The 55,572-nt window shown below is 68.2% G+C and carries 52 protein-coding genes (1 of these 52 only partly in view); 17 read left to right on the top strand and 35 right to left on the bottom strand.

Annotation, left to right across the window (positions count from 1 at the left end):
* From hypF to C556_RS0117095, 5 genes are all read left to right on the top strand, one after another.
* Window positions 1-1,888 carry the 3' portion of a carbamoyltransferase HypF gene (gene hypF, locus C556_RS0117115; protein WP_018749474.1) on the top strand. The gene continues 437 nt to the left of window position 1, outside the view, so 1,888 of the gene's 2,325 nt are visible here — the last part of the coding sequence; its start codon lies off the left edge, out of view; its stop codon occupies window positions 1,886-1,888.
* 21 nt (window positions 1,889-1,909) lie between these two features.
* The gene (locus C556_RS0117110; protein WP_018749473.1) at window positions 1,910-2,155 is read left to right on the top strand and encodes a HypC/HybG/HupF family hydrogenase formation chaperone; all 246 of its coding nucleotides are present in this window, start codon (window positions 1,910-1,912) and stop codon (window positions 2,153-2,155) included.
* An 8-nt stretch (window positions 2,156-2,163) separates the two neighbouring features.
* Window positions 2,164-3,288 (top strand): hydrogenase formation protein HypD, encoded by a 1,125-nt coding sequence (gene hypD / locus C556_RS0117105; RefSeq protein ID WP_018749472.1) that lies wholly within the window; start codon window positions 2,164-2,166, stop codon window positions 3,286-3,288.
* Between the two features lie 61 nt (window positions 3,289-3,349).
* Window positions 3,350-4,393, top strand: coding sequence for a hydrogenase expression/formation protein HypE (gene hypE / locus C556_RS0117100; RefSeq protein WP_026263171.1), 1,044 nt, complete (start codon window positions 3,350-3,352; stop codon window positions 4,391-4,393).
* A 164-nt stretch (window positions 4,394-4,557) separates the two neighbouring features.
* Window positions 4,558-5,913, top strand: a complete 1,356-nt coding sequence (locus C556_RS0117095) for a TrpB-like pyridoxal phosphate-dependent enzyme (RefSeq protein WP_018749470.1) — start codon at window positions 4,558-4,560, stop codon at window positions 5,911-5,913.
* Window positions 5,914-6,029: 116 nt separating this feature from the next.
* On the opposite strand, the gene C556_RS0117090 is transcribed toward C556_RS0117095, so the two are convergent.
* From C556_RS0117090 to C556_RS23245, 11 genes are read right to left on the bottom strand one after another with little or no spacing between them, the layout of a single operon-like run.
* Window positions 6,030-6,431: a response regulator transcription factor gene (locus C556_RS0117090; protein WP_018749469.1), complete on the bottom strand. Its 402-nt coding sequence runs from the start codon at window positions 6,429-6,431 to the stop codon at window positions 6,030-6,032.
* Window positions 6,432-6,453: 22 nt separating this feature from the next.
* The gene (locus tag C556_RS20945) at window positions 6,454-6,981 is read right to left on the bottom strand and encodes an NADH-quinone oxidoreductase subunit B family protein (protein ID WP_018749468.1); all 528 of its coding nucleotides are present in this window, start codon (window positions 6,979-6,981) and stop codon (window positions 6,454-6,456) included.
* Window positions 6,982-6,984: 3 nt separating this feature from the next.
* Complete coding sequence (locus C556_RS20940) at window positions 6,985-7,527, bottom strand: 4Fe-4S binding protein (RefSeq protein ID WP_018749467.1); 543 nt, start codon at window positions 7,525-7,527, stop codon at window positions 6,985-6,987.
* A gap of 21 nt (window positions 7,528-7,548) precedes the next feature.
* Window positions 7,549-8,472 carry a respiratory chain complex I subunit 1 family protein gene (locus C556_RS0117075; protein ID WP_018749466.1) on the bottom strand — a complete coding sequence of 308 codons (924 nt, stop codon included), beginning with the start codon at window positions 8,470-8,472 and terminating at the stop codon, window positions 7,549-7,551.
* 4 nt (window positions 8,473-8,476) lie between these two features.
* Window positions 8,477-10,150 (bottom strand): hydrogenase large subunit, encoded by a 1,674-nt coding sequence (locus C556_RS0117070; protein WP_026263170.1) that lies wholly within the window; start codon window positions 10,148-10,150, stop codon window positions 8,477-8,479.
* A 26-nt stretch (window positions 10,151-10,176) separates the two neighbouring features.
* Window positions 10,177-12,039, bottom strand: a complete 1,863-nt coding sequence (locus C556_RS0117065; protein WP_018749464.1) for a proton-conducting transporter transmembrane domain-containing protein — start codon at window positions 12,037-12,039, stop codon at window positions 10,177-10,179.
* Window positions 12,040-12,041: 2 nt separating this feature from the next.
* On the bottom strand, window positions 12,042-12,530 hold the full coding sequence (locus C556_RS0117060) for a hydrogenase maturation protease (RefSeq protein ID WP_018749463.1): 489 nt from the start codon (window positions 12,528-12,530) through the stop codon (window positions 12,042-12,044).
* Window positions 12,527-13,405 (bottom strand): FAD/NAD(P)-binding protein, encoded by an 879-nt coding sequence (locus tag C556_RS0117055; RefSeq protein ID WP_018749462.1) that lies wholly within the window; start codon window positions 13,403-13,405, stop codon window positions 12,527-12,529. Before C556_RS0117055 ends, C556_RS0117060 begins: the two co-directional genes overlap by 4 nt.
* A gap of 12 nt (window positions 13,406-13,417) precedes the next feature.
* The gene (locus C556_RS0117050; RefSeq protein ID WP_211214749.1) at window positions 13,418-14,479 is read right to left on the bottom strand and encodes a 4Fe-4S dicluster domain-containing protein; all 1,062 of its coding nucleotides are present in this window, start codon (window positions 14,477-14,479) and stop codon (window positions 13,418-13,420) included.
* Between the two features lie 17 nt (window positions 14,480-14,496).
* Window positions 14,497-16,401, bottom strand: a complete 1,905-nt coding sequence (locus C556_RS0117045; protein ID WP_018749460.1) for a molybdopterin oxidoreductase family protein — start codon at window positions 16,399-16,401, stop codon at window positions 14,497-14,499.
* A gap of 13 nt (window positions 16,402-16,414) precedes the next feature.
* Entirely contained in the window at window positions 16,415-16,861 is a 447-nt protein-coding gene (locus tag C556_RS23245) for a hypothetical protein (protein ID WP_157236241.1), read from the bottom strand.
* A gap of 220 nt (window positions 16,862-17,081) precedes the next feature.
* Here C556_RS23245 and C556_RS0117040 point away from each other — a divergent pair, with 220 nt between their 5' ends.
* On the top strand, window positions 17,082-17,984 hold the full coding sequence (locus tag C556_RS0117040; RefSeq protein ID WP_026263169.1) for an energy-coupling factor ABC transporter permease: 903 nt from the start codon (window positions 17,082-17,084) through the stop codon (window positions 17,982-17,984).
* Between the two features lie 249 nt (window positions 17,985-18,233).
* Complete coding sequence (locus tag C556_RS0117035; protein WP_018749458.1) at window positions 18,234-18,635, top strand: DUF1801 domain-containing protein; 402 nt, start codon at window positions 18,234-18,236, stop codon at window positions 18,633-18,635.
* A gap of 87 nt (window positions 18,636-18,722) precedes the next feature.
* Here the strand turns inward: C556_RS0117035 and C556_RS0117030 are convergent, their stop codons facing one another.
* On the bottom strand, window positions 18,723-19,466 hold the full coding sequence (locus C556_RS0117030; protein ID WP_018749457.1) for an SDR family oxidoreductase: 744 nt from the start codon (window positions 19,464-19,466) through the stop codon (window positions 18,723-18,725).
* Between the two features lie 107 nt (window positions 19,467-19,573).
* Here C556_RS0117030 and C556_RS0117025 point away from each other — a divergent pair, with 107 nt between their 5' ends.
* Window positions 19,574-20,503, top strand: a complete 930-nt coding sequence (locus C556_RS0117025) for a LysR family transcriptional regulator (protein WP_018749456.1) — start codon at window positions 19,574-19,576, stop codon at window positions 20,501-20,503.
* 105 nt (window positions 20,504-20,608) lie between these two features.
* Here the strand turns inward: C556_RS0117025 and C556_RS0117020 are convergent, their stop codons facing one another.
* Window positions 20,609-21,040 carry a VOC family protein gene (locus C556_RS0117020; RefSeq protein WP_018749455.1) on the bottom strand — a complete coding sequence of 144 codons (432 nt, stop codon included), beginning with the start codon at window positions 21,038-21,040 and terminating at the stop codon, window positions 20,609-20,611.
* Between the two features lie 160 nt (window positions 21,041-21,200).
* Between C556_RS0117020 and C556_RS0117015 the strand changes: the two genes are divergently transcribed.
* On the top strand, window positions 21,201-21,845 hold the full coding sequence (locus C556_RS0117015) for a TetR/AcrR family transcriptional regulator (RefSeq protein WP_018749454.1): 645 nt from the start codon (window positions 21,201-21,203) through the stop codon (window positions 21,843-21,845).
* Between the two features lie 203 nt (window positions 21,846-22,048).
* Here C556_RS0117015 and C556_RS0117010 read toward each other — a convergent pair whose 3' ends face one another.
* The 4 genes from C556_RS0117010 to C556_RS21875 all read right to left on the bottom strand — a co-directional run bounded on the left by C556_RS0117010 (window position 22,049) and on the right by C556_RS21875 (window position 28,372).
* Window positions 22,049-25,171: an efflux RND transporter permease subunit gene (locus C556_RS0117010; protein ID WP_018749453.1), complete on the bottom strand. Its 3,123-nt coding sequence runs from the start codon at window positions 25,169-25,171 to the stop codon at window positions 22,049-22,051.
* Window positions 25,168-26,646 (bottom strand): efflux RND transporter periplasmic adaptor subunit, encoded by a 1,479-nt coding sequence (locus tag C556_RS0117005; RefSeq protein WP_018749452.1) that lies wholly within the window; start codon window positions 26,644-26,646, stop codon window positions 25,168-25,170. The genes C556_RS0117010 and C556_RS0117005 overlap by 4 nt, the downstream gene beginning before the upstream one ends.
* On the bottom strand, window positions 26,643-27,866 hold the full coding sequence (locus tag C556_RS20935; RefSeq protein WP_018749451.1) for a TolC family protein: 1,224 nt from the start codon (window positions 27,864-27,866) through the stop codon (window positions 26,643-26,645). The genes C556_RS0117005 and C556_RS20935 overlap by 4 nt, the downstream gene beginning before the upstream one ends.
* A 116-nt stretch (window positions 27,867-27,982) precedes the next feature.
* Window positions 27,983-28,372: a hypothetical protein gene (locus tag C556_RS21875; RefSeq protein ID WP_018749450.1), complete on the bottom strand. Its 390-nt coding sequence runs from the start codon at window positions 28,370-28,372 to the stop codon at window positions 27,983-27,985.
* Between the two features lie 156 nt (window positions 28,373-28,528).
* On the opposite strand from C556_RS21875, the gene C556_RS0116985 reads away from it, so the two are divergent.
* On the top strand, window positions 28,529-29,161 hold the full coding sequence (locus C556_RS0116985) for an alpha/beta fold hydrolase (RefSeq protein WP_018749449.1): 633 nt from the start codon (window positions 28,529-28,531) through the stop codon (window positions 29,159-29,161).
* Between the two features lie 197 nt (window positions 29,162-29,358).
* The gene (locus tag C556_RS0116980; protein ID WP_018749448.1) at window positions 29,359-30,978 is read left to right on the top strand and encodes a sensor domain-containing diguanylate cyclase; all 1,620 of its coding nucleotides are present in this window, start codon (window positions 29,359-29,361) and stop codon (window positions 30,976-30,978) included.
* Here the strand turns inward: C556_RS0116980 and C556_RS0116975 are convergent.
* Window positions 30,975-31,550: a GNAT family N-acetyltransferase gene (locus tag C556_RS0116975; RefSeq protein WP_018749447.1), complete on the bottom strand. Its 576-nt coding sequence runs from the start codon at window positions 31,548-31,550 to the stop codon at window positions 30,975-30,977. The genes C556_RS0116980 and C556_RS0116975 overlap by 4 nt on opposite strands.
* Window positions 31,551-31,772: 222 nt before the next feature.
* On the opposite strand from C556_RS0116975, the gene C556_RS0116970 reads away from it, so the two are divergent.
* Both C556_RS0116970 and C556_RS0116965 read left to right on the top strand, forming a co-directional pair.
* On the top strand, window positions 31,773-32,393 hold the full coding sequence (locus C556_RS0116970) for a DJ-1/PfpI family protein (protein ID WP_018749446.1): 621 nt from the start codon (window positions 31,773-31,775) through the stop codon (window positions 32,391-32,393).
* A gap of 73 nt (window positions 32,394-32,466) precedes the next feature.
* Entirely contained in the window at window positions 32,467-32,907 is a 441-nt protein-coding gene (locus tag C556_RS0116965) for an acetyltransferase (RefSeq protein WP_018749445.1), read from the top strand.
* Between the two features lie 75 nt (window positions 32,908-32,982).
* On the opposite strand, the gene C556_RS0116960 is transcribed toward C556_RS0116965, so the two are convergent.
* Window positions 32,983-35,223: a heavy metal translocating P-type ATPase gene (locus tag C556_RS0116960; protein WP_018749444.1), complete on the bottom strand. Its 2,241-nt coding sequence runs from the start codon at window positions 35,221-35,223 to the stop codon at window positions 32,983-32,985.
* Between the two features lie 190 nt (window positions 35,224-35,413).
* On the opposite strand from C556_RS0116960, the gene C556_RS0116955 reads away from it, so the two are divergent.
* Window positions 35,414-35,800 carry a VOC family protein gene (locus C556_RS0116955; RefSeq protein ID WP_018749443.1) on the top strand — a complete coding sequence of 129 codons (387 nt, stop codon included), beginning with the start codon at window positions 35,414-35,416 and terminating at the stop codon, window positions 35,798-35,800.
* A gap of 234 nt (window positions 35,801-36,034) precedes the next feature.
* On the opposite strand, the gene tauD is transcribed toward C556_RS0116955, so the two are convergent.
* The 16 genes from tauD to C556_RS0116870 all read right to left on the bottom strand — a co-directional run bounded on the left by tauD (window position 36,035) and on the right by C556_RS0116870 (window position 49,629).
* Window positions 36,035-36,871: a taurine dioxygenase gene (gene tauD, locus C556_RS0116950; protein ID WP_018749442.1), complete on the bottom strand. Its 837-nt coding sequence runs from the start codon at window positions 36,869-36,871 to the stop codon at window positions 36,035-36,037.
* A gap of 14 nt (window positions 36,872-36,885) precedes the next feature.
* Complete coding sequence (gene tauC, locus C556_RS0116945) at window positions 36,886-37,728, bottom strand: taurine ABC transporter permease TauC (protein ID WP_018749441.1); 843 nt, start codon at window positions 37,726-37,728, stop codon at window positions 36,886-36,888.
* Entirely contained in the window at window positions 37,725-38,528 is an 804-nt protein-coding gene (gene tauB, locus C556_RS0116940) for a taurine ABC transporter ATP-binding subunit (protein ID WP_018749440.1), read from the bottom strand. Before tauB ends, tauC begins: the two co-directional genes overlap by 4 nt.
* Before the next feature lie 51 nt (window positions 38,529-38,579).
* Window positions 38,580-39,569 (bottom strand): taurine ABC transporter substrate-binding protein, encoded by a 990-nt coding sequence (tauA, locus tag C556_RS0116935; RefSeq protein ID WP_018749439.1) that lies wholly within the window; start codon window positions 39,567-39,569, stop codon window positions 38,580-38,582.
* A 284-nt stretch (window positions 39,570-39,853) separates the two neighbouring features.
* A complete protein-coding gene (locus C556_RS0116930) occupies window positions 39,854-40,165 on the bottom strand; it encodes a DUF971 domain-containing protein (RefSeq protein ID WP_018749438.1) in 312 nt (103 codons plus the stop codon).
* Complete coding sequence (locus tag C556_RS0116925; protein ID WP_018749437.1) at window positions 40,162-41,142, bottom strand: HEAT repeat domain-containing protein; 981 nt, start codon at window positions 41,140-41,142, stop codon at window positions 40,162-40,164. The genes C556_RS0116930 and C556_RS0116925 overlap by 4 nt, the downstream gene beginning before the upstream one ends.
* Before the next feature lie 277 nt (window positions 41,143-41,419).
* Window positions 41,420-42,277 (bottom strand): ABC transporter ATP-binding protein, encoded by an 858-nt coding sequence (locus tag C556_RS0116920; protein ID WP_018749436.1) that lies wholly within the window; start codon window positions 42,275-42,277, stop codon window positions 41,420-41,422.
* Window positions 42,274-43,059 carry an ABC transporter permease gene (locus C556_RS0116915; protein ID WP_018749435.1) on the bottom strand — a complete coding sequence of 262 codons (786 nt, stop codon included), beginning with the start codon at window positions 43,057-43,059 and terminating at the stop codon, window positions 42,274-42,276. Before C556_RS0116915 ends, C556_RS0116920 begins: the two co-directional genes overlap by 4 nt.
* A gap of 10 nt (window positions 43,060-43,069) precedes the next feature.
* Entirely contained in the window at window positions 43,070-44,482 is a 1,413-nt protein-coding gene (locus tag C556_RS0116910; protein ID WP_018749434.1) for an ABC transporter substrate-binding protein, read from the bottom strand.
* Window positions 44,483-44,545: 63 nt separating this feature from the next.
* A complete protein-coding gene (locus C556_RS0116905) occupies window positions 44,546-44,794 on the bottom strand; it encodes a 4Fe-4S dicluster domain-containing protein (RefSeq protein WP_018749433.1) in 249 nt (82 codons plus the stop codon).
* Window positions 44,791-46,521: a fumarate reductase/succinate dehydrogenase flavoprotein subunit gene (locus C556_RS0116900; RefSeq protein WP_018749432.1), complete on the bottom strand. Its 1,731-nt coding sequence runs from the start codon at window positions 46,519-46,521 to the stop codon at window positions 44,791-44,793. Before C556_RS0116900 ends, C556_RS0116905 begins: the two co-directional genes overlap by 4 nt.
* A 418-nt stretch (window positions 46,522-46,939) precedes the next feature.
* Window positions 46,940-47,671, bottom strand: a complete 732-nt coding sequence (locus C556_RS0116890; protein WP_018749430.1) for a GntR family transcriptional regulator — start codon at window positions 47,669-47,671, stop codon at window positions 46,940-46,942.
* Between the two features lie 332 nt (window positions 47,672-48,003).
* The gene (locus tag C556_RS0116885; RefSeq protein ID WP_018749429.1) at window positions 48,004-48,246 is read right to left on the bottom strand and encodes a hypothetical protein; all 243 of its coding nucleotides are present in this window, start codon (window positions 48,244-48,246) and stop codon (window positions 48,004-48,006) included.
* A 10-nt stretch (window positions 48,247-48,256) separates the two neighbouring features.
* Window positions 48,257-48,580 carry a hypothetical protein gene (locus C556_RS0116880; protein ID WP_018749428.1) on the bottom strand — a complete coding sequence of 108 codons (324 nt, stop codon included), beginning with the start codon at window positions 48,578-48,580 and terminating at the stop codon, window positions 48,257-48,259.
* A 318-nt stretch (window positions 48,581-48,898) separates the two neighbouring features.
* Window positions 48,899-49,141, bottom strand: a complete 243-nt coding sequence (locus C556_RS0116875) for a hypothetical protein (RefSeq protein ID WP_018749427.1) — start codon at window positions 49,139-49,141, stop codon at window positions 48,899-48,901.
* A gap of 287 nt (window positions 49,142-49,428) precedes the next feature.
* The gene (locus tag C556_RS0116870) at window positions 49,429-49,629 is read right to left on the bottom strand and encodes a hypothetical protein (protein WP_018749426.1); all 201 of its coding nucleotides are present in this window, start codon (window positions 49,627-49,629) and stop codon (window positions 49,429-49,431) included.
* 343 nt (window positions 49,630-49,972) lie between these two features.
* Between C556_RS0116870 and C556_RS20920 the strand changes: the two genes are divergently transcribed.
* From C556_RS20920 to C556_RS20915, 3 genes are all read left to right on the top strand, one after another.
* On the top strand, window positions 49,973-51,649 hold the full coding sequence (locus tag C556_RS20920) for a ShlB/FhaC/HecB family hemolysin secretion/activation protein (protein WP_083930660.1): 1,677 nt from the start codon (window positions 49,973-49,975) through the stop codon (window positions 51,647-51,649).
* 70 nt (window positions 51,650-51,719) lie between these two features.
* Complete coding sequence (locus C556_RS0116860; protein WP_157236240.1) at window positions 51,720-52,517, top strand: hypothetical protein; 798 nt, start codon at window positions 51,720-51,722, stop codon at window positions 52,515-52,517.
* 71 nt (window positions 52,518-52,588) lie between these two features.
* On the top strand, window positions 52,589-55,572 hold a 2,984-nt coding region (locus C556_RS20915), incomplete at its 3' end, for a two-partner secretion domain-containing protein (RefSeq protein WP_018749423.1).

Raw genomic sequence — 55,572 nt, 5'->3', positions numbered from 1 at the left:
CGACCGGGCGAACACCAGCATGGCGGCCTTCGCGCAATGCGCGCCGTGCCGGAACGAATACACCGATCCGCTGCATCGGCGCTTTCACGCCGAACCCAATGCCTGTCCCGATTGTGGACCGCAATTGCAACTGCTCGACGCGACGGGCGCGCCCATCGCCGGTGATGCCATCGCGCAGACGCTGGCGCTGATCGCGCGGGGCGGGATCGTCGCCATCAAGGGGCTGGGCGGCTTTCATCTGGTCTGCGACGCGCGCAATGCCACGGCGGTGGCCACGCTGCGGGCGCGCAAGCAGCGCGAGGAAAAGCCGCTGGCGGTGATGGTGGCCAACGGGGCGTCGCTGGCTGGTGTCGCCGACGCCAACGACGCCGAGCGCGCCTGGCTGACCAGCGCGGCCCGGCCGATCGTGCTGGTCGACAAGACGACCGACACCGATCGGCAACTGGCGGGCGTCGCACCGCACCTGGCGTCGATCGGCGTGATGCTGCCGTATACCCCCATCCATTACCTGTTGTTCCACGAAGCGGCCGGCCGGCCGGCCGGCGTGGCGTGGCTGGAACAGCCGCAGTCGCTGGCGCTGGTGATGACCAGCGCCAACCCGCACGGCGAGCCGCTGGTGATCGACAACCGGGAAGCGCTGGCCCAACTGTCCGGGATCGCCGATGCGTTCCTGCAGCACGACCGCGATATCGTGGTCCGTTGCGACGACAGCGTGGTGCGGGTGGATAGCCAGGGCGCGCCGCAATTCGTGCGCCGCGCGCGGGGATATACGCCGCGCGCCGTGCCGCTGGCCACCGCGGGCGCGCCGGTGCTGGCGCTGGGCGGCTTTTTCAAGAACACCCTGTGCCTGACGCGTGGCGATCAGGCCTTTCTGTCGCAATACATCGGCGACCTGGACCGCGTCGCCAATTGCCTGGCGCTGGAAGCCGCGTGCGAACACCTGATGCATTTGCTGCACATCACGCCGCAGCTCGTCGCGCACGACAGGCATCCCGACTTCTTCAGCACGCAGCTCGCGTCGCGGCTGGCGGCGCAATGGCAGGTGCCCTGCATCGCCGTGCAGCACCATCACGCGCACATCGCGGCGGTGCTGGCCGAACATGGGCTGGATCAGCCGGTGCTGGGGCTGGCGCTCGACGGCGTCGGCCTGGGCGACGACGGCACCGCCTGGGGCGGCGAGCTGCTGCGGGTGGACGGGGCCGACTATCGTCGGCTGGGCCACTTGCGACCCATCGCCATGCCGGGCGCCGACCGGGCCGCGCGCGAACCCTGGCGCATGGCCGCCGCCGCGCTGGCGCAACTGGGGCGGGCCGACGAGATCGCCACCCGCTTTGCCGCGCAGTCCGGTGCCGGGCTGGTCGCCCAGTTGCTGGCGCGCCCGCAGCCGCTCACCACCAGCATGGGCCGCTATTTCGACGCGGCCGCCGGCCTGCTCGGCCTTGCCCCGACCATGCGTTTCGAAGCCCAGGCGGCGATGCTGCTGGAGGGCGCGGCCGCGCAGCACGGCGCCTGTGCGCCGGAAAGCGGCCTGTACCGGATCGACGGGTCGCTGCAACTGGATTTGTCGCCGCTGCTGGCGCGGCTGGCCGATTGCGACCGGCCGGGCTACGGCGCCGCGCTGTTCCATGCGGTGCTGGTCGAAGCGCTGGCCGACTGGGTGGCGGTCGCCGCCGCACAAAGCGGCGTGCGCACCGTGGCGGGCGGCGGCGGTTGTTTCCTGAACGCGCTGTTGCGCGACGGCCTGCATCACGCGCTGGCGCGGCGCGGGCTGACGCTTTACACCAGCCAGGCCGTGCCCTGTGGCGACGGCGGCCTGGCGCTGGGGCAGGCCTGGGTGGCGCGGCGGATGGCCGCGTCGCAAGCGGGCGGCCCCGGATCTCTGGCTTGAACTTGTTGGAAAGGAACTCCCATGTGCCTGGCAATTCCCGCACGCGTCACCGAACTGCTTGAAGGCGATCAGGCGCGGATCGAGCTGGGCGGCGTGCACAAAGTGGTGTCGGTCGCGCTGGTCGACGAGGTGGCGGTCGGCGACTACCTGATCGTCCATGTCGGCTACGCCATCGGCAAGCTCGACCCGGAAGAGGCCGAGCAGACGCTGGCGCTGTTCGCCGCGATGGCCAAGGCCGATCCGACCAATCCGGCCCCCTACCTGTGAGCGCCGCGATGAAATACATCGACGAATTCCGCGACGGCGACCTGGCGCGCGGGCTGGCCAATGCCATCGCCGACGCCGCCGACCCGGCGCGCGGCTACCGGCTGATGGAGTTCTGCGGCGGCCACACGCACGCGATCTCGCGCTATGGCCTGCAAGACCTGCTGCCGGCCAACGTGCGCATGATCCACGGCCCGGGCTGTCCGGTGTGCGTGCTGCCGATCGGCCGCATCGACAGTGCCATCGCGCTGGCCACCGAGCACGACGTGATCCTGTGCACCTACGCCGACACCCTGCGCGTGCCGGCCAGCGGCGGCTTGTCGCTGCTGAAGGCCAAGGCGCAGGGCGCCGACATCCGCATGGTGTATTCGTGCGCCGACGCGCTGCGCATCGCCCAGGACAACCCGCAGCGCGAGGTGGTGTTCTTCGCCATCGGCTTCGAAACCACCACGCCGCCGACCGCCGCCATCCTGTTGCAGGCCGCGCAGCTGGGGCTGGGCAACTTCAGCGTGCTGTGCAACCACGTGCTGACCCCGGCGGCGATGGTGCACATCATGGAATCGGAACGCGACCCGGCCGCGGTGGCCATCGACGGCTTCGTCGGCCCGGCGCACGTCAGCACGGTGATCGGCTCGGCACCCTACGAGGCGTTCGTCGCCCGCTACCGGCGCCCGGTGGTGATCGCCGGCTTCGAGCCGCTGGACGTGATGCAGTCGATCCTGATGCTGGTGCGGCAGGTCAACGAGGGCCGCGCCCAGGTCGAGAACGAATTCACCCGCGCGGTGACGCGCGAAGGCAACCGCAAGGCGCAGGCGATGTGCGAACAGGTGTTCACGCTGCGCGACAGCTTCGACTGGCGCGGTCTGGGCGAAGTCCCGCACAGCGCGTTGCAGATCCGCCCCGAGTTCGCGCAGTTCGACGCCGAGCTGCGCTATGGCGTCGGCTATCGCCAGGTGCCCGATCACAAGGCGTGCGAGTGCGCCGCCATCCTGCGCGGGCACAAGCAGCCGGCCGACTGCAAGGTGTTCGGCACCGTGTGCACGCCGGATCACCCGATCGGCGCCTGCATGGTGTCGTCCGAGGGCGCCTGTGCGGCGCACTACACCTATGGGCGATTCCGGCTGCAACCTGAATGACGCTGGCGCGGCGGCTGGCAGCGTATGACTCTCCCCGAACCGCTTCCCACATAGGCCACTCATGACCTCTTACATCCGCCCCCTCGATTTCAGGAATGGCCGCGTCGATCTGTCCCACGGCAGCGGCGGGCGGGCGATGGCGCAGCTGATCGACGAGCTGTTCGCCCGCCATTTCGCCAACGAGATTCTGGCCGAGCAGGCCGATGGCGCGTGCTTCGCCTTGCCGGCCGGGGCGGGGCGGATGGTGATGGCCACCGACAGCCACGTGGTGTCGCCGCTGTTCTTCCCGGGCGGCGACATCGGCGCGCTGTCGGTGCACGGCACCATCAACGATGTGGCGATGATGGGCGCGCGACCGTTGTACCTGAGCGCCAGCTTCATCCTGGAAGAAGGCTTTCCGCTGGCCGAGCTGCTGCGGATCGTCAAGTCGATGGCGCAGGCCGCGCGCGAGGCGGGCGTCGCCATCGTCACCGGCGACACCAAGGTGGTCGAGGCCGGCAAGGGCGACGGTGTGTTCATCACCACCACCGGCATCGGCGTCATGCCCGAAGGCGTGACGTTGGGCGCCGGCCGCATCGCCGTGGGCGACCGCATCCTGGTGTCGGGCATGCTGGGCGATCACGGGGTGGCGATCATGTCGCACCGCGAGAACCTCACCTTCGAGACCACCATCCAGTCCGACACCGCCGCGCTGCACGGGTTGGTGGCAACCATGCTTGCCGCCGCGCCCGAGCTGCACGCGCTGCGCGATCCCACCCGCGGCGGGCTGGCCACCGTGCTCAACGAATTCGCCAAGGCCAGCGGACACGGCATGCTGATCCACGAAAAGGCCATCCCGGTGCGCAGCGAAGTGGCCGCCGCGTGCGAGTTGCTGGGGCTGGACCCGCTCTACGTGGCCAACGAGGGCAAGCTGGTGGCGTTCTGCGCGGCGCCGGACGCCGACGCGCTGCTCGCGGCGATGCGCGCGCATCCGCTGGGGCGCGACGCGGCGATCGTCGGCGAGGTGATCGCCGACCCGCACGCCTTCGTGCAGATGCAGACGGCATTCGGCGGGCGGCGCATGGTGGACTGGCTTACCGGCGAGCAGTTGCCGCGCATCTGCTGAGGGGGGGCGGCCGCGCCGGCGGCACAGCTGGGAGAGACCGATCGGCCCGGACCGTCGGCGACCTGGTGACGATTACGGCGGCATTGGCCCGAAGGCCCGTCAATGCAGCGTGGTTTTTTCCCGGCTAAGATCACTCTTTTTTACCTTTGCAGAGGCGCCCCACCATGCAGCAAACGAAGTTCTGGCTCCCCGAGTCCGATATTCCCACGCACTGGTACAACATCGTCGCGGACATGCCCAACCCGCCCGCGGCGGTGCTCGGCCCGGATGGTCAGCCGATCGGCCCGGACGCGCTGTCGGCGATCTTCCCCAATGCGGTGATCGAACAGGAAGTCAGCCGCGAGCGCTGGATTCCGATCCCCGAGCCGGTGCGCGAGATCTATCGGCTGTGGCGCCCGACGGCGCTGGTGCGGGCGCACCGTCTCGAAGCCGCGCTCGGCACGCCGGCGCATATCTACTACAAGTACGAAGGCGCCAGCCCGGCCGGCTCGCACAAGCTGAATTCGGCGATTGCGCAGGCGTATTACAACAAGCAGGAAGGCGTCACCCGCATGACGACCGAGACCGGCGCCGGGCAATGGGGCAGTTCGCTGGCGCTGGCCGGCGAGATGTTCGGCATCGACGTGCGCGTCTACATGGTGAAGGTGAGCTATCAGCAAAAGCCGTTCCGCCGCTCGATGATGCAGACCTGGGGCGCGACGGTGCTCGCCAGCCCGAGCATGGAAACGGCCAGCGGCCGCGACGCACTGGCCAAGGACCCGGACAACCCCGGCTCGCTGGGGCTGGCGATCGCCGAGGCGGTGGAGGAGGCCGCGTCGCGTGCGGATACCAACTACGGCCTCGGCTCGGTGCTCAACCATGTGCTGCTGCACCAGACGGTGATCGGGCTGGAGGCGAAGAAGCAGTTCGCCATGGCCGGCGAATACCCGGACATGATCTTCGCGCCGTGCGGTGGCGGTTCGAACTTCGGCGGCGTGGCGTTTCCGTTCCTGGCCGATAAGGCGGCCGGCAGGAATGTGCGGCTGGTCGCGGTCGAGCCGGCGTCGTGTCCCAGCCTGACGCGCGGCCACTATGCCTACGATTTCGGCGACACCGTCGGCCTGACGCCGCTGATGAAGCAATACACGCTGGGCCACGACTTCATGCCGCCGTCGATCCATGCCGGCGGCTTGCGCTACCACGGCGCCAGCACGCTGGTCAGCCAGCTCTACCACGAGAAGCTGATCGAAGCCGTGGCGGTGCCGCAGCTGTCCACTTTCGAAGCCGGGGTTGCTTTCGCCCGCGCCGAGGGGATCATCCCCGCGCCGGAATCCTGCCACGCGATTCGCGCCTGCATCGATGAGGCGGTGCGCTGCAAGGAATCGGGCGAACCCAAGGTGCTGTTCTTCAACCTGTCCGGCCACGGCCATTTCGACATGGCCAGCTACGACAAGTACTTCCAGGGCGAGCTGGAAGACTATGCCTACCCGGAAGAGGCCATCGTCGCCGCGCTGGCGCGCCTGCCCAAGGTGCCCGCCTGATCGCGGCGCTGGTGCAGCAATGAAACAGGCCGGCATTTGCCGGCCTGTTTCATTTCAGGGCGCATCCGGATTCGGACACGGATACGAAGGCTGGAAAGCACGCGGCCCGCGTGCGCCTAGCCGACCATATCCTTCAGCTTGCTCAGCAGCGTGTCGATCTGCGCCGGCTTGCTCAGCATGCCGCTGATCGGCGGCAGATAGCTCTGCTTTTCGTTCAGCGAGAAGCGGAAATGCGTGAGCTGGTCGATGGCCGTCAGCAGCAGGATGGGGGTGTCGCGGATCGCCGCGTAGCGCGAATCCGGGCGGTCGTCGCGGATCTGGTAGACCAGCTCGAAGCCGGCGTTGTCCGTTTCCAGCATGGCTTCGGTCACGATGGCGTCCGGCGCCAGCGCCAGCGCCAGCCGGCGGCCCTCGACGGCGGAATGCGCGCAGATGACGGCGTAGCCGTTGGCTTCCAGAGTGCCGCTCAGGCTTTCGCACAGCGCCTTGTCGTTGTCGATCAACAGGATTTTCTTCATGGGGATTCCTATCGGGCCGCGCTTACTTGAGCAGTTCGTAGATCACGTTGCGCTTTTCCCAGGCCTCGTTGCGTTCGTACATGTCGATCGGGAACTCCATCTGCTTCAGTTCCACGGGCGCGGCTTGTTTGTCCACCATGCCCAGCGCCAGCGCGACGCCGTAGAGGATGGCCTCGGGGCGCGGCGGGCAGCCGGGGATGTAGTAGTTCACCGGCAGGACCTTGTCCGCGCCGCCGGTGACGTTGTAGGTGTCGAACCAGGCGCCGCCGCCGGTGGCGCACGAGCCGATGGCGAACACCAGCTTGGGATTGGGGATCGCCTCGTAGGCGCGCTTGACCAGCGGCAGCGTCGGCCGGGTGACGGCGCCGGAGATCAGCATGGCGTCGGCGTGGCGCGGCGAGGCCACCAGCTTGATGCCGAAGCGCTCCACGTCGTAGAACGGGGTCAGGATGTTCAGGATCTCGATGTCGCATCCGTTGCAGGCCCCGGTGTTGCAGTGGTAGACCCAGATGGATTTCCCGAACATGCGTTTGCACAGGCGTTTCAGCATGGTCTACTCCTTATCGCTCGGACGCTTGTAGTTGTCGGATTCCTTGAGCAGTTCCGGCGAGAATGTCTCGCTGGTCGTGCGGACCAGCGCGCGCTGCTCGAGGTTGTCGTAACGGAAGCCCTTCAGGTTGATGCGGTCGATGGCGTTGCTCTTCTCCATCTCGTAGCAACGGCCGCAGCGCTGGCAGGTCATCATGAACAGTTCGAGGCGGGTGGTGATGTCGTCCTTGTCGTCGCACGCGATCTCGAAGCTGTTGCTCATGGTGATCGCGCCTTCCGGACAGATGTCGGCGCAGCGCCCGCAATAGGTGCAGCGCGAACCGTCGTACAGCATCACGCGCAGTTCCTGGCACACGTCGCGGGTGAGGATGCAGCGCGACGGGCAATGGTCGGAACAACCGCCACAGCCGATGCATTTCTGGTGATCCCACACCGGCTGGCCGCGCAGGTTCTTGGGAACAGGCGGGCGCTCAGCGGGGTAGTTCAGCGTGACGACCCCCGGCTTCATGACCATCAAAAGCTGTTTGATCTTGCTGGTTAGCCACATGGCAGTTCTCCTTGGATGTCGTTAGAAGATCACTGCCGCGCCGATGGCGGCGAGGGCGATGACGAAGAGTGTGGCGAAGTACCTGATCGCCTGGTCGATGCGGTAGCGCGGGTGGGTAGCCGACAGCAGGCCGATCAGCAGGAACACCAGCGCCGTCAGCACCACCTGCAGCAGCAGGTCGAGGACGAAGTAACCGGACTTGAGCAGCGGCACGAACATGGCGATCGGCAGATAGGCGTAGAACATCTGCTTGAGCATCATGTAGTACTTGAACAGCGCGTAGTTCGGCCCGCTGTACTCGATGAAGGGGCCGCCCAGCAGCTCCTGCTCGGCCTCGGCCATGTCGAACGGCTGGCGCGCGACGAAGGCCTGCAGCGCGAACAGGCTGACCACGATCATCACGATGCCCGGCCAGCCGAATTCGGCCGACGGCGTGCCGTAGATCACGGCGGTCAGGTCCAGGCTGCCGGTCTTGAGCACGCCCAGCAGCAGGATCATGAACAGGATCGGCTCGACCATGATCATGGTGGTCATTTCGCGGCTGGCGCCGATCAGCGCGTAGATGTTCTTGCTGGCGAAGGCGCCCAGCAGCACGGCCACGCCGCCCAGCGTCAGCAGGTAGACCAGCGAGATGGTGTCGGCGTAGGGCGTCAGCGCGGTGGCATGACCGGCCACCGGCAGGATGGCGATCACGCACAGCATCGAGGCGAACGCCACCAGCGGGGCCAGGCGGAACGGCAGGATGCCGGTCGAATCGATGTTCTCCTTGCCCAGCAGCTTGAGCACGTCGTAGAACGACTGCGCCAGCGGCGGGCCCTTGCGGCTTTGCACGCGCGCCATCACCCGGCGCACGATGCCGTCGAACAGCGGCGCCAGCGCCAGGAACAGCACCAGGTTGGCGACCACCTGCGCGATGCCCACGAAAAGGTTGGGTGTCGGGTTCATGGTGTCAGGCCCTTTGCTGTTGTTTGCGCGACATGGCGTCCAGCTCCGCCTTGGAGATCGAGCTGGACTTGCCGGTTTGCAGATCGACCACCGCCACGCGGTCGGTACAGGAGAAGCACGGGTCGATGCTGCCCATCACGATCGGGAAGTCGGCGAACTGCTCGTCGAGCAGCATCAGCGGCACCGCCTGCAGGTTGGGGAAGGTGGGGGCGCGCACGCGCCAGCGCTCGGGGCGGTTCTCCTCGCCGGTGATTACGTAGTGCACCGACTCGCCGCGCGGCGCCTCGACCACGGTGATGGCGTGGCGCAGCGCGGGGATCTTGTCCTTCATCTCCACGAAGATCTCGCCGCCGGGCATCTTGTCCAGGCACTGGCGGATGATCTTGATCGCCTCGAAGGTCTCGATCACGCGGATCACCAGGGTGGCCCACACGTCGCAACTGTCGAGCACCGGCACTTCGAACTTCACTTCGTCGTAGGCGGCGTAGGGGTGATCGCGGCGGGCGTCGATGTCGATGCCGCGCGCGCGCGCCACCGGGCCGACCAGGCTCCAGTCGAGCGCCTGTTCCCTGGTGATGGTGCCGACGCCCTTGGTGCGCTTGTGGATCGAGGTGTCCTTCTCGATGGCGCGGTGGATCACCATCAGTTCTTCTTCGATCTTGTTGACGACGTTGCGGATGTCCTCGGCGATTTCCGGGGTGATGTCGCGTCGCACGCCGCCCACCAGGATCATGCCGTAGGTCTTGCGGTTGCCGGTCAGGCGCTCGCACAGCCACATGATCTGCTCGCGCACGCGCCATGCCTGCATGAACACGGTGTCGAAGCCGATCAGGTGGCCGGCCACGCCCAGCCACAGCAGGTTGGAGTGGATGCGCTCGATCTCCAGCATCAGGGTGCGGATGAACTCGGCGCGGCGCGGGATGACCAGGCCGGCGGCCGATTCGACCGCCTGCGAGAACGCGGTGGCGTGCACCGAGCCGCAGATGCCGCAGATGCGTTCGGCAATGAACGGCACCTCGTTGTAGCTGACCTGGGTCTGGCACAGCTTCTCGATGCCGCGGTGGGTCATGAAGCCGCGGTAGTCGCAGCCCTTGATGGTCTCGCCGTCGACGTAGACCGCGAAGTGCTCGGGCTCGTGCAGGCTGGGGTGGAACGGGCCCACCGGCACGATCTTGGTGCCCGGCGGGGCTTCGTCCAGCTCGTAGGCGACGTCCTCGGCGCCCTTGGGCACCAGGTCGTGCGGCACGTCCTTGCGCAGCGGGTAGATGCCGTCGGGCCAGTCGTCGGCCAGCACCAGCTTCTTCGGCTTCGGGTGGCCGGCGAAGCGCAGGCCGAGCAGGTCGGTGACTTCGCGTTCGGACCAGCCGGCGGACGGCAGATCGGGCGTGATCGATTCGATCACCGGATCGCCCACCGGCGCGGTGGTGCGGCAGCAGACGAACTGGTTGCAGTCGTCCAGCGCGAAGGTGTGGATCATGCCCAGGGTGCCGTCGCGGGCGATGTTGTCGTAGCCGACGCTGCACAGGTAGCGCGCACCGGCGCCGTGGATGATCTTCGCCGCCTCGCGGATCCCGGCGCGCTTGACGTCGACGAAGATGGTGCGGGCGTCGGTCTTCTCGACGCACACCACGTCATCGCGCAAACGGGCGATCAGCTTCGCTTCTAGTTCCTTTCTCATCTTTCAACCCCTGGAATCTCTAAAAATCAGGCGCCGCGCACGTTGCCGCCGGTCCACTTCATGAACTTCTTGAAGGCGTCGAAGATATGGCTGCTCAGGTAACGGTTGGCGTTGTTCAGGGTCTGGTAGCCGCACAGCCAGACCGGGGCGGTGCGCTCCTCGGCGCCGCCGGCCTTGCGCAGCCACAGCGCGAACAGCATGGCCACGGCCAGCATGGCGATCATCACCAGCGGCAGCGAGAACGCCACCGGCGCATCGCCCAGCCGCAAGGTGACGCCCGCGTACGATTGCGCCAGCGACGACAGCATTTCCGGCGTGCCCAGCACCTGGGTGATGGAGCCGGCGGAGGTGGCGAGCACCCGGCCGAACAGCGCGACGAACAGGAAGGGGAACAGGCCCTGCACCAGGCAGACCGCGGCCAGCACCAGCTTGGGCAGCAGCATGGCGGTGCTGACTTCGTGGATGTCGTTCTTCTCGTTCCACTCGACGCCCACCGAGGTGAAGGTCATGCCATAGAACTTGACGTAGGTGGCCAGCGTCATGGCGCTGGTCACCAGCGCGATCACGCCGAAGATCACGAAGATGCCGGCCGCCTTGCCCGGCAGCAGCGCCGCGCCGACGATGGCCCACTTGCTGGTGAAGCCGGAGAACGCCGGCACGCCGGAGACGGCGATGGCCGCGATGCCGGCGATGACGGCGGTGACCGGCATCAGGCCGAACAGGCCGCCCAGCTTGTCGAGATCCTTGGTGCCGGTGGTGTATTGCACGCTGCCGGTGCACAGGAACAGCAGGCCCTTGAACACCGCGTGGTTCAGCGTGTGGCACAGCGCGCCGAACAGTGCCAGCAGCGCCAGCGCCTGCAGGCCGGCTTCGTGGCCGAGGTAGTAGCGGGCACAGCCGATGGCCATGATGATGTAGCCGATCTGGCCGATCGAGCTGTAGGCGTGCAGCCGCTTGGCGTCCACCTGCTTCACCGCCTGCGCGGTGCCGATGAACAGCGTCACCACGCCGACAAAGGCGGTCACCAGCCCCCAGTACTGCAATTCGTGCGCCGGCATGCTGTCCGGGGTCATCCAGAACAGCGTGCGCAGCATGCCGTAGACGCCGGTCTTGATCATCACGCCGGACAGCATGGCGCTGATCGGGGAGGGCGCCACCGAGTGGGCGTCGGGCAGCCACAGCTGGCCGAGCGGGAACATGCCGGCCTTCATGCCGAAGCCCAGCATCGCCAGCGCCAGCAGCAGGGTGCGCAGGCCGGTGTCGACGACGCCGAGGTTTTCGGCGATCTGGTGCAGCGAGGCGCCCCAGCCGCAGCCCGGCACCATCAGCCCGGCGGCGAGCACCGCCGCCCACGCCAGTTCCATCAGCAGCAGGTACTTGTTGGCGTTCCTGACGATCGTTTCGTCCTTGTAATCGAAGCGGATCAGGAAGAACGACGCCAGGGTCATCATCTGCCAGGCGATGGTGAAGCCCGTGGTCAGATCGTCGACGGTGACGATGCCGATCATGCCGGCGACGAACACCGGGTAGCAGAAGAAGAAACTGCGCAGGCTGTAGTGGCGATAGTGATCCATCTCCATGTAGCCGATGCAGTAGAACGCCGTGACCGTGGCCATCAGCGAGATCAGCGCCATGAACACGGCGGAGAAGCCGTCGATCATCAGCGGCATCACCAGCCCGCCCAGGTGCAGGTCGAACGTGGCGGGCGCGCCGGTGCCGATCAACACCTGGCAGGCGACGCCGGTGAAGATCAGCGCGGCGGCCAGGCAGGCGAGGAAGTTCAGCGTGCCGGCGAGCTTGCGGTGCGTGGCGAACAGGGGCACGACGACGGCGGATGCCACCAGCAGCAGCACCCCGGTCATCAGGCCGTTGTAGATGTTGAAATCCATATTCAGTTACTCCTCCCGACTCGCCCGATCACCAGGTCGATGACTGTTTCGGCGCTATCCAGAATGTCCTTGCTCATTGCCATGCCGAAGTCGATGTTCTCCGCGGCGATGCCGAGCAGGTAGACCGTCTTGCCGTGCTGCGCCAGCACGCTGGCGGCCATGGACAGCGCCAGCTTGTGGGTCGAATAGCCGCCGCCCACTTCCAGCTCCGCCAGCTCGCCCAGCACCAGCGAGCCGGGGGCGCCGCCGGTGCCCTGCACCGCGTCGATCACCAGCACGTTGGCGACCTCGCTGTCGGCGATGCGGAACACGTGGTTCTCGATGACGTCCTCGGCATCGACCACGACGTGGCCGTCGGCGGGCGGCAGCTCGGTCTGGAGCCGGCCGGCGATGAAGGGGCCCACCGCGTCGTCGCTGCGCAGCGTGTTGCCGACGCCGACGATGCAGGTGGGGCGCGACAGAATGCGGGTGAGGTCTTGGGCGAGGCTCATATCTGCTCGCCCAGGGTCTTGATCTGGCGGTAGGTGTAGACCGGCCCGTCGGTGCAGACCAGCGTGCGGCCGATGGCGCAGTGCTGGCACTTGCCGATGCCGCACTTCATCTGGCGCTCCAGCGTGGAGACGATGGCGTCCTCGCTCATGCCGCGCTTGAGGAACTCGCCGATCACGCTGTTGAACATCACGGGCGGGCCGCAGACGAAGGCCACGCTGTTGTCGATCGGCACATTGGCCTTGTCGACCAGCTGGTTGACGTAGCCGACCTCGCCATCCCAGCCTTCCTCGGGACGGTCGATGGTGATGAAGGTCTCGAAGCCGGCGTTCTGCTTCCAGAGCTGGATATCCGGCTGGTACATCAGGTCGCGCGAGCTGCGCGCGCCGTAGAGCAGGATGATGCGGCCGAAGTCCTCGCGGTGCTGCAAGGCATGCACGATCGAGCTGCGCAGCGGGATCAGGCCGATGCCGCCCGCCACGTAGATGATGTTCTTGCCCTTGATCTCCTCGAACGGGAAACCGTTGCCGAACGGGCCGCGCACGCCGAGCTTGTCGCCCGGCTTCAGCGCGTGCAGCGCATGGGTGACCTTGCCGACTGCGCGCACCGAGATGTGGAAGCGGTCGTTCTCCGGGCTGGGCGGCAGCGACACGGCGAATTCGCCGGCGCCGAACACCGTGCACATGATGAACTGGCCCGACTTGATGCGGAATTCGCGCTCGACATCCTTGTTCAGGAACGACATGTAGAACGTCTTGACCTCGGGGGCCTCATCGCGGATCTCGTCGATGTTGACCACCTCGGGGAAGGTGACGATCGGACACAGCCCCGTCTGCTTGCAGGTTCCGTGGGCATGGCTGCCGTGACAGTTGGACATGGATCGCTTCCCTTATTCCGTGATTTCGCGGCGAATGTACTGGACGACATTCGGCAGCCCGATGTCGCCCGGACAGACCCACTGGCAGCGGCCGCAGCCGACGCAGCCGGGGCGCAGGTATTTCTTCGACTGGGGGTAGGAGAGCTTGCAGAAGAAGCGCTTGTTGCGGCGGTCCTCCACCGGCTGGCGCGGGTTGTGGTCGCCCGCCATGCGCGCGTAGCCCTCGAAGGAACAGGAGTCGTGGGTGCGCAGCCGCTCGCACTCGCCGTCGCACATCCGCGAATCCTCGACGTTGAAGCAGCTGCAGGTCGGGCAGACGAAGGAACAGGCGCCGCATTCGAAGCACTGGTCGCCGATGTATTCCCAGGTTTCGCTCTTGATGAAGCCGGTGGTGATCCGGTTCATCACGCGCGACACCCACGCCTTGTTGTCGGTGGCCATTTCCGGGAACAGGTCGATGCAGCGGTCGACCACCGCCTTGTGTTCGGAAAGGTGATGCGGCTGCGCCGGCTTCCAATTGCGCTCGTCGGCGATGGCCTGGCCCTTTTCGCTGCCGACCCGCACCAGATAACCGTCCTTCAGCTTGGTCAGATCGAGATCGAAGCCTTCATCGGCATCGGGGCCGGAATGGGTGCAGACGCAGAAGCATTGCGGAAAGGGATTCAGGCAGGTATTGCTGATCAGCAGGCATTGGCGGCGATGGGTCAGATACACGTCGTCGACGAATTCCTGGCCGAGAAAGAAGCGGTCGAGCACCAGAATGCCCGACAGATCGCAAGGCCGCAGTCCGAACAATACCTTCGGCCTTTCGGCATACGGCTTGCTCATTTCGACGCTTTGCGCCTCGGCGTCGTATTTGTATTGGAGCACCCGCTCCATTTGCGGAAACAGGATTTCCTTCACCGGCATCGACGGAATCGGGGCTTCCAGATTCAGCGCCTCGACATCGCCGAGCTGGTCGAAGAACACCTGCTGGGTCTGCGGGTCGACCTGCGGGCCGTAGACGTCGTAGGAAGCACGAAGCGCTTCGGCCAGCTGCTTGATCTCATGTGAAGACACAATGTACATGGACATGGTTAGCGCCTCGCTATTCATGCTTCTTGGATTTTGATGGGAATCACGCTTTCCTCGCCGGCCGCGTAGGCGTTTTCATACGGGATCAGGAAATCGGAAATCATGTTCTTGATGAAATACGGGATATAGGCGGTGCCGTTCTGCACGTCCGGCGAGATCTTCACCGCGATCTTCATGCAGGTGCCGGTGCTGGAGCAGACATTGACCAGCCATTTGTCGCGCACTTTCAAATTGGCGGCGTCTTCCGGCGAAATCTCGATATAGCCCTGCGGATAAAGCCAGAGGGTCTGGTCGTATTCGCGGCGCGGCACGATGGTCTTGCGCATCAGATTGTTCTGGTGCCAATAGTGCTGCGCCTTGCCGATCATCAATGCGAACGGGAATTCGGGCGTGGTCGGCGATTCCCAGTATTCGATATTGATCGCGTTGAATTTGCGCTGGCGCGAATTGGGGAACGCCTTGGGATTCCAGTGCTGGCCGAACCCCTTGCCCAGCAGTTCGTGGCTCAGGTCGGCGTAGCCGGGCACCTTGGCCGCGATGTCGGCGAAGACGCCGGCGGCGTCCTGATAACCCCAGGCTTTCCCGGACGCGACGGCAAGCCGCTGGAACAGCGCCCAGCCCGGCAGCACGCCGTGCGGGTTGTCGACGTTCTTGCGGGTGATCTGCACCCGCTTGTCGGCGGCGGTGTAGGTGCCGTCGGTCTCGTTGTATGCCGGTAGCGGGAACACCACGTGCGCCAAGTCCATGAAGGCGTTGCGGTAGGCACAGGAATAGGCGACGAAATCCAGTTTGGAGATGCGTTCCTTGTCGCGGATGATGCCGTCGTCATGGTCGATCACGAACAGCGCGCGGATCGGCGAATCCGGCTCGGCCAGCGCCTTGAACACGCTGTTGCCGGGCTCGCCGGACACGCCCATGTCGAAGCCGCCTTGCAGGTTGCTGATGCCCGCCACCGGGATCACCGCCGAATGCTCGTGATCCATGCGGTCGGTGAGCAGCGCCAGGTTGGTGATCGCGTCGATGGTGGGGCGGTCCAGCCCGGAAATGCCGCTGGAGAACAGGAACACGATGGACTTGGCCTGTTCCAGGAACTTGGCTTCCTCTTCGATCTCCTCGTAGCGGATGCCGCTGGCACGCTCCAGCGCCACCGAGGAAATGCTGCGCAGCGACGCGACGTACTCGGTATGGCCGGGCATCTGGTCCACGTTGGCGCGGCGCTCGCGGTTGGCGGTGCGGATCGCCAGCAGCGCCTTGGCCAGCGCGTTGACCAGCAGGCCCTTGGTGCCCGGCTTCTGCTGGAAGTGCTTGGTCGACAGCTTGGCGATCTGGGTGCGCGAACTGGACAGCGTCACCACGCGGGCGCCGCGGCGCTGGGCGGCGTGGATGTTGCCGCCGATCACCGGGTTCTGCCGGGTGATGTCGGTGCCGATCACCAGGATGTAGTCGGCCTTGTCGATGCTGGTCAGGCTGCCGTGCGCGCCGGGGTAGCCGAAGGCGTGCTCCAGCGACGCCATGCTCTTGCGATGGCCGGCCTCGGCGCCGATGCCGCGCACCGTGGTGCCGAACACCTCGCGTGCCAGCCGGCCCAGCGCGAAGCTGTCCTCGTTGGACGAGCGCGCCGACGCCAGGATGCCGATCTCGCCGGCGGCGCCGTCGAACTGACGCATGCGTTCGACCACCAGCGCGATCGCTTCTTCGTAGCTGGCTTCGCGCAACTGGCCGTTCTCGCGGATCAGCGGCGTGGTGATCCGCTCGTTGGTGCTCAGCAGCTCATTGGCGTGCCAGCCCCGGATGCAGAGCTTGCCCTTGCTGACCGGGTGCGCGATCAGCGGCGCCACGCCAAAGACCTTTCTGCCGTCCGTCTTCAGAAACTGGCCGCACCCAGTGCCGCACAGGTTGCACACGCACGCCTTGTAGTTCATGAGTTTCATAGGTTCACGAGCCTTTCGTTTCGCGCAGAGGCATTGCCGGAAATAAAAAAGCGGACGAAAAACCGCCGCCTTCGGAATCGTCTGGAAAACCGGATCGTCCCGCCCCGGTGCTTCCAATTTCTAAATAAGATTCCTTCTCGATTGCTATCGAGGTGCCGACTTCATCGGCAAAGGTGTTCGAAGCGCGCCGCGGCGGGAATGGGAAAAAACCGAAAACGGGATTGCGGCTGATATCGATCAGCATTGCCGCCGTTTTCTGCACCGCGCTGTCGGATCGCGCGAAAATGCCGCTCAGCACCTGGTAGTCCGCTGCATGAGTCAACTCCTGCGATAAACGCCATTTATCAGGTTGTTGCCGTACCGGAAGAGCAAAGCGGAGTGGGGCACGCAGGGGAACCGGCGTGGCGACCCGAGCAGGGAACGGATCTGCAATTGGTCTTTGAACGTCCACGAACGGCGCGTGAACGGCTACTTGCGCTCTTCCATTGTTTATATTTTTGCAATATCGGGCTGGCGTCCAAATGCAATCCAATGCCGAACGAACCCGCAAATCGCCTTTTACGGAGAAGTCTAACGGCTCATCTGCCGGGAACGTTGCGCGAGGTCAAACGGATAGATCGCATGAGCTACAAAAATAGCGGGCACACTAGTCAGGATTACAGGAGCACTCAATGCACATTCCAAGCGAAATGCTCAATGGTTCCATCTGTCCCGTTAGCGCGGCCCTCGCGGTAACGGGTATTGCTTTGGCCACTCGCTTTGCAATCAAGTCAGCAAACAAACCCGATTCCTTGCGCTTCGCCGCCGTGGCCGCGCTGATCTTTGCAGGGCAGATGCTCAATTTCCCGGTGCAAAGCGGCACCTCCGGCCATTTATTGGGTGGCGTGCTGGCTTCGGCCGTGCTCGGCGTGCCTTACGGCGTGCTGGCGATGGCGCTGGTCGTCGCCATCCAGTCGCTGGTATTCGCCGACGGCGGCCTGCTGGTGCTGGGGGTCAACGTCTTCAACATGGCGCTGATCGGTGCCGGTGTCGGCGGCCTGTTGCATGCGCTGCTGCTGCGGCGCGGACTGCATCGCAACGTGGCGCTGATGCTGGCCGGCTGGGCGTCGATCATGCTGGCCGCCACGGCGTGCAGCGTGGAACTGGCGCTCAGCGGCACCATCGCCGCCAGCCAGGTGTTGCCGGCGATGCTGGGCGTGCATGCGCTGATCGGCGTGGGCGAGGCCCTGGTCACGCTGCTGCTGGTCGGTCTGCTCGACAGCCGGCCCGCCAGTTCGGGGTCGTGGAAGGTCGCCACGCCGTTCCTCGGCGCGTTGCTGATGGCCACCGTGCTCAGCCCGTTCGCCAGCGCCTATCCCGACGGCCTGGAGTGGGTGGCGCAGCAGTACGGCTTCCTCAAGGAAAGCGCTCCGCTGTTCGTGGCGCCGCTGGCCGACTACGCGGTGCCCGCGCTGGGCGATTCGGTGCTCTCCACCGCGCTGGCCGGGCTGGCCGGCGTGCTGCTGGTGGCTGCGCTGGGCGCGCTGCTGGCCAGGATGCTGCGCACCGCCGCCAAGCCGTCGCTGGCGGGTTGATTCCACCACGTGAAGCGGCGTTCCGGCGAGGACATGCTCCCCGCCGGAGCGCCGTTTTGCCATTGAGCGGAGCGCGTTTGGCCCGTTGCTCCGCCTCATCGATTGACTGGCGGTGCCGCCCGCGCAACGCCGTAACCACCGACGTCCATCCGCCTATCGTCGCTACCAGGATGTTTTGCCAGCTGGCCGGCAATCATTCGCGTTAGCATTTCGTCATCCCACAGCGGCGCGCGGCGCAAGGAACGACGGATGACGCAATCTACGGGCGGAGCGGACTCGGCCTCCGGGCGGATCGATCGGCACCTCGCCGAGCTGGGCGATTGGCGCGGCCAGACGCTGGCGACGATGCGCAGGCTCATCAGGGAAGCCGACCCGGACATCGTCGAGACCTGGAAATGGGACATCCCGGTGTGGGAACACGCCGGCGTGATCTGCACCGGCGAATCGTACAAGGGCAAGGTGAAGCTCACCTTCGCCAAGGGCGCGGCGCTGGACGACCCGGCCGGCTTGTTCAACGCCAGCCTCGACGGCAAGACGCGCCGGGCGATCGATATCCAGCAAGGCGAGGAGATCGACGCCGGGGCGTTCCAGGCATTGGTTCGTGGGGCGGTGGCGCTCAATGTCGCCGGCAAGACAAAACGCAGCAACTAGGCGCCATCGCCGGCCGATGAAACGGAACAGCCCCGCGTTTGCGGGGCTGTCTGCATTCAGGCTGTGCTTGGCCGGCATCACCTCGCCTCACGCATTGAACCCGCCATCGATGGTCAGGTTTGCCCCGGTGACGAAGGCCGCTTCCGCGCTCGCCACGTAGGCCACCATGCCGGCGATCTCGTCGGGGTGGGCGTGACGGGGCACGGCCATCAACCGGTGCATGGCGTCGGCGAAATCGCCCACTTCGGGGTTCATGTCGGTGTTGGTCGGGCCGGGCTGGACGTTGTTGACGGTGATGCCGCGCGGCCCCAGGTCGCGCGCCATGCCCTGCACCAGGCCGCGCAGCGCCGATTTGCTCATGGCGTAGGCGGCGCCGCCGGCAAACGGGATGCGCTCGGCGTTGCAGCTGCTGATGTTGACGATGCGTCCGCCCTGGCCCATGTGCGGCAGCACGGCCTGGCTGGCGACGAACACGGCGCGCACGTTCACCGCCAGGGTGTGGTCGAAGTCGGCCAGCGACAGCGCGTCCACGGGGCCCAGGTGCGCCACGCCGGCGTTGTTCACCAGGATGTCGATGCGGCCGAAGCGGGCGGCGGCGGTGGCGATGGCCTGGGTCAGCGCCTCGGCATCGGCGGCGTCGGCCTGCAACGCCAGCGCGCGGCCGCCGGCGGCTTCCAGCTCGGCGGCCAGCGCCTGTGCCTGCGGGGCGGAGCCGTGATAGGTGAAGGCCACGGTCGCGCCGTCGCGGGCCAGGCGGCGGACGATGGCGGCGCCGATGCCGCGCGAGCCACCCGTGACGAAAGCGATCCGGTCGGCGAAGGGCTTGTTCATGTTTGCTGCTCCTGAAGTCATGGAAAGGTGTCGCCAGTATCGTCATGGCATTCCCGCTTCGGTAGCGCATAATCGGGATCATCACCTTCAACTGGATGTATCGGACGATGGAAGCGCTCAACCTGGTGGAGTCGTTCCTGGTCAGCGCGCAGGCCGGCAGTTTTTCGGCGGCGGCGCGGCGGCTGGGGCTGACGCCGGCGGCGGTGAGCAAGAACGTGGCGCGGCTGGAGGCGCAGTTGGGCGTGCGGCTGTTCCACCGCAGCACGCGCCGGCTCACCCTGACCGACCGCGGCGAGCAGTTCCTGCACGAGGCGGGCGGGCCGTTCGACCAGTTGCAGCAGGCGTTTGCCAGGGCGGCGGAGGACGACGGCCAGCCGGCCGGCACGCTCAAGGTCAGCATGGGTGTGGCGTTCGGCCGCGAATACCTGGTGCCGCTGCTGGGCGAATTCCTGCGGCGCTATCCCGCCATCGTGCCGGACTGGCAGTTCGACAACCGCCCGGCGGATCTGGTTGGCGGCGCGTTCGACGCGGCCATCGGCGGCGGCATCGCGCTGAACCAGGGCGTGGTGGTGCGTGAACTGGCGCCGGCGCACGTGATCGCCGTCGCCGCGCCCGACTATCTGGCGGGGCGCGAGCTGCCGCGCCATCCGGCCGACCTGGCGTGCCTGGAGGGCATCGCCCGGCGCTCCGGGGCCACCGGCCGCCTCTACGCCTGGACCATGCGCAACCGCGCCGGCGAGCAGGCGGCGGCCGACTACCGCGCGCGGCTGGTGTTCGACGATCCCGACGCGATGGCCCATGCCGCGATGGCGGGCCACGGCGTGGCGTTGCTGCCGATGGCGCACGCGGTGCGCTGGCTGGAGCAGGGCGCGCTGGTGCGCTTGCTGCCCGACTGGTATGCCGAACTGGGCGCGATCAGCCTGTACTACCCCAATCGCAGGCTGTTGCCGCCCAAGACCCGCGTGTTCATCGACTTCGTGGTCGAGGCGTTCCGCGAGCGCGGGCTGGCGGCGCGCTTCGACGCGCGCCGGCCATGAAAAAAGCCCCGCGGCGACGGGGCTGACTGGCTGCGCCGTGCCGGGGTGGCGGCATGGCGCAGCGATTTGGCGACGCTCCGGTAGCGCGGAGCTGCCCGGCCGGATTCAGCTCTGGTTCTTGGCGCCGCCGTTCACCAGCCAGCAGATGCTGTAGCGGTCCACCAGCATGCCGAACTGCTCCACCCAGAAGGTCCGTTGCAGCGGCATGGTGATCTGGCCGCCGTCGGCCAGCGCGTTGAAGCGGCGGGTGGCCTCGTCGACGTTGTCGTAGGTCAGCGCCAGCGAAATGCCCTTGATGCCTTCGTACGGCGCGCCGCAGCCTTCCATCCAGTCCGAGGCCAGCAACCGGTTGCCGCCGGGCAGCTCCAGGTGCGCGTGCATGATCAGGTTGCCGTCGACGTGAGGCAGGTGTTCGGCGGCGGGCGAACCGGCCACCGTCAGCAGGGTCAGCGTGCCGCCCAGCGCGCTTTCGTAGTAGCGCATGGCTTCCGCGCAATTGCCCTTGAAGGTGATGTAGGGGGACAACAGCAGGTTCATCGCGATCTCCAGTATTTGATGTGGGCCGCGCGGCATCGGCATCGGGGCGGATCGACCTTCGGGGAGATGAAGGGCGCTCCGCCTTGGGGAGAACACCAATGTGTACACGGTACACATAAGCTAGCATGAGAGAATGGACGGTGTACACATAGGATCGACGATGAGCGACGCTTCCACCCCCTCGCCCAAGCGCAGCACCTACCGGCATGGGGACCTGCGCAACGCCTTGCTGGATGCGGGAATCGCCCTGGCCAGACAGGGTGGCCCGGATGCCGTTGTCCTGCGCGAAGCGACCCGACAGGCGGGCGTGGTGCCCAATGCCGCGTACCGGCATTTCGCCAGCCGCGAGGATCTGTTGCTGGCGGTGCGCGCCTATGCGCTGTCGCAGGTGGCGCACGCCATGGAGGCCGAACTCGACCGGCTCGACCCCAGTATGGACGCGCTGTGTTACGCCCGGGGCAGCGTGCGCGCCATCGGCACCGGCTACCTGCGCTACGCCCACGCCGAGCCCGGCCTGTTCAAGACGGCGTTCTCCTCGCACGAACAGGTGGAATCCGACCACGACCCGGCCAAGGCCGGCGCCAGCGGCATGAATCCGTTCCAGTTGCTGAGCATGGCGCTGGACCGGCTGGCGGCCGCCGGCGGCCTGCCGCCGGAGCGCCGGCTGGGCGCGGAATACCTGGCCTGGTCCGCCGTGCACGGGCTGGCGCTGCTGGTGAGCGAAGGCCCGCTGCACCACCTGCCGGAGCCGCTGCGTCAGGCGCTGGGCCAGCGGCTGCTCGACATGGTGGAAAAGGGCCTGTAGCGCGGCCGACGAAGCTCTTCCGGCTGCGGCGCGCCGGGGCGCCGAGCCTCGTTTGCCGTACGCCTTGTACTGTGTGCGACCGAAGGAAGTCCGGTTGACCGCCTTTCAGGACGTTTCGCGCTTCTTGCCAGGACCGCTACGCGGGGTTTTGTCAGGTGCTTCCGGCCGGCCGCGCCCGCCGCACGACGGGCACGGCCGGGCGCTCAGCGGCGCGGGCGCCGCAGCAGCAGGTAGGCCGCCGGGATCACGAACATCGACAGCAGCGGCGCGGTGATCATGCCGCCGACCATCGGCGCGGCGATGCGGCGCATCACCTCCGAGCCGGCGCCGTCGCCCCACAGGATGGGCAGCAGGCCGACCAGGATGGTCGCCACCGTCATCACCTTGGGCCGCACCCGCTGCACCGCGCCCTCGACGATGGCCGCGCGCACCGTGGCGGCATCGATCGGCAGGCCGGCGCGCTCGCGCGCTTCCAGCGCCTGCTTCAGGTAGAGCAGCATGATCACGCCGAATTCGGCCGATACCCCCGCCAGCGCGATGAAGCCCACCCCGGCCGCCACCGACAGGTGATAGCCGAGCAGGTCGAGGAACCACACCCCGCCCACCAGCGCGAACGGCAGCGTCGCCATGATCAGCAGCGCCTCGTCGATGCGGCGGAAGGTGAGGTACAGCAGCACGAAGATGATCAGTAGCGTGGCCGGCACCACCAGCCGCAGCCGGGCATTGGCGCGCTCCATGTACTCGAACTGACCCGAATAGCCGATGCTGATGCCCGGCGCCGGCCGCAACTGCTGGCCGACCGCCGCCTGGAGATCGGCCACCACCGCGCCCAGGTCGCGGTCGCGCACGTCGATATAGACCCACGACGCCAGCCGGCCGTTTTCGCTCTTGAGCATCGGCGGCCCCTCGCTGACGGCGATGCGCGCCACCGTGCCCAGCGTGATCTGGGCGCCGGCCGGCGTGCGCAGCGGCAGTTCGCGCAGGCGCTGCACGCTGTCGCGCACCTCGCGCGGATAGCGCACGTTGATCGGGTAGCGCGCCGTGCCCTCGACCGTCTCGCCGATGTTCTCGCCGCCAATCAGCCGCGCCACCACCGACTGCACGTCGGCCACGTTCAGCCCGTAGCGCCCGGCGGCGAGGCGATCGACGTCGATGTCGATATAGCGCCCGCCGGACAAGCGCTCGGCCAGGCTGGACGACACCCCCGGCACCGCCTTGGCGATGCGCTCGATCTGCAACGCCGTCTGCTCGATCTGCGCCAGGTCGCTGCCCGACACCTTGATCCCGATGGGGCTCTTGATGCCGGTGGCCAGCATGTCGATGCGATTGCGGATCGGCGGCACCCAGATATTGGCCAGCCCGGGCACCTGCACCACGCGGTCCAGCTCGGCCACCAGCCTGTCCGGCGTCATGCCGGGCCGCCACTCGTGGCGCGGCCTGAAGCGGATGGTGGTCTCGAACATCTCCAGCGGCGCGTTGTCGGTGGCGCTGTCGGCGCGGCCGGCCTTGCCGAACACGCTGGCGACCTCGGGCACGGTCTTGATCAGGCGGTCGGTCTGCTGCAACAGCTCGGCCGCCTTGGCCGCCGACAGGCCGGGCAGGGCGCTCGGCATGTACAGCAGGTCGCCTTCGTCCATGGCGGGCAGGAATTCGCCGCCCAGGCGCGATGCCGGCCACCACGCGGTCAGCAGCGCGGCCAGCGCCAGCGCCAGCGTGGCCCTGGGCCGGCGCAGCACCCAGTCGATCAGCGGCTGGTAGACGCGCACCAGCCAGCGGTTGAGCGGGTTGCGCGCCTCGTCGGGAATGCGCCCGCGGATCCAGTAGCCCATCAGCACCGGCACCAGCGTCACCGACAGGCCCGCCGCGGCCGCCATCGCGTAGCTCTTGGTGAACGCCAGCGGGCCGAACAACCGCCCCTCCTGCGCTTGCAGCGTGAAGATCGGGATGAACGACAGCGTGATGATCAGCAGGCTGAAGAACAGCGCCGGCCCCACCTCCGCCGCCGCGTCGCCGATCACCCGCCAGCGCGCCTCGCCAGCCAGTGGTTCGTCGGGATGCGCGTGCTGCCATGCCTCCAGCTTCTTGTGCGCGTTCTCGATCATCACCACCGCCGCGTCCACCATGGCGCCGATGGCGATGGCGATGCCGCCCAGCGACATGATGTTGGCGTTCACCCCCTGGTAGCGCATCACGATGAACGCCGCCAGGATGCCCAGCGGCAGCGTGACGATCGCCACCAGCGCCGAGCGCAGGTGCCACAGGAACAGCGCGCACACCAGCGCCACCACCACGAACTCCTCCACCAGCTTGTGGCTGAGGTTCTCCACCGCGTGGTCGATCAGCTGGCTGCGGTCGTAGGTGGTGACGATCTCGACGCCCGGCGGCAGGCCGGGCCGCAGCGCGTCCAGCCGCGCCTTGACCGCGTCGATGGTTTCGCGCGCGTTCTTGCCGCTGCGCAGGATCACCACGCCGCCGGCCACTTCGCCCTGGCCGTCCAGCTCGGCGATGCCGCGCCGCATCTCCGGCCCCACCTGCACCCGCGCCACGTCGCCCAGGCGCACCACGGCGCCGTCCACCGTCCTGAGCGGGATCGCGCGGAAGTCGTCCAGCGTCTTCAGGTAGCCGCCGGCCCGCACCATGTACTCGGCCTCGGCCAGTTCCAGCACCGAGCCGCCGGTCTCGCCGTTGGCGCGGGTCACCGCCTCGACCAGGGTGTCGGCGTCGATGCCGTAGCCGGCCAGCTTCGCCGGGTCGGGCACGATCTGGTACTGCCGCACCATGCCGCCGATGGCCGCGACCTCGGCCACGTTGGGCAGCGTCTTCAGCTCGTAGCGCAGGAACCAGTCCTGCAGGCTGCGCAGGTCGGCCAGGCTGTGGCGGCCGCTACGGTCGACCAGCGCGTATTCGTAGATCCAGCCGACCCCCGTGGCGTCCGGCCCCAGCGCCGGCCGCGCGGCGGCGGGCAGCCGGCCCTGCGCCTGGTTGAGGTACTCCAGCACCCGCGAGCGCGCCCAGTACAGGTCGGTGTGGTCGTCGAACAGCACGTACACGTACGAATCGCCGAAGAACGAATAGCCGCGCACCGTCTTCACTCCCGGCACCGACAACATGGTGGTGGTCAGCGGATAGGTGACCTGGTCCTCGACGATGCGCGGCGCCTGGCCGGGGTAGGGCGTACGGATGATGACCTGCACGTCGGACAGGTCCGGCAGCGCGTCGACCGGCGTGGTGCGCACCGCCCACAGGCCCCAGGCCGCCAGCGCGACGGTGGCCAGCAGCACCATGAAGCGGTTGCGGATCGACCAATGGATGAGGGCGGCGATCATTGCGCACCCCCGATGCGGCGCATCGATTCGATCATGATGTCGTCGCCGTGCAGCATCAGGCTGAAGCGCACCGTGTCGCCGACCCGGATGCCCTGCGCCGCCGACGGGCTCATCAGGGTGAACGGCATGGTCATCGCCGGCCAGTTGAGCGCCACGATGGGCTGGTGCGCCAGCGTCACGCTGCCGGGCGCGATGGCCTTGACCACACCGACGCCTTCCAGCGCCGGGGCCGGCGCGCTGGCGGGCTTCGGTGTGCTTGCCATGCGTGCCAGCACCCCGTGCAGGCTGGCTTCGGCGTCGATCATGAATTGCCCGGACACCACCACCTGCTGCCCTTCGCGCAGCCCGGCGACGATCTCGCTGCGACCGTCGCGCTCGGCGCCGACCCGCACCTCGGCCGGGGTGAAGCGGCCCTGGCCATCGGCGACGATCACCACGCGGCGGCGGCCGCTGTCGATCACCGCATCGCTCGGCACCAGCAGCGCTGGACGGGCGTCGGGCCCGGCCAGCGCGACGCGGGCGTACAGCCCCGGCCGCAGCCGGCCGTCGCGGTTGGGCAGTTCGATCCGCACCCGCAGCGTGCGCGTCTCGGCCTTCAGTTCGGGCAGCAGCGCCGCCACCTTGCCGGCCACCGGCGCATCGGGCCAGGCGGCGAAGTGCGCCTGCACCGGCGCGCCCACGCGCAAGGCCGCGGCCTGGGCCTCGGGCACGTCGGCTTCGAGCCACACCGTGGACAGTCCGTTGATCCGCGCCAGCGTCTGGCCCGGCGCCAGCGTCATGCCCTGGCGCACGCCCAGCTCGGCCACCATTCCGCCGCGCGGCGCGGCGATCGCCACCACCGCCTGCGGCGGGCCGCCGCGTTCCAGCCGGGCCACCGCGTCGGCGCTCATCCCCAGCTGGCGCAGCCGGGATTTCGCCGCCGCCGCCAGCTCGGCGTCGTCGCGCAGCGCCAGGTATTCCTGCTGCGCCGCCAGCCATTCCGGCACCCGGACTTCGGCCAACGTGGCGCCGGCGGCGACGGTGTCGCCCACCGCCAACGGCGCCACGCGCTCGACGATGCCGGCGGTGCGGGCCTGGACGATGGCCACGTCGCGGTCGTTGAACACCACGCTGCCGGTCACGTCCAGGCCGCCGGTCAGCGTGCCGCGTTCCACTTTGGCGAGCCTGACGCCGGTGTTCTGCGTCAGCCCCGGGTCGATGCGCACCCCCGCCTGGGCCGGGCCGTCGTCGGCGTAGCGCGGTTGCAGCGGCATCTCCATGAAGGGCGATTGGCCGGGCTGCTCGAAATGCACGTCCGGCTTCATCGGGTCGTACCAGTACAGCACCTTGCGCCCGGCCTGGCCGGCCGGCGCGGATGCCGGGTTGGCGGTGGGATGGGAGGTCGCCGCGGCGTGGGGGCGGCCGAGGCTCCAGCCGGCGGCGGCGCCCAGGCCGAGCGTGGCCAGCGCGATGACGAGGGTGGTCCGGGTGTTCATGGATGGGCTCCGGTCAGGAAATGAAGGCGGGCGGTGGCGTCGGCCAGATCGGCTTCCAGCGTCACACCGCGCCATTGCGCGGCCAGCCGCGCCTTGCGTGCGTCGAGCACCGCGTTGCCATCGGCGGCGGCGGCGCGCAGCCGGGCCAGTGCCAGGGCGGCCTGTTGCTCGATCAAGGGCAGGGTGCGGGTGTTGAGGCGGTCGAGCTGCGCGCGCAGCGCGGCCTGTTCGGCGCGGGTCTCGGCGATCTGCCGGCGGTAGTCGGCCAGACGTGCCTCGCGCTCGGCGTCGCGCTGGCGCACGTTGGCGTAGGCGGCGGCGATCTTCGGGTCCTGGCGCGACGCGGCGAAGATCGGCAGCTCGAAGGTGAACTTCAGCATCGCCATGCCCTGGTCCATCGCGTCCAGGCCCCAGCCGAGTTCCACGCCCCAGTTGGGGCGCTTCGCCGCCTGGGCCATCGCCAGCTCGGCCTGCGCGCCGTCGAGCAGGGTGGCGGCGGCGCGGATCTCCGGCTGCTCGGCGAGCAGATCGTCGCCGGCCGGCGCGTCGGCGCCCAGCCAGTCGGGCAGCTCGCCGCTCACCGGCTGGGCGGCGGCTTCTGCGCCCACCCAGCGCGCCAGTTGCGCCTGGGCGCGCAGGCGGTCGCGTGCCAGCTCGTCCCGGGCGTCGTCCAGCTGGGCGCGCTCCAGCCGCGCCGCCAGCGCGCCGTCGGCGCTGTCGCCGCCTTTCAGCCGGGCGAGGGCGGCGGCCTCGCTGCGGCGGATCTCGGCCTCCTGCGCATCCAGCAGCGCCGCCTTGCGGTCGAGGTAGTACAGCGCCAGCCATGCCAGCGTGGTGTCGCGCGTGACGCCCAGGCGGGCGTAGCGCGCCTGGGCTTCGCTGCCTTGCAGCCGGGCGTCGGCGATGCGGCGCTCCGCTGCGCGCAGGCCGGCGTTGGGCACCTCCTGCATCAGGCTGAACGCGCGCTTGGCGCTGCCGATGCGGTAGGCGTCGTCGCCCTCGGTGGGCAGGTCGTCGATCCAGATCGACAGCTTGGGATCGGGCAGGGCGCCGGCCGAACGGGTCAGCGCCTGGGCCGCGGCGGTGGCGGCGGCGCTGGCGGCCAGCTCGGGGGCATGGCCCTGGGCGGCATCGAGCGCCTGCGCCAGGGTGAGGGCGTGCACGGGCACGCTGGCGGCGCCGAGCACGGCGGCCAGCCAGGCAATACGGAAGGGGAACATGGGTCGCTCCACGCAAGTCGGTCGAATGCGTTCGGCGGCGCGCGGGCAGGCCGCGCAGGCGTCAGGGCGTGCGCGTCATGGCGGCGGCCGAACCGGAAACGGTCGGTCGGCGCGGGCTAATTGCGGAATACCTGGTACTGGATGCGCAACGGCGGCGCGGCGGCCACCAGCGTCGGCGGTTCGGGCCGCGCCGGCGCCAGCGCGGCGTCGGTCGGGTCGGGATGGGACGGCAGGAAGAACAGCGCCACGAACAGCGGGATCGGCAGATGCGGCAACTGCACGTCCGCCGATTGCGGCTCCTTCTGGCAATGCGCCTTGCACAGCAGCGGTTGCTCCACCTGCCGCATCTCGCCGCAGTCGGCACGGTCGAGCATCGCCATGCCGGTCGCCGCCGTGGCGGCGGGCAGCGCCTCGGCGCAGGCGTAGGCGGCCGTCACCAGCTGGGCGAACACCAGCAGCAGGGCGGTCAGGTACGCCAGAAAGGGGGATGTGCAACGTCGCGACATGGCCCGACGATTGTAGCGACAAGCGCTGGTTATCATGTGATCCGGCGCTTGATCCAGATCAACCGGCCACGCCGCGTGCGGCGCGGTTCATGCCCGCCCCGTTCTTTGGCAAGATGGCCGGCCCGGCGCCGCCCGCCACCCGTACAGGCCGAACCGATGTCCGATACCACTGCCGCCACGCCTTCCCGCCTGCTGTTCCTGCCCGGCGCCACCGGCAATCCCGATTTCTGGGCGCCGGTGGGGCAGTTGCTGAAACATCCGGCCGAACAGCGTTACCTGGACTATCCCGGCATCGGCCCCACCCCGGCCGACCCCGCTGTGCGCGGCATCGACGATCTGGTGGCGCGCACGCTGGCGCAGATGGATCGGCCGTGCGCGCTGGTGGCGCAATCGATGGGCGGCGTGGTGGCGGTGCGCGCCGCGTTGCAGCGGCCGGCGCTGGTCACGCACCTGGTGCTGGCGGTGACCTCGGGTGGCGTCGATGTCGCCGGCCTGGGCGGTCACGACTGGCGGCCGGATTTCCTGCGCAACCATCCGCATGGCGCGCGCTGGCTGCTGGCGCCGCAGCCCGACCTCGGCGCGCGGCTGGCCGAGCTGACCATGCCGGTGCTGCTGCTGTGGGGCGACGCCGATCCGATCAGCCCGCCGGCGGTGGGGCGGCGGCTGGCGCAGGCGCTGCCGACGGCCACGCTGCACGTGATCGCCGGCGGCGGCCACGACCTGGCGCGCGCCAGGGCGGAGATCGTGGCGCCATTGATCGATGCCCATCTGACGCCGCGGCGCGGCTGACCGCGCTTGGCCGGCGTTGCGCGGCTGCGAAACTTGGGCGCGTCGGTTATGACAAATGGTTGAATCGGGCGCGATGGCGGCTGCCCACGACCGAGGCAATAAATGCAGATGTGGGCAGGATGGCCGTTACGGCCGCCGCCGCATCGTGGAACGATGCATCCGTTCGCGCAGTGCCCCGCCACCACAGGAAGAACACGATGACCGCCCGAGTCGCCACTGCGTTCGCCGCGCATGATCCCACCCGCCGCATCCGGCGGCTGATCGTGGCCGTCGCCGTCTTCCTGTTCCTGGGCGCGCTGCTCAGCGGCTTCTACCGCCTGCAACAGAACCTGGACACCGAATACCGGCGCGTCGGCGAAGCGGCGGCCTACACCGCCGCGAGCCTGGACCATGAGCTGGACCTGCGGCGCAAATACGTGGAGATGGTGGCCGACCAGGCCGGCGAGCTGTTGAACGGACGCTACACGCCGGATCTGCAACTGGTGCGCGGCCTGCGCCCCACGCCGGATGGCGTCGCCTACACCCTGGACGTGCCGCCGGGGTTCACCGCCAGCGAGTTCGGTTTCCTGATGGGGATGGGGCCGGTGCCCACCATCGATTCCGGGCTGGCGCGCGAGATGGCGATGGCCATCGGCCTGACGCCGCTGTTCAAGGTGCTCAAGCGCCACGACCGGCACCTGCCGTGGGTGTACTACCGCTCGGCGCGCGGTTTCGTCTACTTCTACCCGTCGCCGGAGAGCGAGACCGGGCGGCGCTACTTCTACAACCGCGACGACGAGCGCAAGCCGATCTACGCCGACGCGCTGCCGCTGGCCAACCCCCAGCACAAGCTGTTCTGGACGCCGGTGTACGACGACGCCAACGGCAAGGGCAAGGTGGTCACGCTGAGCAAGCCGCTGTACGAGCGCGACCAGTTCCGCGGGGTGGTCAGCCTGGACATCGCGCTGCGCACCCTGCTCGACACCATCCGGGTGCGCAGCATTCCCCATTCCACCATCGGCCTGGCCGACCGCGCCGGCCGCAACCCGCTGGACCCCGATGCCGAGCCGCTGCCCGCCGAGGTGCTGCAAGCATCGCCCGGGCAGTTCCGGCGCAGCGGCGACGCCACCTACCTCATCTATCCGCTGAAGGCGGCCGACTGGTCCCTGGTGGTGCGCACCGACCACCGCGCCATGCTGTGGGCCGCGTTCTCCGCCACCTTGCTGCTGGTGGGCGCCATCGTGATGTCGTTGCTGTCGATGGTGCTGCTGGTGCTGCTGGCCGGCGCCATGCGCCACATGCAGTCGATGTCGATCCAGGACGGCCTGACCGGCCTGTTCAACCGCCGCCATTTCGACGAGATCGCCAAGCGCGAATTCGCCCACAGCCGGCGCAACGGCCAGTGGCTGGGCCTGGCCATCCTCGACGTGGATTTCTTCAAGAAATACAACGACCACTATGGTCATCCCAGCGGCGACACCGTGTTGCGCGGCGTCGCCGACGCCTTGCAGGCCACGCTCAAGCGCGCCACCGACGGCGTGTTTCGCGTCGGCGGCGAGGAGTTCGCCGTGTTGGTGCAACTGGACGATCCGGCACGCATGCCCGACTTGGCGGAGCACATCTGCGACGCGGTGCGCGCGCTGGCGATCCCGCATGCGCAGAGCAATTGGGGGCTGGTCACCGTCTCGCTGGGCGCCGTGGTGGTCGGCCCCGGCAGCCGGTTCGACCTGGAGGCCGCCTACCGTGCGGCCGACGAGGCGCTGTACCGCGCCAAGCAGGGCGGTCGCAATCGCGGCGTGGTGGACGGCGAGGCGGCCAGCGGCGCCGATGCGCCCTAGCGTGCCGCCAGCCGCTCCAGCAGCCGCTGCCGCACCGCCGGCCATTCGTCGTCGATGATGCTGAAGCGCACCGAGGTGCGCTTGCGGCCGTCCGGCATGATGCGCTCGTTGCGGATCACGCCTTCCTCCACCGCGCCCAGCCGCAGGATGGCGGCGCGGGATGCCGCGTTGAGCACGTCGGTGGTGAACTGCACCCGCACGCAATCCCACGCTTCGAACGCGTGTTGCAGCATCAGGAACTTGGCTTCGGTATTGGCGGCGGTACGCTGCCAGGAGCGCGCCAGCCAGCTGCTGCCGATCTCCAGCCGCCGGTGCTCGCGGTCGATCTTCCAGAAGCGGGTGGAGCCGATGATGCGGCCGCTGGCGCGCTCCACCGTGGCGAACGGCAGCACCGTGCCCGCCCGCTGCCCCCGCAGCGCCCGCTCGATGTAGTCCTCGACGGTGGCGGCGCTGGGGATCACCGTCACCGGCGATTGCCACAATTCGCCATCGGCCGCCGCCTCGACCAGCGCCCCGGCGTCGGTGGCGCGCAGTTCGCGCAACAGGATGGTCTGGCCAACGAGTTCGGTCATCGGGAGCGGCGCCATGGAGGAAAGTGCCGATTCTAAAGCCTGTGTAATTGAAAACCAAAAGGAATATGGTCCGGATCTGTTGCGTGGCCGGCCAGGAGGCTTCGACGCGGCCGGCGCGGCGTGTCGGCGACGACTGTTGCGGCCCGCCACAGGCACGACTGTCGCTGTCGCCGCTTCATCCCGGCATCCTAAACTGGCCCGCCCACCCGACCGGATTCAAGCATGGACGCAGCCAGTCTTGCCATCGGCATCTACGTGTTCGACGACGTCGAAGCACTGGATTTCGCCGGTCCCTACGAAGTGTTCACCACAGCGGCCCGGGTGCATGGCCGCGACCATGCCGGCGTGTCGCCGTGTTTTCGCGTGTTCACCGTCGGGCGCAACCGCGACGCGGTGAAGGCGAGGGCGGGATTGAAGATCGAGCCGGATCACACCCTGGCCGACCATCCCGCCATCGACTGCCTGATCGTGCCCGGCGGCGTGGTCGGCGCCGAGCTGGAGAAACCCGACGTGATCGCCTGGATTGCCGCCCAGGCCGGCCGCGTGCCGCTGGTGGCCTCCGTGTGCACCGGCGCCTTCCTGCTGGCCCGCGCCGGTCTGTTCGACGGCAGGCGCGCCACCACGCACTGGGAAGACCTGGACGACCTGCAACGCATGTTCCCCGCCGTGCAGGTGCAGCGCGGCGTGCGCTGGGTGGACCAGGGCGCGCTGGTCAGCTCGGCGGGGATCTCGGCGGGCATCGACATGAGCCTGCACCTGGTGGAGCGCCTGCACAGCCGCGAGTTGGCCGTCCGCACCGCGCGGCAGATGGAATTCGACTGGACGGAAAACCCCAGGCCATAGCCCGACCGGCAGGCCGGCACGCTGGATTCATCGATGGGCTCGCCGACGTGACCGCGCAACCCGCAGGATAAACATGACCCGACTTCGACCTTCCACCCCGGCGGACGGCCCGCGTGTGCTCGACATCTGGCGTCGCGCCGTGGATGCCACGCATCACTTCCTCACTGCGCAGGACCGCCGCGACCTCGACGCCGAAGTGGCCGCCTTCCTGCCCCAGGCGCCGCTCGACCTGGCCGTGGATGAACTGGACCGGCCCATCGCCTTCATGCTGCTCGACGCCGACCGACTGGAAGCGCTGTTCGTCGACCCCGACCACCACGGCGCGGGCGTGGGGCGCCTGCTGGTCGAGACGGCGCTGCGGCGCCATCCGGGCCTGCTCACCGACGTGAACGAGCAGAACCTGCTGGCGGTCGGTTTCTACGAAAAGCTGGGCTTCGAGCGCATCGGCCGCTCGGCGCTGGATGGGCAGGGGCGGGCTTATCCGTTGATTCATTTGCGGCATCGTTCCGCGTGACCGGGTGAAATGAAAAAGGCCGTGTGTTGCGCACGGCCCCGTCTGGTGACGCGTGGCCGGTCGCTCGGACCACGGTTAGTCTGCCTTTCCCTGCCTCAACAACCTCAACCCATTCCCCACCACCAGCAGGCTCGCGCCCACGTCGGCGAACACCGCCATCCACATGGTGCCCAGCCCGGCCAGCGTCAGCAGCAGGAACACGGCCTTGATGCCCAGCGCCAGGGTGATGTTCTGCACCAGCACGGTGTGGGTGCGGCGGGACAGGCGCACGAAGGTGGCTACTTTGCGCAGGTCATCGTCCATCAGCGCCACGTCGGCGGTCTCGATGGCGGTGTCGGTGCCCATCGCGCCCATGGCGAAGCCGATGTCGGCGCGGGCCAGGGCGGGCGCGTCGTTGATGCCGTCGCCGACCATGCCGACGGTGCCTTGCCCGCTCAGGTCGGCCACGGCGGCGCGCTTGTCGTCGGGCAGCAGGTTGCCGCGCGCCTGGTCGATGCCGACCTGGTCGGCGATGGCCTGGGCGGTGTGCGGGTTGTCGCCGGTGAGCATCACCGTGTTCACGCCCAGCGCGTGCAGTTCGGCCACGGCGGCGCGGCTGCTGTCCTTCACGGTGTCGGCCACGGCGAACAGCGCCAGCACCCGTTGCGCGTCGAGCAGTGCCACCACGCTCCTGCCCTGGCGTTCCAGCGCGTCCAGCCGCGCTTCCAGTTCGGGCGAGCAGCGGCCCAGTTCCTCGATCAGCCGGTGGTTGCCCAGCCAGTAGTCGGCTTCGTCGATGCGGCCTTGCACGCCGCGCCCGGCCAGGGCGGCGAAGGCGGTCACCTCGTGGCGCGGCACGCCGTCGGCATCCGCGGCCTGGGCGATGGCCAGCGACACCGGGTGGTCGGAGCGCCCGGCCAGACTGGCCGCCAGCGCGCGGCATTCGGCGGCCGGCAGATCGGCGCGCGGCTCGAAGTCGGTCTGCACCGGCTTGCCGTGGGTGAGGGTGCCGGTCTTGTCCAGCGCCAGCCAGCGCAGCGCGCGGCCTTGTTCCAGGTAGACGCCACCCTTGATCAGGATGCCGCGCCGCGCCGCCGCGGCCAGCCCGCTGACGATGGTCACCGGGGTGGAGATCACCAGCGCGCAGGGGCAGGCGATCACCAGCAGCACCAGCGCCTTGTACACCCAGTCGTACCAGCCGCCGCCCAGCAGCAACGGCGGCAGCACGGCCACCGCCAGCGCCAACGCGAACACCAGCGGGGTGTAGACGCGGGCAAAGCGGTCGACGAAGCGCTGGGTCGGCGCGCGCGCGCCCTGGGCGGCCTCGACGGCGTGGATGATGCGCGCCAGCGTGCTCTGGCCGGCGGCGGCGGTGACGCGGTATTCGAACGAGCCGGCCTGGTTGATGGTGCCGGCGAACACGGCGTCGCCCTCGGCCTTGTCCACCGGCAGGCTCTCGCCGGTGATCGGCGACTGGTCCAGCGTCGAGCGCCCGGCGACGATCACGCCATCCAGCGCCAGCCGCTCGCCGGGGCGCACCCGTACCGTGCTGTCCGGCACGACGGTTGCCGCGTCCACCGCCAGCCAGCCGCCGTCGGGCTGGCGCACGGTGGCCTGTTCGGGCGCCAGTTGCAGCAGGCCGGCGATGGCATTGCGCGCACGGTCCAGCGAGCGGGCCTCGATCAGCTCGGCCACGGTGAACAGCACCATCACCATGGCGGCTTCCGGCCACTGGCCCAGCAGCAGCGCGCCGGTCACGGCGATGCTCATCAGCGCGTTGATGTTGAGGTTGCCGTTGCGGATCGCCACCCAGCCCTTGCGGTAGGTGGTCAGGCCGCTCAGCGCCACCGCCGCGATGGCCAGCGCCGCCGCCAGCCACACCGGCCCGGCCAGCCAATCCACCGCCTCGGCGCCCAGCGCCGCCACGCCGGCCAGTGCCAGCGGCCACCAGCGGGTGGGGGACGCGGTCGGCGGCGCCGCTGGCGCGGCCGGGTCGTCCAGCAGTTGCGGTTCGAAATCCAGCGCGCGGATCGCCGCCAGGATGCGCGGCAACGCCTCCGGCGCGTGCGCCACGGTCAGCACCCGTTGCATCAGGTTGAAGTCGAGCGCGGCCACGCCGTCCAGCTGCGCCAGCTTGTTGCGGATCAGCGTTTCCTCGGTCGGGCAATCCATCTGCGCGATGCGGATGGCGCTGCGCGCATGGCCGGCGTCATCCGGCGCGGCGCTGGCCGGGGGCGGCGTGACGTGATCGCCGTGATGCGCATGGTCGTGACCCTGCGCGTGCTGGTGTGGGCGGGCGGGGCCGCACGAATGATCGTGGTTGCAGCAGCGGGCCATGTCGGTTGCCTCTTGGGGGACATGCGCCCAGTACACACCCTGTAGCGGCTACAGGGTCAACCCCGTGGCGGCACGATGCCGAGAGCGCCGCTGCGCCGGCGTTGCCAAGTTCGGTGGCGCATGGCGCTCCGTCATGGCGCGGCGTCCGTCGGGGTGCTTAAGTGAAGCATTTTCAACCCAGGAGCCCGCCATGATCGACCACACCGGCATCAACGTTTCCAACCTCGAACAGAGCAAGCAGTTCTACCAGGCCGTGCTGGCCACGCTGGGCTATGCGGTTCGTCTCGACTTCGGCGTGGCGGTGGGGTTTGGCGACGGCAAGGCGGAGGCGGGCGACGATCCGGGTGGGGATTTCTGGATCAGCCAGGGCGAGCCCTATACCCCGCGCAGCCACATCGCCTTTCGCGCGGGCAGCGCCGAGCAGGTGGCCGCCTTTTACCAAGCCGCCCTGGCGGCCGGCGCGCGGGACAATGGCGCGCCCGGCCCGCGCCCGCATTACCACCCGGGCTATTACGCCGCCTTCGCGTACGACCCGGACGGCTACAACATCGAGGCGGTGTTTCACGGCGGGGATTGAAGTAACCCCACACCTTGAACCACAGAGGGCGGTGAGAACACAGAGGGGTCACAGAGAAAAACAAGAACAAGAGAGAATCTGGCCTTTAGGTCGGCCTTGGCGTGGCGTGCAATACGGGCAAGCAGGCGGCGCGCCACGGCACCCCACCTGTCGTGGCCTTTCTCCGTGACCCCTCCGTGTTCTCACCGCCCTCTGTGGTTCAAGATTTAGGGTCGGTTTTGCAGCCATCCCCCCTCAGAACGGCGCATCTCCCAGGATGGTCGCCCGGTGCATCACCCGCCGCGCCGGCAGGTAGTCGGCGACGGCGTAGTGCTGGGTGACGCGGTTGTCCCAGAACGCCACGTCGTCCACCTGCCAGCGCCAGCGCACGGTGAATTCGGGGCGCGAGACGTGCGCGTACAGAAAGGCCAGCAGCGCGTCCGATTCACGGGGCGGCAGTTCGTTGATGCGCAGGGTGAAGCCTTCGTTGACGAAGATCGCCTTGCGCCCGGTTGCCGGATGGGTGCGGATCACCGGGTGCGACAACGGCGGATGTCGGGCGCGGGTGGCCTCCCATTGCGCCCGGCCGGCGTCGGAGATGGCATGACGGCTGGCGGGGAACGACTTGGCGAAGTCGTGGGTGGCGGTCAGGCCGTCCAGCAGCGCCTGCAACCGCGGCGACAGCGCGTCGAACGCCGCGGTGCCGCTGGCCCATAGCGTATCGCCGCCGGCGGGCGGCAATTGCTTGGCGGCCAGCACGGCGCCCAGTGGCGGGGTGGCGATGAAGGTCACGTCGGTGTGCCAGTTGTCGTTGTCCGGCAGATTGTCTGCATGCGTGTCGAGCACCAGGATCTGCGGGGTTTCCGGCACGTTGGGGTAGATCGGGTGCACGTGCAGGTCGCCGAAGTGGCGCGCGAAATCGCGCTGCTGCACCGGCGTCAGCGGCTGGTTGCGGAAGAACAGCACCTGGTGGCGCAGCAGCGCCTCGTGCAGCACCGCGTGGTGTGCCTCGTCCAGTGGTCCGGCCAGCGAGACACCGCTGACCACGGCGCCGAGGGCGGGGCTGAGCGGGGTGATTTCGAGCGTCGACATGATTGTTTTCCGGATCAGTGGGATTGGCCCTGCCAGGGCACCAGCCGGCGCTGCAAGGCGCGCAGGCCCAGTTCCAGGCCGAAGGCGATCACGGCGATGACCAGGATGCCCAGCACCACCACGTCGGTGACCAGGAACTGCGCCGCCGACTGCACCATGAAGCCCAGCCCGCGCGTGGCGGCGACCAGTTCGGCGGCCACCAGGGTGGACCAGCCGGTGCCCAGCCCGATGCGCACGCCGGTCAGGATGTCGGGCAGGGCGGAAGGCACGATCACGTGGCGGATCAGTTGCCAGCGGCTGGCGCCGAGCGACTGAGCGGCGCGCACGCGGGCCGGGTCCACCCCGCGCACGCCGGTGGCGGTGGCGATGGCGATCGGGGCGAAGATCGCCAGGTAGATCAGCAGCACCTTGGACAGCTCCCCGATGCCGAACCAGATCACGATCAGCGGCAGATACGCCAGCGGCGGAATCGGTCGGTAGAACTCGATCAGCGGATCGAGCACGCCGCGCGCGGTGCGCGACAGCCCGACGGCGATGCCCACCGGCACCGCGAACGACACGGCGGCGACCAGCGCCAGCACGATGCGCAGTGCGCTGGCGCCCAGGTGCTGCCACAAGGTGGCGTCCATATAGCCCTGGGTGGCGGTCAGCCACAGCTTGGCCAGAACCGCCTGCGGCGGCGGCAGGAACAGCGGCGGCACCAGCCCGCTGGCGCTGACGGCCCACCACAGCGCCAGCAGCGTTCCCAGCGTGGCGACGCCCAGGCGCAGTGTGCCGCGCCGGGGTGGGCGCTGCGGTTCGGCGTGTTCGGCGGGCGGGAATTCGTGTTCGCCCAAGGCGAGTTCGGCGGTATTCATGCGATGACTCCTTGCGATGTTCCGGCCTGGCCGGCGCGGTGCGCGAACACGCGGGCCAGCACGTGTTCGCGTACCGCGATGAACGCGGGGTCGGACTTGATCTCGCGCACCGGCTCGCCGGCGGCGTGGCGGCGGCCGAAATCCAGCGACAGGCGCTCGACGATGCGGCCCGGACCGGGCGACATCAGCACCAGCTCGGTGGCGAGGAACACCGCCTCCTCGATGTCGTGGGTGATCAGGAATACCCGCTTGCCGGTCTCGCGCCATACCCGCAGCAGCAGCGACTGCATCTGTTCGCGGATGAAGGCATCCAGCGCGCCGAACGGCTCGTCCATCAGCAGCACGCGCGGATCGGCCGCCAGCGCCCGCGCCAGGCCGACACGCTGGCGCATGCCGCCGGACAACTGCCACACGCGGTGGCCGGCGTAACCGTCCAGATCGACCAGCCGCAGCACCTGCTGCGCCCGCGCCAGGCGTTCGCGCGCCGCCACGCCGCGCAGGCGCAGGCCGAACGCCACGTTGTCCGCCACGTCCAGCCACGGCAGCAGCGCATCGTGCTGGAACACCACGCCACGCTCGGCGCCCGGCCCGGTCACCGGCCTGCCGTCGAGCACCACGCTGCCGCGGTCCGGCGCGATAAAGCCGGCGATCAGGTTGAGCAGGGTGGTCTTGCCGCAGCCGGATGGCCCCAGCGCCACCACCAGACTTTCCGGCGGCACGGTCAGCGACACATCGGCCAGCGCAAGGCCGGCGGCGCCGGCATAGCGCACCGACACGCGATCGACGATCAACGAGGACATGGCGGACTCCCAGGGCCGGCGCCGGGCGGACCCGGCGCGCGGGGTGGTGGATTACTTCAGCGCCGCCTTGGCGTAGCGGTTGCTGACGTACTCGGCGTAGCTCGGTTGCAGCGCATCCACCTTGCCCTGCTCCTTGAGGAAGGCCGAGGTGTCGGTCAGCGCCTTGGTGGTGGCGTCGGCCAGCAGCTTCGCCTGCTCACCCGCCAGCGGGTAGCGGTTGCCCGCCAGCAGCCCGGCCACTTCCTCCGGCTTGGAGCCCGTCACCCGGGCGATCTTCTCCGCATTGCCCGCCTTGGCGGCGAACGCCTTCGGATTGGCGGCGTAGTCGGCATACGCCTTGAGCGTGACGCGGGCGAACTGCTCGACGAACCTGGGGTTCTTCTCGGCGAAATCCTTGCGCACGATCCACGCGTCGAAGGTGGGCGCGCCCCACTTGGCCACGTCGGTGGAGCTGACCAGCACCTTGCCGTTCTCCTTGGCCTTGCCCAGCGCCGGATCCCACACGTAGGCGGCGTCGATGTCGCCGCGCTGCCACGCCGCGGTGATCTCGGACGGACGCAGATTGACGATCTGCACCTTGGCCGGGTCGATCTTCCAGTGCTTGAGCGCGGCCAGCAGGCTGTAGTGGGTGGTGGAGACGAACGGCACGGCGATCTTCTTGCCGACCAGATCGGCCGGCTTGGCGATGCCGGCGCCGTTGCGCACCACCAGCGCCTCGGCCGAGCCGATCTGCGCCGCGATCAGGAAGGTCTGTACCGGCAGCGAGCGGCTGGCCGCCGCCGCCAGCGGGCTGGAGCCCACATAGCCGATCTGCACATCGCCCGACGCCACCGCCGTGATCACCTCGGCGCCGCTCTCGAACTTGCGCCAGTCGATGCTGGCGCCGCTGGCCTTCTCGTAGGCGCCGTCGGCCTGCGCCACCTTGGCCGGCTCGACGGTGGTCTGGTAGGCGATGGTGACATCGGCGGCATGGACGGCCAGCGCGGCGCCGGCCAGGCTCAGCGCGGACAGCCAGCGGGTGGTGCGGTGGGAGGTGCTCATTATGTTGTTCTCCAGGGTTGCCGCTGCGAAGGCAGCGGGCGATGGAGGCAATCTAACCGGCATGCTTTATAGATAAAAAGGAATATAAAACTATTTCCAAATAACAAATTGCTTGATGGTGAAACCCCAGGTCTTGAACCACAGAGGGCAGTGAGCGCACAGAGGCTTCACGGAGGAAACCGGGAGGGGTCTGGGGGCGTGCAGTCTGGCTCGTATCACCTGCGTCGTATAAGCCGATCTTTCATTGCCGGGTTCAAGGTGTTCTCTGTGACCCCTCTGTGTTCTCACTGTCCTCTGTGGTTCAAGACCTGGGGTTCAGCCACCCCCAAACCCAACCCCCGCAAATACCCCCACGGATAGATGCCGCGCTCGTGGCCGTCGTCGAAGTGCAGTTGCAGGGCGTAGTGGCCGATGGGTTCGGCGCCTTGCAGGCGGATGGTGGCGGGTAGCGTCGCGGGCGTGCCGCGCAGCACCTGGGCGCGGCAGTCGGCGCAGCGGCAGGCGTGGCGCAGCAGCGCGGCGGGCAGGGTGACGAGGCCATCGGGCCAGCTCAGCGCCAGCGCGTCGGCGGTGACGGTGATCTCGCTCGGCGTCATGGGCGGCGCAGTCCGGCCAGGCCCAGCCGCGCGGCCTTGCGTACTTCGGGGTCGGGGTCGGATTCGGCCAGGCGCAGCGCGGGCTCCGCCGAGGCGTCGCCGATCTCGCCCAGGGCGATGGCGGCCTCCTTGCGCAGGTTGCCGGCGGCATGGCCCAGGCTGGTGATCAGCGCGGGCACGGCGGCGGTGTCGCCGATCAGGCCCAGCGCGCGTGCCGCTTTGATCCGCACCTGCCAGATGTCGCCGTACAGGCTGTCGATCAGCGCCGGTGCGGCCGGGCGCAGGCGCAGCTTGCCCAGGGTGGTGGCGGCTTCCTCGCGCACGGGCCATTGCGGGTCGGCCAGCGCCGCCAGCAAGGCCGGCAGCACGGCGGCGCCGTCGGCGAAGCCCAGCGCGCCGCTGGCGATGCGGCGCACCTCGGCATCGGGGTCGGCCTGCGCCAGCCGCGCCAGCGCGGGCACGGCGGCGGCCAGCTTGAGCCAGCCGAGCACGCCCACTGCTTCGCGCCGCACGTCGGCGTCGGCATGGGCCAGCGCGTCCAGCGCCGCGTCGCCGGCCTGCGGCACCCGCAGTTCGCGCAGGGCGCGCAATGCGGCGGCGCGGGCGAAGGCGTCGGGGTGGCGTGCCCACGGCAGCAGCGCGGGGCCGGCCTGCGGCGCTTTCAGTTCGGACAGGCTTTGCGCCGCGGCGGCGCGTACTTCCCCGTCCGGATCGAGCAGCCGCGCCGCCAGCCGTTCGGCCAGCGCGGCGGCGGCGTCCGCGTCGTCCCAGCCGGCGACCAGGCGCGCGGCCTCGGCGCGGACGGTGGCGGCCGGGTCGTCCAGCGCGGCCAGCAGCGCCGGCAGGTGGTCGGGGTCGCCATGGTCGGCCAGTTCGATCAGGGCGATGCGGCGGGTGGCGGCGTCGGCGGCGCTCAGCCGGGGCGCCAGCGCGAGGTAGTCGGGGTCGCCGCGCAGTGCGGCCAGGGTTTCGGTCATGGGCGTTCCGTTAGAGCCTGTTCAAAATCTTTTCACGACAGCGTTCGCGGCAGTGCCGGTGCGCGGCAAGGCGCAAGACGCGCGGCGGTATGAATACCGTGAGCGGCGTGCAACGCAGCAGCGCGCCGGCAATGCCCCGAACCCTTCGGGCCGGGCCGGAAAAAGGTCATCCACTCGTTGTGCTCCTTGGAAATAACCGGTTATTGCCTGCGTCGCACGCCTTGTGCCTGACCTTTTTCCGGCTCGGCGCTGCCGCGAAAAGACCTTGAACAGGCTCTCAGATGGCGAATTGCAGGGCGTGCACGTCGGGCGCGCCCAGCGGGGTCAGGCGCGGCAGCGGCTGGGCCGGCGCGTCGTGGTGCAGCAGGGCGAGGCAGTGGCGCTTGAGCGCGGCGAAGTCGGCGGTGGTGGACAGCGCGGCGTCGCGCGGCCGGGCGAACGGCAGGCGCAGGTCCTCGACGATGCGCCCGGGGCGCGGGCTCATCACCAGGATGCGGTCGGCCAGGAACAGCGCCTCGTCGATGTCGTGGGTGACGAACACCACGGTGGTGCCGAAGCGCGACCACACGTCGAGCAGCAGTTGCTGCATCTTCAGCCGGGTCAGCGCGTCGAGCGCGCCGAACGGCTCGTCCATCAGCAGCACGCGCGGCTGGCCGAGCAGCACCCGGGCGATTTCCACCCGCTGCTGCATGCCGCCGGACAACTGCGACGGATAGCGCTGGGCGAAGCCGTCCAGCCCGACCAGCGCAAGCAGTTCGCGCGCGGCGGCGTGCCGGGCCGCGCGCGGTTCGCCGCGCATCTTCAGGCCGAAGGCGACGTTGTCGATCACCCGGCGCCACGGGAACAGCGTGTGGTGCTGGAACACCAGGCCGCGTTCGGGCGATGGCCCGGCGACGTCGGCGCCATCGACGCGCAGCGTGCCGGCGCTGGGCGCCAGGTGTCCGGCCAGCGCGCCGAGCAGGGTGGATTTGCCGCAGCCGGACGGGCCGAGCAGGCAGACGAATTCGCCCGGCGCGATGTCGAGGGTGACTTCCTCGACGGCGGCGAAGGCGTCGGGGCCGTGGCCGACGCGGATCGACACCCGGTCGAGCGCGATGCGGCCGGCGGTGGCGACCAGCGGGAGCGGGGCGTTCATCGGGCCGCTCCCTGCCAGGGCATCGCCAGCCGGCCCAGTGCGCGGATCAGCGCGCTGCTGCCCATGCCCAGCACGCCGATCAGCAGCATGCCGACCACGATGTTGGGGTAGTTCTGCAAGGTGTAGCTCTCCCAGGTGTAGTAACCGATGCCGAACTGGCCGGAGATCATCTCGGCGGTGACCAGGCAGAACCAGCAGGTGCCCATGCCGATGGCCAGGCCGGTGACGATGGCGGGCGCCGCGCCGGGCACGATCACCTCGGCGAACACCCGCCAGCGGCGCGCGCCCAGGCTGCGCGCCGAGGCCACCAGCCGCGCGTCCACGCCCTCCACGCCGTGTACCGTGGCCAGCAGGATGGGGAACAGTGCGCCGATGAAGGTGATGAACATCATCGACACCTCGGACGACGGGAACAGCAGCACCGATAGCGGAATCCACGCCACGGCGGGGATCGGCCGCAGCACTTCCAGCGGCGGCAGCAGCGTGCCGCGCGCCCAGCCGAAGCGGCCGATCGCCAGCCCGAGCGCGATGCCGGCCACCGCGGCGGCGGCGAAACCGGCGAACACGCGCCAGAGGCTGTGCCCCAGGTGGAACAGCAGCTTGGGCGATTGCAGCAGCGTCCAGCCGGCGTCCAGCACTTCACGCGGGCTCGGGGCGTTGGCGAAGTCGATCAGGCCCAGGTGCGGCCGCGCGCTGGCCAGCAGTTGCCACAGCAGCACGCTGGCCAGCAGCGATGCGGCGGGCAGCACCCAGGCGACGGGGTTGGGACGAAGTACGCGCATCGCCACGGCCTCAGTTGGTGGCCAGCCTGGCGGCCGGCTGGATGCCGGCGTAGTCCACCACCCTGGCGTTGTTGGCCTTGGCCCACGCGGCGGCGGCGTCCTTGAGCAGGAAGGCGGCCAGCTGGCCCTTGCCGTCCTGGGCGAACCACGCCTGGCGCGCCAGCAGCTTGATGCCGCTGCCGTAGTCCTGGGCGTAGATCACGCGGATGCGCTTGCCGCCGGCCTCGATCCGCCTGGCGTCGGCGATGGCCGATTCCAGCGTGGCGTAGTGACGCACCTTGGGTTCGCCCTCGATCCACACCTGGCCCAGGCGGCGGAAATCGGTGATCGGCTTGCCGGTGAGTGCGTCGTTGGCCTTGAGCGGCAGCTTGTCGTAGCGCTTGAGCTGGGCGTCGTAGTCGAGCCCGGCTTGCTTGAACGCGGCGCGCAGGTAGCGGTCGTCGACGAAGCTGGCCACGTCCAGGTCGGCGTCGGTGCGCTTGAGGAAGCGCAGCGTGTCGATCGAGGTCTTGAGCGCCTGGCGGTATTCGGGCTTCCAGGTGAAATCGCGCGTCTGCAAGCCGAGCGGGCCATGGAACAGGTAGGCGACCTCGGCTTCGATGCCGGTGGTCTTCTCGATCAGGTCGCTGTATTTCTCCGGTTCGGCGGCGAACAGGCGGTCGGCCTCGATGGCGGCACGCAGGAAGGCGGTGACGATCTCGGGGTATTTCCGGGCGTATTCGGCGTTGACCAGCGAGCCGTGGAAGGTGGGCACGTTGGCCTGCGAGCCGTCGTAGATCTTGCGGGCGAAGCCACGGTACGGGAACAGTTCGGCGAACGGCACGAAGTCGGCGTGAGCGTCGATCTTGTTCGCCTGCAACGCCGGCCCGGCCACTTCCGGCGCCTGGGTGGTGATGGTGACGTCCTTTTCCGGGTCGATGCCGTTGGCCTTCAGCGCGCGCAGCAGCATGCCGTGCGAGGTGGAGGCGAACGGCACCGAGATGGTCTTGCCGCGCAGTTCGGTGATCGACTGGATCGGCGAATCCTTGGGCACCACGATGCCGTTGCCGCTGCCCTGGGTGCTGCCCGACAGCACGGTGATGAACAGGCTCTTCTTGCCGGCCTTGTCGAAGGCGGCGCCGTTGAGCGAGCCGGGGAAGTCGGCCATCGAGCCGATGTCCAGTTTGTCGGCGACCATCTCGTTGGTCAGCGGCGCGCCGGAGGTGAAGTTCTTCCATTGGATGTCGTACTGCGCGTCCTTGTACTTGCCGTCGCGCGGCAGGTATTTCTCCAGCAGCTTCAGTTCGCGGATCAGCACGCCGCCGGTGGCGCAATTGATGGTGGTGTCCTGGGTGCCGATGGCGATGCGGATGGTCTCGGCGTGCGCCAGGCCGGCGGTGAACAGCGCGAGCGCGAGTGCGCCGAGTTGGTGGGTGAATTTCATGGTGTCTCCAGGGTGGCGTGCGGCTGTGGGCTTTGTCAGCCGCTTTCAGGTGAGTGGGGGGGGTTAACGCAGCAAATAAGGGATGTCGACCTGCACCGCGCCGGTCGGGCAATCCTTCTCGCACGGCATGCAGTACCAGCATTCGTCGAACGCCATGTACGCCTTGCCGCGGGTGAGGTCGATGGCCAGCACGTCGAGCGGGCACACGTCGACGCATACGGTGCAGCCCTTGTCGGCGATGCACTTTTCGTCGTCGATGCGCACCGGCACGCTGGTGCGCTGCTGGGCGAGGGCAAAGGTGGGGAATGTCATGCCGGGACGGCCTCCGTCTTGATGCGCAGTTGTTGATAAGCCGCCTGTTCGTGCCGATCCATGTCGATCAGGTACGGCTCCAGCGGGCGCTTGAAGCACGCCATGTCGCCCGCCGCGTTCTTGTGCAGCTGCACGTGGACGCGCCATTCGGCGTCGTTGCGCTCGGGGTGATCGACGCGGGCGTGGTACAGCCCCCAGCGGCTTTCGGTGCGGTAGAGCGAGGCGCGCGCCGCCATCTCGGCGCAGTCGCGGATGGCGTGTACTTCCATTGCCCGCATCAGCTCGTGCGGGTTGCGCGCGTGCAGCAGCTCCAGGTCGTCGCGGATCGCCTCGAAGCGCTCCAGGCCGAGCTGCATCTTGCGGGTGACCTTGGGCGGTTGCAGGTAGTCGTTCACCATGCGGCGCAGCTTGTATTCCACCTGCGCCGGCGGCAGGCCGGCTTCGCGCAGCAGCGGCGCCCACACGCGGGCGCGCTCGGCGTCCACCTGGGCGGCGTCCACCACGGCGTGGCCGTGCGCCTGGGCGTGGCGGGCCGCCGATTCGCCGGCGAAGCGGCCATAGACGAAAGCGCCGAGCATGTAGTTGTGCGGCACGCACGCCATGTCGCCGGCCGAGAACAGGCCCGGCACCGTGGTGGCGGCGTGTTCGTCCACCCACACGCCGGACGCCGAATGGCCGCTGCACAGGCCGATCTCGGAGATATGCATCTCCACCATGCGCTCGCGGTAGTCGGTGCCGCGCCCGGCGTGGAAGCGCCCGCGGCTGGGGCGCTCGTTGGTGTGCAGGATGGTTTCGATGGCGCTGATGGTTTCCTCGGCCAGGTGATCCAGCTTGAGGAACACCGGGCCGTTGCCGCCGGATAGCTCGTTGTGGAACTCCTGCATCATCTGGCCCGACCAGTAGTCGCACTCGATGAAGCGCTCGCCGCGGCTGTTGGTGGTGTAGCCGCCGAACGGGCCGGTGACGTAGGCGCAGGCGGGGCCGTTGTAGTCCTTGATCAGCGGATTGATCTGGAAGCACTCGATGCCCGACAGCTCGGCCCCGGCGTGATACGCCATGCTGTAGCCGTCGCCGGCATTGGTGGGGTTCTCGTAGGTGCCGAACAGATAGCCCGACGCCGGCAACCCCAGCCGCCCGGCCGCGCCGCATGCCAATACCACCGACTTGGCACGCACCACGTGGAAGTCGCCGCTGCGGCAGTCGAAGGCAAAGGTGCCGGCGATGCGGCCGTCCGCGCCGACGATCAGCCGGGTGGCGACCAGCCGGTTGGTGATCTCGACCCGATGCTTCTTCAGCTGCCGGTAGAGCACCTTCTTGATGTCGTGCCCTTCCGGCATCGGCAGCACGTAGGTGCCCAGGTGGTGCACCTTGCGCATGGCGTAGTCGCCGGTCTGGTCCTTTTCGAACTTCACGCCCCAGCGATCCAGCTCCTCGATCATGGCGTAGCTGTTCTGCGCGTAGGCGAGGATGGTCTTCTGGTTGACGATGCCGTCGTTGGCGGCGGTGATCTCGCGCACGTATTGCTCGGGCGTGGCGAAGCCGGGGACGACGGCGTTGTTCAGGCCGTCCATGCCCATCGAGATCGCGCCGCTGCGCTTGACGTGGGCTTTTTCCAGTAGCAGCACCTTGAGGCTGGGGTCGGCCTGCTTGGCCTTGACCGCGGCCATCGGCCCGGCCGTGCCGCCGCCGATGACGAGGACATCGACCTCGCGTTCGAGGGTGTTCATGGTTTGTTTCCTTGAGAGAAAACGGGTTTGGCGCCGTTGGCCAATGTGGTGACCGGCCATGAATGTGCAGCGTGCCGGGCACGGAAAAGGCACCTCCGACAGCCCATTGCTGGCCCACCCAGCGAACGAGCGCAGCGAGGCCCCCTCGCGGCGGCGAGGGCGGGGGGAGGGGGGTGGAACAAAATGGGCTGGTGGGGCTGGCAAGCATCAAAACGACCTGCGCCCGGCTTGGCCGGGGGCCCGATTCGGGGTGCCTGACCAACGAGGTTTCCAAGCTCATCACCAGCCCCGCGGCGAGGGCGGGGGGGAGGGGGGTGGAACAGGAAGCGCGGACAATCCTGGCGCTCCAGCAGGCCATAAGCGCCCGGCTTCGCCGGGGGCAGCAGAATGATCGGGTCGGTATGAATGCATGCCGGTTCTAGCGCGCAACCCGCAAGCGGAACTGGAAGTTGTCCGAGCGGCAGTGCAGGTATTCGAAATCGACCGGCGCTCCGGCGCGGTCGTGCGTCAGGCGCTCGATCCGCAGCAGCGGCTGGCCGATGGGCAGGCCCAGCAGGCCGGCGATTTCCGGCTCGGCCAGTTGCGCGTCGATCGTCAGGTCGGCGTGGCCCAGCGCGATGCCGTAGTCGTTCTCCAGGATGACGAACACGTCGCGCGTGGCCAGGTCCTCGCGCGCCAGGCGCTCGCCGATATGGGGCGCCACGTAGGTCACGTCCAGCGACACCGGCTGCCGGTTGAGCAGGCGCACGCGGCGCAGCTCGGTCACCGGCGCGCCGACGGGCAGGTGCAGCCGTTCGGCCACCACGGCGTCGGCCGGCAGGGTGTGGATGCTCAACAAGCGGTTGTAGATCTCGTGCCCATGCTCGCGCATCGCCTCGGCAAAGCCTTGCAGCCGCGCCAGTTGCTGGAACGGCTTGGGCTTGGAGACAAAGGCCCCCTTGCCCGGCACCTTGAACAGCACGCCTTCCTTTTCCAGCTCGCCCAGCGCCTGGCGCACCGTGATGCGGCTGACGCCGTACAGCGTCATCAGCTCGCTTTCGGACGGCAGGCGCTCGTGCGGCGCATAGGCACCGGCGTGGATGCGGGTGCGCAACTCATCGCGGATGCGGCTGTAGAGCGGCAGGGTGGGGTGTAGCAGGGTGTCGGACATCGGCGCGGCAACTCGTTATGACAGGTCATGTATTGCAAGCGCCGTGCCAAACGCGCCGGATTGCCCGGGGCATCACTCAAAGAATTGTTATGAAAGGATTTTTTGTCGGTTCGTGCTCAGCGGGCATCGCCTGAAGATGCGTTGCCGTCTGCTTATATTTCAGCAATGAAGCCAACAGACTGTTGAAATGCCAGCAGCCGGCGCTGTCTCCGCTGTGGCGACCGCTGCCGCGCAGCCTGTCGCCACCACCACACCGCCGGGTCGGCTTGATGGTGTGGCGCCCGGGGGCGGTGCTCGATATGGGAACGGGGCGCCGGCCGGGGCGCCGCCGCTCAGCGCGCCAGTTCGGCGATGCTGGAAGTGCGCGCGGCCGGCTCCGAGGCCCGTCGTACACCGGGTGTGCGGTCGTCGGGGTCGCTGTCGCGGCCACGATCGACGCGATCGCGGTCGCTGCCGCGCGGGTCGAGCTGCAAATCGCGCTGCGCCGGGGCGGCGAAGCTGGTGAATGCAACGGCCAGTAGCGCGGCCAGCAGCAGGGCGGCGGGCCGCCGCGTAAAGGTTCGGCTGACGGGCATGGTTTCCCCCTCAGCCGCCGGCGGCGCGCTTGGCTTCGGCATTGCGCTTGCGCGTGGCCGCGCCCTTCTTCGCGGAGGCCGAGCGCTGCTCGGGCGTGCGCGAGGCACTGGCCGCGCCGCCGAGGCGGCCACCCTTGCGTGCCGGCTCCTTGTTCTCGGCATGGCCCCGGCCGGCGCCGCTTTTCCTGCCGCCGCCCGAGGTCTTGTTGACGGTGGCCCAGGCGCGGCGCTCGGCCTCGTCCTCGGGCACGCCGCGATCCTCGTAGCCTTCCTCGATATGCGCCGCCTGGCGCTTCTGCTTATCGGTGTAGGCCGATTTGTCTCCACGTGGCATGACGTTCTCCTGGCAATGGGGCGCGAGGGTGAATCGACCTTCGCACCCGCGTTTGAAGGTCGATTCACCCTGGGGCGCGCCACCTACCGCCACCGTAGCCAGCGGGGACATCGCGGCGGCCGGTATTAATTGGGATTGGCCAAGCCAAAACGCCGAACGGCAGGCCGTTCGGCGTTTGAGGGTGCGGCGGATGCCGTCAGATAATTGCTTTCAAGGGAGGGATTTCAAATCGATTTTGTCAATCTGTTGCTTTCATGAATTGAGAAGAACTAAAGGGCCGGATATCGGGTTGAGGCAAAAAACCGGAATTGGCGGCAATTACGGCAAATGATATTCCCATTCCGACGTTCTCGGCGACGACGACGCCCAGGCGCGCAGCGGCGCCACGGTCTGGCTGTGGCGGCAACGGTAGATGATGCGGCTGACCTCCGCCTGGCACAGCGCGTCGTACAGCTTGGTGTCGCGTTTGTTCACGGCCGCCAGTTGGTCAATGGCGGCCAGCATGCCTGCATGCCACGCCTGAGTGAGCATGGCGTGCAATTCCTCGTGCGAAAGCTCCATGGCAATACTCCATACAAGGTGCCCCCTCGTAGTGAGAAGCCCAACGTAGCACATTGTGACGACAAATTGATTTCGAAATGGCGCAGCGCCGCCGACCGGTATCGCAATTCGGCCGGATCGCGGGTTCATTTCGAATTGCGGAAGGATAAAGCCACAAAAGAACGGGATTGTCGGCAAGCACGACGGACAGCCGAAAATCCGGGACCGACGGCAAAGCACCCATGCTGGAAGCATGGGTGCGGGAACGCGGATCGAATCAGTGCGGGTTGGCTGTTACGACAGCGCGCTCAGCGGGCGATCCGGCTGCTGCCGTACACCGACCCGACCACGGCGGTACCCAGCACGCAGCCGACCCAGGCGCCCCACACCGTGCCCAGCGTGGCGCCGACGGTGCCCGGTTCCTCGTGTTGCGACAGATCGGGCGGCAGCGGTTCGGCTTGCCCCTGCGTGGTGGCCGCCTGGATGGCGGGATGCAGATGGATATCCATGTCGGTTCTCCAATGGGGGGGTGTTGAATCGATGATGCGGTAGCGCTTGGGATTGCGCTGTAGGACAAGTCCTGAATCCTGAGCCGGAAAACCAGCAGCAACGCGGCCCCACGACGATGACATAAACCGTAGGCGGAACAAATACAAGGCTGCTGCTGGCATGTCTTTGACATGGCGCGCGTTTGGAGTAGACGCGATTCGTAAGGAATTGTTGCGATAGCTTTCTTTTTCTGGAAGTTTTTGTGTAGGGATTGCAAAAAAGATACAACACCGCTTGTCGGCGTTGATGAGCCGTACGTAAGGGCGGTATCGTTCGCCAACTTTAAAAAGAACAAGTACTCCAATGGCTTACAACCTGTGGCCTTGGATTGCGGGGGCGCTGTTGTGCGGCGTGCTGAGTAAGGCTGGGGCTGAACGGTTCGATTTCGACGACCGCGAGCAACAGCGCAGTACTCAGCGGCAAGAGCAGTTGTTGCAAAAACTTACACCACCGTTATCCCAGCCGGAAGTCCAGCTTCCGCCATCCGTTACATCCTTCATTGCACCCAATGAGCAACCGTGCTTCGCCATCGGGCAGGTGACGCTCGAGGGCGCCGTCGGGTTCGACTGGCTGGCGGCCAAGGCCGCGCAGGCCCAGGGCCAATGCCTGGGCGGGCAGGGCCTGCAAGCATTGCAGGACTGGCTCAACCGCGACCTGCTGGCGCGCGGCTACGTGGTCAGCCGGGTGGTGGTGCCCGAGCAATCGATCCAGACCGGCCAACTCAAACTGATCCTGATGCCGGGGCGGATCTCGCGCATCCGCGAGGAAGGCACGGGCGCCGGCCGGCTGGGGCTGATGCTGCCGTTCAAGGCGGGCGACGTGGTGCGGCAGCAGGATCTGGATCAGGCGATCGAGCAATTGCGCCGCCTGCCGGGCCATCAGGCCGAGCTTTCGCTGGTGCCGGGCGAAGCCCCGGGCGACACCGAGATCGTCATCAAGCACACGCCCGGCCAGCGCTGGCACCTGCTGCTGTCGCTGGACAACTCCGGCTCGCAGGCCACCGGCAAGAACCAGGCCGCGTTGTCGGCCAGCCTGGATTCGCCGTTTGGCCTGTACGACGTGCTGAGCCTGTCGGCCAGCCGCGACGCGCACTGGCACCGCCTGGACTACGGCAGCGACAGCGCCGCGCTCAACTGGAGCGTGCCCATCGGCTACTCGGTGCTGTCGATGAGCGTGAATCGCAGCCGTTACCACCAGACCGTCGCCGGCTATTCCTCCGACCTGGTCTACGCGGGGCGCTCGTTCGGCTACGACCTCGGCCTGTCGCGGGTGATCTACCGCGACAGCAGCAACCGCGTGGCGCTGGACGGCAAGCTGTGGCGCCGCACCAGCCATAGCGAGATCGACGAGGTCGAGATCGAAGTGCAGGCGCGCGACACGGTGGGCTACGACGTCGGCCTGGGCCTGCGCCACTACCTGGGCAGCAGCGTGCTGGATGGCCGGGTCGGCCTGAAGGGCAGCCTGCCCAGCCACAGCAAGGAGCCGGGCGAGATGGCCGGCGAGCCGGAATGGGATGGCCGCTACCAGCTGGTCAACGCCGACCTCAGCTTCACCGCGCCGTTCCAACTGGGCGCGCTGCCCATGCGCTACGACACCAGCCTGCGCGGCCAGCTGAGCCGCACCGCGCTGCTGCCCAGCTACGAATGGCTGTCGATCGGCAACCGTTACTCGGTGCGTGGCTTCGACGGCGAAGTGACCCTGGCCGGCGAAGACGGCGCCTATTGGCAGAACACCCTGAGCGTTCCCTACCAGCCGATTCCCGGCGCCGAGTTGTACGTGGGCCTGGACTACGGCTACGTCGGCGGCCGGCAGGCCAACGACTTCCTGCTGGGGCACGACCTGGCGGGGTGGGTGGCGGGCATCCGCGGCAGCGCCAAGGCGTTCCGCTACGAGTTCTCGGTGGGTGGCCCGGTGGCCCGGCCGGAAGGATTCGGCAGTTCGCACCTGACCGGCACCTTCTGGGTGGGGCTGGCGTTGTAAACAAAAGTCAAATATGTGTTTTACAGAAAACTAATTTTATTTTTGACATTAATTAAAGAGAGAGTCTGAAATGAAAATTGCACGTTTAATCGCTTCGGGTGCTGTATTGGCAATATTGGCTGCCTGTGGTGGCGGGGGTGGTGATTCAGGCTCGCCCAATGCATCCGAGCCAGGCCAGCCTGACGAAGTAATTCCAACGCCAACTCCAGTGCCGGACAATGGCTTTGTCAAATCGGAAAACATGGCCTATGTGCTGGCGGGGCCAAATGGTGGCAGCTATGGTGGGTTCGACCATACTGTGCCATTTGTCGATGGTGTTTATCGTGATTTCTATACCATAGTATTTAGCGACGACACACAGGTCGTACAAAAATTCGAAGCTCCCGCTTATGCGATGGGCAGTTTTTCCAATGGTTCCTATACGACGTACAAAGATCTCACCCCGGTTGCGATTGGCGCGGATCAACGCTGGTACTACGTGGCGTACAACCGACTGGAATCGCTGCCGAATACGACGGCCGTGTTCACCTGCACCGGGCAATTCCTTGAATCCATGAACAAGGGGGTCAAGGCGCATGTAACGGGCCAGGCGAGCTTGTCTCTGGCCGCCGGTGTTGCTGCTGTGAATGTCCAGCTCTCCATCGCACCCGAGAACGGAACTGCGCCCGTGGATATCTCTGCTACAAAAAGCATTCCCAGCAGTAACGTTCGATATGGCCAGTTTCTGAACAACACCATAGACAAAAAGTTTGCGGGCGTGGCATTAGGCAAAGGTGTCGATAACGGCTACGTCATCGTGACTTCCTGGGAAATGGAAGAAAGCTATTTGTCCTGGTTCAAGGGCGCAGCCGTATTCGATTGTCGATGAAGTGAATAAAAGGAGCCTTCCTGGCTCCTTTTGAAGTTGTCTTTTAAAAAGCCTGTTCAAAGGTTTGCATCATGCAATTCGCTACCCCTTCCGTGTTCCGCCAAGCCACCGTTGTGCTGTGCAGCCTGCTGCAACTGGCTATCCCCCTGCGTGGCTGGGCCGAGGTGGTGCCGGACCGCAACGCGCCGGGCAGCCAGCGGCCGGTGGTCACCCAGGCGGGGAACGGGGTGCCGGTGGTGCAGATCGCCAAGCCCAACGACAACGGGGTGTCACACAACAAGTTCGACCAGTTCGGCGTGCCGCAGAACGGCATGGTGCTGAACAACAGCGGCGTGGCGACGCAGACCCAGCTGGCGGGGCAGATCCAGGGCAATCCGTTCCTGGGCAACAGCGCGGCGCGGTTGATCCTGAACGAAGTCACCGGGCGCAACCCCAGCGCCATGAACGGCTACCTGGAGGTCGCCGGCAAGGCCGCCAACGTGGTGGTGGCCAACCCGAACGGCATCACCTGTAACGGCTGCGGCTTCATCAACGCGCCACGCGCCACACTGACCACCGGCCGTCCCACCTTCGGCGCCGACGGCAGCCTCACCGGCTTCCGGGTCAATGGCGGGCAGATCGACATCGTCGGCGCCGGGCTGAACGCATCCAACCTGGATCAACTGGACCTGATCAGCCGCTCGCTGTCGGTCAACGCGGCGCTGTGGGCACAGCGGCTGAACGTGATCACCGGCGCCAATATCGTCGGCTACGGCGGCCCGGGCGTCGCTACGCTGGGCGTGACCGCACTGGGTGACGAGGCCAACGCGCCCGGCGTCTCGCTGGACCTGGGCGCGCTGGGCAGCATGTACGCCAACGCCATCCACCTGATCGGCACCGACCGCGGCGTCGGCGTCAACAGCGTCGGGCAGCTGGCCGCGCTGACCGGCAGCATCGAGGTGGACCAGGCCGGCACCGTGCGCATCGTCGACGGCCAGTGGCAGGCGGCCGGCGATGTCACCCTGCGCGGACAGGCGCTGGAGCAGGGCGGCACGGTGTATGCCGGCGGCGGCGCCACGCTGGACGTGGCCGGCGCGGTGACCCAGACCGGCACGCTGGCGGCGGCCGGCGACGTGGTGGTGCGGGGTGGCGAGGTGCGCAACAGCGGCACCGTCGCCGCCGGGCTGGATGCCCAGGGCCAGTTGCAGGGCACTGGCGCACTGACCGTGCGGAGCAGCGGCGCGCTGGTGAGCAACGGCCAGCTGCTGGCGGGCCACACGGTGGCCGCGCAGGCCGCCACCCTGCAACTGGACGGCGGCCAAGTGGCCGCGCTGGGCCACGTCGATCTGGCCGCGGCCGAGATATCCAACCGCCAGGGCACGGTGCAGGCCGGCGGCAACCTGGCGCTGACCACGCCGGGCGCGGTGCGCAACGAGGGGGGCATCCTGCAGGCGGGCAAGGCGCTCAGCGTTACCGCGCAGGGCGTGGTGTCCAACATTGGCGGCGCCATGCAGGCCAGCAACGGCTCGCTCGCCATCCAGAGCGCGACGCTGGACAACCGCCAGGGCCAGATCGTGCAGGACGGCGCGGGCAGCCTGAGCGTGAGTGGCGGCAGCAGCGTCGACAACCGCGGCGGCCAACTGGTCGGGCAGGGCGGCCTGACCCTGGGCGCCGACACCTTGAACAACGACGGCGGCCAGCTCACCAGCGGTCAGGGCTTGAGCCTGACCACCACCACCTTCGACAACGGCAGCGGCATCGTCGGCGCCGGCGGCACCCTGCGGGTGGACAGCCAGGCGCTGCGTAACGCCGGCCAGCTCTATGCCACCGGCGCCGCCACCCTCACCGCCGACAGCGTGCGCAACACCGGCGTGATCGGCGCCGGCGGCGACCTGCGGCTGCAGGCCCGCCAGCTGGACAGCAACCACGTGCTGGCCGCCGGCCTCGGCAGCGACGGCAACCTGGCGGGCTCCGGCGCGCTGACGCTCCAGGTGCAGCAGAACGCCACCCTGGGCGGCCAGGTACTGGCGGCCGGCGGCGTGGAACTCACGGCCGGGCAGCTGGCGTTGAGCGATGCCGAACTGCGCAGCGGCGGCCCTACGCGGGTGACCGCGCAGTCCGCCACCCTGAACCAGAGCAGCGTGCTGGCGGCCGGTCGGCTCGACCTCGGCACCCAGGGTACGCTGCAACTGAGCGACAGCCAGCTGGAATCCCGCCAGGGCCTGGGCCTCACCGCGCAGACCCTCACCCAGCAGGGCGGCAGCGCGCGCAGCGATGGCGCGCTGACCGTGACCGCCACCACCGTCACCACCGACGGCCTGCTGCTGGCCGGCGGCGACCTCACCCTGAATGCGCGCAGCCTGACCCAATCCGGCACCCTGGGCGCCGGGGTGGACGCCAACGGTCAACTGACCCGCGCCGGCCGCGCGCAGATCACCCTCCAGGACGGCTATCGCCTCGACGGCGGCCAACTGCTGGCGCGCGACGGCCTCGGCGTCACCGCCCAAAGCATTACGGCCAGCGACGGCCACATCGCCGCCTACGGCGACGTGGCGCTGCAAGGCCGCGGCAGCCTGAGCGCCAGCGACACCCAGGTCTCCGCCGGCGGCAACCTCGCGCTGACCAGCCAGGGCACACTGAGCAACACCCGCTCGGTATTCGACGCCGGCGGCACGCTGAACGCCCAGGCCGACCGGCTGGACAACGTCGGCGGCCAGCTGCGCGCCGAAGGCGCCGCCACCGTCGCAGTGCGCGAACTGCACAACGACAGCGCAATCGTCAGCGGCGACGCTTTGACCATCACCGCGCAGACCCTGAGCCAGAGCGGCACCCTGGCCGCCGGGGTGGACGGTAACGGCGCACTGACGCGCAACCAGACCCTGCACCTGACGGTGGGCGACACCCTGACCTCCAGCGGCGCGCTGCTGGCGGGCGGCACGGTGCAGGCCCAGGCCGCCACGCTGAATCTGGCGCAGGGCAAGGTCGAAGGGCGCCAGGGTGCCACCCTCAGCGGCACGCAGGCGCTGTCCGCGCGCAATGCGCAACTCACCAGCGGCGGCGGGCTGACACTGACCAC

The sequence above is a fragment of the Chitiniphilus shinanonensis DSM 23277 genome (assembly GCF_000374805.1).
GTDB lineage: Bacteria > Pseudomonadota > Gammaproteobacteria > Burkholderiales > Chitinibacteraceae > Chitiniphilus > Chitiniphilus shinanonensis.
Note: the sequence above shows the minus strand (reverse complement) of the source record. Positions and strands in the feature narration are given on the sequence as shown.

Excerpts from the sequence above, each read along its gene's own strand:
- C556_RS0116915 (WP_018749435.1), bottom strand. The coding sequence starts at position 43,059 with ATGCGCGTACTTCGTCCCAACCCCGTCGCCTGGGTGCTGCCCGCCGCA.
- C556_RS0116960 (WP_018749444.1), bottom strand. The coding sequence starts at position 35,223 with ATGGCCCGCTGCTGCAACCACGATCATTCGTGCGGCCCCGCCCGCCCA.
- C556_RS21875 (WP_018749450.1), bottom strand. The coding sequence starts at position 28,372 with ATGTCGCGACGTTGCACATCCCCCTTTCTGGCGTACCTGACCGCCCTG.
- tauB (WP_018749440.1), bottom strand. The coding sequence starts at position 38,528 with ATGTCCTCGTTGATCGTCGATCGCGTGTCGGTGCGCTATGCCGGCGCC.
- C556_RS0116910 (WP_018749434.1), bottom strand. The coding sequence starts at position 44,482 with ATGAAATTCACCCACCAACTCGGCGCACTCGCGCTCGCGCTGTTCACC.
- C556_RS0117045 (WP_018749460.1), bottom strand. The coding sequence starts at position 16,401 with ATGAACTACAAGGCGTGCGTGTGCAACCTGTGCGGCACTGGGTGCGGC.
- C556_RS0117060 (WP_018749463.1), bottom strand. The coding sequence starts at position 12,530 with ATGAGCCTCGCCCAAGACCTCACCCGCATTCTGTCGCGCCCCACCTGC.
- C556_RS0117025 (WP_018749456.1), top strand. The coding sequence starts at position 19,574 with ATGGAAGCGCTCAACCTGGTGGAGTCGTTCCTGGTCAGCGCGCAGGCC.
- hypE (WP_026263171.1), top strand. The coding sequence starts at position 3,350 with ATGACCTCTTACATCCGCCCCCTCGATTTCAGGAATGGCCGCGTCGAT.
- C556_RS0116890 (WP_018749430.1), bottom strand. The coding sequence starts at position 47,671 with ATGTCCGACACCCTGCTACACCCCACCCTGCCGCTCTACAGCCGCATC.
- C556_RS0117090 (WP_018749469.1), bottom strand. The coding sequence starts at position 6,431 with ATGAAGAAAATCCTGTTGATCGACAACGACAAGGCGCTGTGCGAAAGC.
- C556_RS0116860 (WP_157236240.1), top strand. The coding sequence starts at position 51,720 with ATGAAAATTGCACGTTTAATCGCTTCGGGTGCTGTATTGGCAATATTG.
- C556_RS0117050 (WP_211214749.1), bottom strand. The coding sequence starts at position 14,479 with ATGTCCATGTACATTGTGTCTTCACATGAGATCAAGCAGCTGGCCGAA.
- C556_RS0116905 (WP_018749433.1), bottom strand. The coding sequence starts at position 44,794 with ATGACATTCCCCACCTTTGCCCTCGCCCAGCAGCGCACCAGCGTGCCG.
- C556_RS0116925 (WP_018749437.1), bottom strand. The coding sequence starts at position 41,142 with ATGACCGAAACCCTGGCCGCACTGCGCGGCGACCCCGACTACCTCGCG.
- C556_RS0116870 (WP_018749426.1), bottom strand. The coding sequence starts at position 49,629 with ATGGATATCCATCTGCATCCCGCCATCCAGGCGGCCACCACGCAGGGG.
- C556_RS0117005 (WP_018749452.1), bottom strand. The coding sequence starts at position 26,646 with ATGAACACCCGGACCACCCTCGTCATCGCGCTGGCCACGCTCGGCCTG.
- C556_RS0116980 (WP_018749448.1), top strand. The coding sequence starts at position 29,359 with ATGACCGCCCGAGTCGCCACTGCGTTCGCCGCGCATGATCCCACCCGC.
- tauD (WP_018749442.1), bottom strand. The coding sequence starts at position 36,871 with ATGTCGACGCTCGAAATCACCCCGCTCAGCCCCGCCCTCGGCGCCGTG.
- C556_RS0117015 (WP_018749454.1), top strand. The coding sequence starts at position 21,201 with ATGAGCGACGCTTCCACCCCCTCGCCCAAGCGCAGCACCTACCGGCAT.
- C556_RS0117075 (WP_018749466.1), bottom strand. The coding sequence starts at position 8,472 with ATGAACCCGACACCCAACCTTTTCGTGGGCATCGCGCAGGTGGTCGCC.
- C556_RS0117070 (WP_026263170.1), bottom strand. The coding sequence starts at position 10,150 with ATGAGAAAGGAACTAGAAGCGAAGCTGATCGCCCGTTTGCGCGATGAC.
- C556_RS0117040 (WP_026263169.1), top strand. The coding sequence starts at position 17,082 with ATGCACATTCCAAGCGAAATGCTCAATGGTTCCATCTGTCCCGTTAGC.
- C556_RS0117065 (WP_018749464.1), bottom strand. The coding sequence starts at position 12,039 with ATGGATTTCAACATCTACAACGGCCTGATGACCGGGGTGCTGCTGCTG.
- C556_RS0116955 (WP_018749443.1), top strand. The coding sequence starts at position 35,414 with ATGATCGACCACACCGGCATCAACGTTTCCAACCTCGAACAGAGCAAG.
- C556_RS20935 (WP_018749451.1), bottom strand. The coding sequence starts at position 27,866 with ATGTTCCCCTTCCGTATTGCCTGGCTGGCCGCCGTGCTCGGCGCCGCC.
- tauC (WP_018749441.1), bottom strand. The coding sequence starts at position 37,728 with ATGAATACCGCCGAACTCGCCTTGGGCGAACACGAATTCCCGCCCGCC.
- C556_RS0116930 (WP_018749438.1), bottom strand. The coding sequence starts at position 40,165 with ATGACGCCGAGCGAGATCACCGTCACCGCCGACGCGCTGGCGCTGAGC.
- C556_RS0116970 (WP_018749446.1), top strand. The coding sequence starts at position 31,773 with ATGGACGCAGCCAGTCTTGCCATCGGCATCTACGTGTTCGACGACGTC.
- C556_RS0116900 (WP_018749432.1), bottom strand. The coding sequence starts at position 46,521 with ATGAACACCCTCGAACGCGAGGTCGATGTCCTCGTCATCGGCGGCGGC.
- C556_RS0117110 (WP_018749473.1), top strand. The coding sequence starts at position 1,910 with ATGTGCCTGGCAATTCCCGCACGCGTCACCGAACTGCTTGAAGGCGAT.
- C556_RS0117030 (WP_018749457.1), bottom strand. The coding sequence starts at position 19,466 with ATGAACAAGCCCTTCGCCGACCGGATCGCTTTCGTCACGGGTGGCTCG.
- C556_RS0116880 (WP_018749428.1), bottom strand. The coding sequence starts at position 48,580 with ATGCCACGTGGAGACAAATCGGCCTACACCGATAAGCAGAAGCGCCAG.
- C556_RS0117010 (WP_018749453.1), bottom strand. The coding sequence starts at position 25,171 with ATGATCGCCGCCCTCATCCATTGGTCGATCCGCAACCGCTTCATGGTG.
- C556_RS0117020 (WP_018749455.1), bottom strand. The coding sequence starts at position 21,040 with ATGAACCTGCTGTTGTCCCCCTACATCACCTTCAAGGGCAATTGCGCG.
- C556_RS0117035 (WP_018749458.1), top strand. The coding sequence starts at position 18,234 with ATGACGCAATCTACGGGCGGAGCGGACTCGGCCTCCGGGCGGATCGAT.
- C556_RS0117095 (WP_018749470.1), top strand. The coding sequence starts at position 4,558 with ATGCAGCAAACGAAGTTCTGGCTCCCCGAGTCCGATATTCCCACGCAC.
- C556_RS0116875 (WP_018749427.1), bottom strand. The coding sequence starts at position 49,141 with ATGGAGCTTTCGCACGAGGAATTGCACGCCATGCTCACTCAGGCGTGG.
- C556_RS0116885 (WP_018749429.1), bottom strand. The coding sequence starts at position 48,246 with ATGCCCGTCAGCCGAACCTTTACGCGGCGGCCCGCCGCCCTGCTGCTG.
- C556_RS0116920 (WP_018749436.1), bottom strand. The coding sequence starts at position 42,277 with ATGAACGCCCCGCTCCCGCTGGTCGCCACCGCCGGCCGCATCGCGCTC.
- C556_RS20945 (WP_018749468.1), bottom strand. The coding sequence starts at position 6,981 with ATGCTGAAACGCCTGTGCAAACGCATGTTCGGGAAATCCATCTGGGTC.
- C556_RS0116985 (WP_018749449.1), top strand. The coding sequence starts at position 28,529 with ATGTCCGATACCACTGCCGCCACGCCTTCCCGCCTGCTGTTCCTGCCC.
- C556_RS20940 (WP_018749467.1), bottom strand. The coding sequence starts at position 7,527 with ATGTGGCTAACCAGCAAGATCAAACAGCTTTTGATGGTCATGAAGCCG.
- tauA (WP_018749439.1), bottom strand. The coding sequence starts at position 39,569 with ATGAGCACCTCCCACCGCACCACCCGCTGGCTGTCCGCGCTGAGCCTG.
- C556_RS20920 (WP_083930660.1), top strand. The coding sequence starts at position 49,973 with ATGGCTTACAACCTGTGGCCTTGGATTGCGGGGGCGCTGTTGTGCGGC.
- C556_RS0117055 (WP_018749462.1), bottom strand. The coding sequence starts at position 13,405 with ATGTCCAACTGTCACGGCAGCCATGCCCACGGAACCTGCAAGCAGACG.
- hypD (WP_018749472.1), top strand. The coding sequence starts at position 2,164 with ATGAAATACATCGACGAATTCCGCGACGGCGACCTGGCGCGCGGGCTG.
- C556_RS0116965 (WP_018749445.1), top strand. The coding sequence starts at position 32,467 with ATGACCCGACTTCGACCTTCCACCCCGGCGGACGGCCCGCGTGTGCTC.
- C556_RS0116975 (WP_018749447.1), bottom strand. The coding sequence starts at position 31,550 with ATGACCGAACTCGTTGGCCAGACCATCCTGTTGCGCGAACTGCGCGCC.